This is a genomic window from Cryptosporangium sp. NPDC048952 (assembly GCF_043197895.1).
Taxonomy (GTDB): domain Bacteria; phylum Actinomycetota; class Actinomycetes; order Mycobacteriales; family Cryptosporangiaceae; genus Cryptosporangium.
In genome coordinates, this window is the sequence record NZ_JBICTY010000003.1 from 1,201,302 (window position 1) to 1,256,745 (window position 55,444).

56 protein-coding genes (2 of these 56 only partly in view) are annotated in these 55,444 nt (G+C 69.6%); 27 read left to right on the forward strand and 29 right to left on the reverse strand.

Annotated features, from left to right (window positions below):
* The 6 genes from ACGFY5_RS21665 to ACGFY5_RS21690 form a co-directional block, all read right to left on the reverse strand.
* On the reverse strand, positions 1-320 hold the start of the coding sequence (locus ACGFY5_RS21665) for an amidohydrolase family protein (RefSeq protein WP_392722224.1). The gene continues 799 nt to the left of window position 1, outside the view; the window shows 320 of its 1,119 coding nt (coding positions 1-320); it begins with the start codon at positions 318-320; its stop codon lies off the left edge, out of view.
* Positions 317-1,354 (reverse strand): amidohydrolase family protein, encoded by a 1,038-nt coding sequence (locus ACGFY5_RS21670; RefSeq protein WP_392722226.1) that lies wholly within the window; start codon positions 1,352-1,354, stop codon positions 317-319. The genes ACGFY5_RS21665 and ACGFY5_RS21670 overlap by 4 nt, the downstream gene beginning before the upstream one ends.
* Before the next feature lie 55 nt (positions 1,355-1,409).
* Positions 1,410-1,715 carry a 2Fe-2S iron-sulfur cluster-binding protein gene (locus ACGFY5_RS21675; protein WP_392722227.1) on the reverse strand — a complete coding sequence of 102 codons (306 nt, stop codon included), beginning with the start codon at positions 1,713-1,715 and terminating at the stop codon, positions 1,410-1,412.
* Positions 1,716-3,146, reverse strand: a complete 1,431-nt coding sequence (locus ACGFY5_RS21680; RefSeq protein WP_392722229.1) for an SRPBCC family protein — start codon at positions 3,144-3,146, stop codon at positions 1,716-1,718. It lies immediately after the preceding gene.
* Positions 3,147-3,328: 182 nt separating this feature from the next.
* Positions 3,329-4,096: an SDR family NAD(P)-dependent oxidoreductase gene (locus ACGFY5_RS21685; RefSeq protein ID WP_392722231.1), complete on the reverse strand. Its 768-nt coding sequence runs from the start codon at positions 4,094-4,096 to the stop codon at positions 3,329-3,331.
* Positions 4,097-4,155: 59 nt separating this feature from the next.
* A complete protein-coding gene (locus ACGFY5_RS21690; protein WP_392722577.1) occupies positions 4,156-4,809 on the reverse strand; it encodes a TetR/AcrR family transcriptional regulator in 654 nt (217 codons plus the stop codon).
* A gap of 38 nt (positions 4,810-4,847) precedes the next feature.
* Between ACGFY5_RS21690 and ACGFY5_RS21695 the strand changes: the two genes are divergently transcribed.
* Genes ACGFY5_RS21695 through ACGFY5_RS21710 form a run of 4 tightly spaced genes read left to right on the forward strand, consistent with a single transcriptional unit; the run spans position 4,848 to position 8,679 of the window.
* Positions 4,848-6,152, forward strand: coding sequence for an acyl-CoA dehydrogenase family protein (locus ACGFY5_RS21695; protein WP_392722232.1), 1,305 nt, complete (start codon positions 4,848-4,850; stop codon positions 6,150-6,152).
* A complete protein-coding gene (locus ACGFY5_RS21700) occupies positions 6,145-7,203 on the forward strand; it encodes a phosphotransferase family protein (protein ID WP_392722234.1) in 1,059 nt (352 codons plus the stop codon). Before ACGFY5_RS21695 ends, ACGFY5_RS21700 begins: the two co-directional genes overlap by 8 nt.
* Positions 7,200-7,625, forward strand: coding sequence for a VOC family protein (locus tag ACGFY5_RS21705; RefSeq protein WP_392722236.1), 426 nt, complete (start codon positions 7,200-7,202; stop codon positions 7,623-7,625). Before ACGFY5_RS21700 ends, ACGFY5_RS21705 begins: the two co-directional genes overlap by 4 nt.
* 25 nt (positions 7,626-7,650) lie before the next feature.
* Positions 7,651-8,679, forward strand: coding sequence for a dihydrodipicolinate reductase (locus ACGFY5_RS21710; RefSeq protein WP_392722237.1), 1,029 nt, complete (start codon positions 7,651-7,653; stop codon positions 8,677-8,679).
* An 84-nt stretch (positions 8,680-8,763) separates the two neighbouring features.
* On the opposite strand, the gene ACGFY5_RS21715 is transcribed toward ACGFY5_RS21710, so the two are convergent.
* Positions 8,764-9,735, reverse strand: coding sequence for a LacI family DNA-binding transcriptional regulator (locus tag ACGFY5_RS21715; RefSeq protein WP_392722239.1), 972 nt, complete (start codon positions 9,733-9,735; stop codon positions 8,764-8,766).
* Between the two features lie 37 nt (positions 9,736-9,772).
* A complete protein-coding gene (locus ACGFY5_RS21720) occupies positions 9,773-10,588 on the reverse strand; it encodes a mycofactocin-coupled SDR family oxidoreductase (RefSeq protein WP_392722241.1) in 816 nt (271 codons plus the stop codon).
* Between the two features lie 340 nt (positions 10,589-10,928).
* Here ACGFY5_RS21720 and ACGFY5_RS21725 point away from each other — a divergent pair, with 340 nt between their 5' ends.
* The 13 genes from ACGFY5_RS21725 (at position 10,929) to ACGFY5_RS21785 (ending at position 25,198) form a co-directional block, all read left to right on the forward strand.
* A complete protein-coding gene (locus ACGFY5_RS21725) occupies positions 10,929-12,161 on the forward strand; it encodes a CaiB/BaiF CoA transferase family protein (protein ID WP_392722243.1) in 1,233 nt (410 codons plus the stop codon).
* Between the two features lie 5 nt (positions 12,162-12,166).
* Positions 12,167-12,979, forward strand: a complete 813-nt coding sequence (locus tag ACGFY5_RS21730) for an NAD(P)-dependent oxidoreductase (RefSeq protein WP_392722578.1) — start codon at positions 12,167-12,169, stop codon at positions 12,977-12,979.
* Between the two features lie 38 nt (positions 12,980-13,017).
* Complete coding sequence (locus tag ACGFY5_RS21735) at positions 13,018-14,148, forward strand: amidohydrolase family protein (RefSeq protein ID WP_392722245.1); 1,131 nt, start codon at positions 13,018-13,020, stop codon at positions 14,146-14,148.
* A 39-nt stretch (positions 14,149-14,187) separates the two neighbouring features.
* Entirely contained in the window at positions 14,188-15,024 is an 837-nt protein-coding gene (locus ACGFY5_RS21740; RefSeq protein WP_392722247.1) for an NAD(P)-dependent oxidoreductase, read from the forward strand.
* An 18-nt stretch (positions 15,025-15,042) separates the two neighbouring features.
* The gene (locus ACGFY5_RS21745) at positions 15,043-16,509 is read left to right on the forward strand and encodes an aldehyde dehydrogenase family protein (protein WP_392722248.1); all 1,467 of its coding nucleotides are present in this window, start codon (positions 15,043-15,045) and stop codon (positions 16,507-16,509) included.
* Positions 16,510-16,623: 114 nt separating this feature from the next.
* Positions 16,624-17,496, forward strand: coding sequence for a mycofactocin-coupled SDR family oxidoreductase (locus ACGFY5_RS21750; protein WP_392722249.1), 873 nt, complete (start codon positions 16,624-16,626; stop codon positions 17,494-17,496).
* A 14-nt stretch (positions 17,497-17,510) separates the two neighbouring features.
* A complete protein-coding gene (locus ACGFY5_RS21755) occupies positions 17,511-17,702 on the forward strand; it encodes a ferredoxin (RefSeq protein ID WP_392722250.1) in 192 nt (63 codons plus the stop codon).
* Between the two features lie 12 nt (positions 17,703-17,714).
* Entirely contained in the window at positions 17,715-19,073 is a 1,359-nt protein-coding gene (locus tag ACGFY5_RS21760) for a cytochrome P450 (protein ID WP_392722251.1), read from the forward strand.
* 62 nt (positions 19,074-19,135) lie between these two features.
* On the forward strand, positions 19,136-20,473 hold the full coding sequence (locus ACGFY5_RS21765; protein ID WP_392722252.1) for a cytochrome P450: 1,338 nt from the start codon (positions 19,136-19,138) through the stop codon (positions 20,471-20,473).
* A 13-nt stretch (positions 20,474-20,486) separates the two neighbouring features.
* The gene (gene fdxA, locus ACGFY5_RS21770; protein WP_392722254.1) at positions 20,487-20,810 is read left to right on the forward strand and encodes a ferredoxin; all 324 of its coding nucleotides are present in this window, start codon (positions 20,487-20,489) and stop codon (positions 20,808-20,810) included.
* Complete coding sequence (locus tag ACGFY5_RS21775; protein ID WP_392722256.1) at positions 20,807-22,447, forward strand: OB-fold domain-containing protein; 1,641 nt, start codon at positions 20,807-20,809, stop codon at positions 22,445-22,447. Before fdxA ends, ACGFY5_RS21775 begins: the two co-directional genes overlap by 4 nt.
* Position 22,448: 1 nt before the next feature.
* On the forward strand, positions 22,449-23,642 hold the full coding sequence (locus tag ACGFY5_RS21780) for an NAD(P)/FAD-dependent oxidoreductase (protein ID WP_392722257.1): 1,194 nt from the start codon (positions 22,449-22,451) through the stop codon (positions 23,640-23,642).
* Positions 23,643-23,773: 131 nt separating this feature from the next.
* Positions 23,774-25,198 carry an APC family permease gene (locus ACGFY5_RS21785; RefSeq protein WP_392722258.1) on the forward strand — a complete coding sequence of 475 codons (1,425 nt, stop codon included), beginning with the start codon at positions 23,774-23,776 and terminating at the stop codon, positions 25,196-25,198.
* Between the two features lie 47 nt (positions 25,199-25,245).
* Here ACGFY5_RS21785 and ACGFY5_RS21790 read toward each other — a convergent pair whose 3' ends face one another.
* The 4 genes from ACGFY5_RS21790 to ACGFY5_RS21805 are packed head-to-tail and all read right to left on the reverse strand — an operon-like array spanning position 25,246 to position 27,705.
* Positions 25,246-25,557: a hypothetical protein gene (locus tag ACGFY5_RS21790; protein ID WP_392722260.1), complete on the reverse strand. Its 312-nt coding sequence runs from the start codon at positions 25,555-25,557 to the stop codon at positions 25,246-25,248.
* Positions 25,558-25,578: 21 nt separating this feature from the next.
* Positions 25,579-26,517: a VOC family protein gene (locus ACGFY5_RS21795; RefSeq protein WP_392722261.1), complete on the reverse strand. Its 939-nt coding sequence runs from the start codon at positions 26,515-26,517 to the stop codon at positions 25,579-25,581.
* 16 nt (positions 26,518-26,533) lie between these two features.
* The gene (locus ACGFY5_RS21800; protein WP_392722262.1) at positions 26,534-26,845 is read right to left on the reverse strand and encodes a hypothetical protein; all 312 of its coding nucleotides are present in this window, start codon (positions 26,843-26,845) and stop codon (positions 26,534-26,536) included.
* Entirely contained in the window at positions 26,845-27,705 is an 861-nt protein-coding gene (locus ACGFY5_RS21805; RefSeq protein WP_392722264.1) for a 3-hydroxyacyl-CoA dehydrogenase family protein, read from the reverse strand. Before ACGFY5_RS21805 ends, ACGFY5_RS21800 begins: the two co-directional genes overlap by 1 nt.
* Before the next feature lie 161 nt (positions 27,706-27,866).
* Here ACGFY5_RS21805 and ACGFY5_RS21810 point away from each other — a divergent pair, with 161 nt between their 5' ends.
* From ACGFY5_RS21810 to ACGFY5_RS21820, 3 genes are all read left to right on the forward strand, one after another.
* Positions 27,867-29,306, forward strand: a complete 1,440-nt coding sequence (locus ACGFY5_RS21810) for an NAD-dependent succinate-semialdehyde dehydrogenase (protein ID WP_392722265.1) — start codon at positions 27,867-27,869, stop codon at positions 29,304-29,306.
* A gap of 31 nt (positions 29,307-29,337) precedes the next feature.
* Positions 29,338-30,129, forward strand: coding sequence for an enoyl-CoA hydratase/isomerase family protein (locus tag ACGFY5_RS21815; RefSeq protein WP_392722266.1), 792 nt, complete (start codon positions 29,338-29,340; stop codon positions 30,127-30,129).
* A 105-nt stretch (positions 30,130-30,234) separates the two neighbouring features.
* Positions 30,235-30,663, forward strand: a complete 429-nt coding sequence (locus ACGFY5_RS21820; protein ID WP_392722268.1) for an ArsR/SmtB family transcription factor — start codon at positions 30,235-30,237, stop codon at positions 30,661-30,663.
* A 150-nt stretch (positions 30,664-30,813) separates the two neighbouring features.
* Here the strand turns inward: ACGFY5_RS21820 and ACGFY5_RS21825 are convergent, their stop codons facing one another.
* The 5 genes from ACGFY5_RS21825 to ACGFY5_RS21845 are packed head-to-tail and all read right to left on the reverse strand — an operon-like array spanning position 30,814 to position 34,662.
* On the reverse strand, positions 30,814-31,227 hold the full coding sequence (locus ACGFY5_RS21825; protein ID WP_392722269.1) for a MaoC/PaaZ C-terminal domain-containing protein: 414 nt from the start codon (positions 31,225-31,227) through the stop codon (positions 30,814-30,816).
* A gap of 10 nt (positions 31,228-31,237) precedes the next feature.
* Positions 31,238-31,726, reverse strand: a complete 489-nt coding sequence (locus ACGFY5_RS21830) for a MaoC family dehydratase N-terminal domain-containing protein (protein WP_392722270.1) — start codon at positions 31,724-31,726, stop codon at positions 31,238-31,240.
* Between the two features lie 34 nt (positions 31,727-31,760).
* Positions 31,761-33,137, reverse strand: coding sequence for a VWA domain-containing protein (locus tag ACGFY5_RS21835; protein ID WP_392722272.1), 1,377 nt, complete (start codon positions 33,135-33,137; stop codon positions 31,761-31,763).
* A complete protein-coding gene (locus ACGFY5_RS21840) occupies positions 33,137-33,799 on the reverse strand; it encodes an alpha/beta fold hydrolase (protein ID WP_392722273.1) in 663 nt (220 codons plus the stop codon). The genes ACGFY5_RS21835 and ACGFY5_RS21840 overlap by 1 nt, the downstream gene beginning before the upstream one ends.
* Entirely contained in the window at positions 33,796-34,662 is an 867-nt protein-coding gene (locus tag ACGFY5_RS21845) for an AAA family ATPase (RefSeq protein WP_392722275.1), read from the reverse strand. Before ACGFY5_RS21845 ends, ACGFY5_RS21840 begins: the two co-directional genes overlap by 4 nt.
* Before the next feature lie 47 nt (positions 34,663-34,709).
* Here ACGFY5_RS21845 and ACGFY5_RS21850 point away from each other — a divergent pair, with 47 nt between their 5' ends.
* A complete protein-coding gene (locus ACGFY5_RS21850) occupies positions 34,710-35,819 on the forward strand; it encodes an acyl-CoA dehydrogenase family protein (protein ID WP_392722277.1) in 1,110 nt (369 codons plus the stop codon).
* Positions 35,816-37,036, forward strand: a complete 1,221-nt coding sequence (locus ACGFY5_RS21855) for an acyl-CoA dehydrogenase family protein (protein WP_392722279.1) — start codon at positions 35,816-35,818, stop codon at positions 37,034-37,036. The genes ACGFY5_RS21850 and ACGFY5_RS21855 overlap by 4 nt, the downstream gene beginning before the upstream one ends.
* 83 nt (positions 37,037-37,119) lie before the next feature.
* Here ACGFY5_RS21855 and ACGFY5_RS21860 read toward each other — a convergent pair whose 3' ends face one another.
* Both ACGFY5_RS21860 and ACGFY5_RS21865 read right to left on the reverse strand, forming a co-directional pair.
* On the reverse strand, positions 37,120-38,601 hold the full coding sequence (locus ACGFY5_RS21860) for an AMP-binding protein (protein ID WP_392722281.1): 1,482 nt from the start codon (positions 38,599-38,601) through the stop codon (positions 37,120-37,122).
* Between the two features lie 45 nt (positions 38,602-38,646).
* On the reverse strand, positions 38,647-39,150 hold the full coding sequence (locus tag ACGFY5_RS21865) for a DoxX family protein (protein ID WP_392722283.1): 504 nt from the start codon (positions 39,148-39,150) through the stop codon (positions 38,647-38,649).
* 75 nt (positions 39,151-39,225) lie between these two features.
* Between ACGFY5_RS21865 and ACGFY5_RS21870 the strand changes: the two genes are divergently transcribed.
* Together ACGFY5_RS21870 and ACGFY5_RS21875 are read left to right on the forward strand one after the other, a co-directional pair.
* Positions 39,226-40,122, forward strand: a complete 897-nt coding sequence (locus ACGFY5_RS21870) for a hypothetical protein (protein ID WP_392722284.1) — start codon at positions 39,226-39,228, stop codon at positions 40,120-40,122.
* Positions 40,123-40,184: 62 nt separating this feature from the next.
* On the forward strand, positions 40,185-40,781 hold the full coding sequence (locus tag ACGFY5_RS21875) for a TetR/AcrR family transcriptional regulator (protein WP_392722286.1): 597 nt from the start codon (positions 40,185-40,187) through the stop codon (positions 40,779-40,781).
* 31 nt (positions 40,782-40,812) lie between these two features.
* On the opposite strand, the gene ACGFY5_RS21880 is transcribed toward ACGFY5_RS21875, so the two are convergent.
* Positions 40,813-42,330 (reverse strand): gamma-glutamyltransferase, encoded by a 1,518-nt coding sequence (locus ACGFY5_RS21880; protein ID WP_392722288.1) that lies wholly within the window; start codon positions 42,328-42,330, stop codon positions 40,813-40,815.
* Positions 42,331-42,344: 14 nt separating this feature from the next.
* Complete coding sequence (locus ACGFY5_RS21885; protein WP_392722289.1) at positions 42,345-43,115, reverse strand: SDR family NAD(P)-dependent oxidoreductase; 771 nt, start codon at positions 43,113-43,115, stop codon at positions 42,345-42,347.
* A 98-nt stretch (positions 43,116-43,213) separates the two neighbouring features.
* On the opposite strand from ACGFY5_RS21885, the gene ACGFY5_RS21890 reads away from it, so the two are divergent.
* Positions 43,214-44,374 carry a thiolase family protein gene (locus ACGFY5_RS21890; RefSeq protein ID WP_392722291.1) on the forward strand — a complete coding sequence of 387 codons (1,161 nt, stop codon included), beginning with the start codon at positions 43,214-43,216 and terminating at the stop codon, positions 44,372-44,374.
* A gap of 166 nt (positions 44,375-44,540) precedes the next feature.
* Here the strand turns inward: ACGFY5_RS21890 and ACGFY5_RS21895 are convergent, their stop codons facing one another.
* Positions 44,541-44,759: a DUF397 domain-containing protein gene (locus ACGFY5_RS21895; protein WP_392722293.1), complete on the reverse strand. Its 219-nt coding sequence runs from the start codon at positions 44,757-44,759 to the stop codon at positions 44,541-44,543.
* The gene (locus tag ACGFY5_RS21900) at positions 44,740-45,651 is read right to left on the reverse strand and encodes a helix-turn-helix domain-containing protein (protein WP_392722294.1); all 912 of its coding nucleotides are present in this window, start codon (positions 45,649-45,651) and stop codon (positions 44,740-44,742) included. The genes ACGFY5_RS21895 and ACGFY5_RS21900 overlap by 20 nt, the downstream gene beginning before the upstream one ends.
* Positions 45,652-45,863: 212 nt before the next feature.
* Between ACGFY5_RS21900 and ACGFY5_RS21905 the strand changes: the two genes are divergently transcribed.
* A complete protein-coding gene (locus ACGFY5_RS21905; protein WP_392722296.1) occupies positions 45,864-46,088 on the forward strand; it encodes a hypothetical protein in 225 nt (74 codons plus the stop codon).
* Positions 46,089-46,252: 164 nt separating this feature from the next.
* On the opposite strand, the gene ACGFY5_RS21910 is transcribed toward ACGFY5_RS21905, so the two are convergent.
* From ACGFY5_RS21910 to ACGFY5_RS21935, 6 genes are all read right to left on the reverse strand, one after another.
* Complete coding sequence (locus ACGFY5_RS21910) at positions 46,253-47,092, reverse strand: hypothetical protein (RefSeq protein WP_392722298.1); 840 nt, start codon at positions 47,090-47,092, stop codon at positions 46,253-46,255.
* Positions 47,093-47,449: 357 nt separating this feature from the next.
* Complete coding sequence (locus ACGFY5_RS21915; protein WP_392722299.1) at positions 47,450-50,449, reverse strand: hypothetical protein; 3,000 nt, start codon at positions 50,447-50,449, stop codon at positions 47,450-47,452.
* A complete protein-coding gene (locus ACGFY5_RS21920) occupies positions 50,446-51,573 on the reverse strand; it encodes an AAA family ATPase (protein ID WP_392722300.1) in 1,128 nt (375 codons plus the stop codon). The genes ACGFY5_RS21915 and ACGFY5_RS21920 overlap by 4 nt, the downstream gene beginning before the upstream one ends.
* Positions 51,574-51,586: 13 nt before the next feature.
* Positions 51,587-52,990, reverse strand: coding sequence for a VWA domain-containing protein (locus ACGFY5_RS21925; protein WP_392722301.1), 1,404 nt, complete (start codon positions 52,988-52,990; stop codon positions 51,587-51,589).
* Positions 52,987-54,375, reverse strand: a complete 1,389-nt coding sequence (locus ACGFY5_RS21930; RefSeq protein WP_392722303.1) for a hypothetical protein — start codon at positions 54,373-54,375, stop codon at positions 52,987-52,989. Before ACGFY5_RS21930 ends, ACGFY5_RS21925 begins: the two co-directional genes overlap by 4 nt.
* A complete protein-coding gene (locus ACGFY5_RS21935; protein ID WP_392722305.1) occupies positions 54,375-54,866 on the reverse strand; it encodes a hypothetical protein in 492 nt (163 codons plus the stop codon). Before ACGFY5_RS21935 ends, ACGFY5_RS21930 begins: the two co-directional genes overlap by 1 nt.
* Positions 54,867-55,002: 136 nt before the next feature.
* On the opposite strand from ACGFY5_RS21935, the gene ACGFY5_RS21940 reads away from it, so the two are divergent.
* A protein-coding gene (locus tag ACGFY5_RS21940) for a winged helix-turn-helix domain-containing protein (protein WP_392722306.1) crosses the window boundary here: on the forward strand, positions 55,003-55,444 show its 5' portion. 95 nt of this gene lie beyond the right edge of the window; 442 of the gene's 537 nt are visible here — the first part of the coding sequence; the start codon lies at positions 55,003-55,005; its stop codon lies off the right edge, out of view.

The following is a 55,444-nucleotide window of genomic DNA, read 5'->3' on the forward strand; positions in this document are numbered from 1 at the left end:
GTGGCCTCGGGAATGCGCGTGAACTTCGAAGCCGGCTCGAGGATCGCGATGTCGGACCCGGCCTCGATGATCAGCTGCTTGAACATCATGTCGGGGTCGCTGCCCGGAAAGCCACCGTCAGCCGGAAAGGTGTCCACGCGCATGGCGTAGGCGTGCGCGTAGTCCGGCGCGTCGTAATTGATCGTGTCGCCGACCGGATGCGAGAGCGCGAACTTCCGCCACTTGTCCGGGATGTACTCCGCGATCGCACCGACCCGCGGAACGGGGTGCACATCCGAGTCGACGACACGCACCGGCACCTGCGCAGTACTGGGGATCATGACGCCACTCCTTCAGGGACGGGAAGGCCGTACAGATCGGCGGCGTTGCGCCAGAGGATCCGGTCGCGCTGTGCGTCGCTCAGTGCGGACGGCAGGTCGCCGGGCTTCGCGTGCTGCCAGTGCGGATAGCTGGACCCGAACATCACCATCCGGTCCTTGCCGGTGAAGTCCAGCCACTCGCCCGCGAAGTCCGTGTCTCCGGGGCCGTCCAGACTTCCCTGCACGAAGAAGACGCGACCCGGCAGGTAGTCGCTCGGGATCTTCGGCGCCCACGGCGTCTGCTCGAGGTGCGGCCGGCCGAACACGTCCATGCGCCAGCTGAACGGCGTCAGGAAGTCCGCGGCGCCGTCGGCCCAGACGAACTTCAGCGCGTCGAAGCGCTCGAAGACGCCTTCCGCGATCATGTTCATCTGGTGGTAGAGGTAGTTCAGCGCCATGAACCCGAGGTAGCCCTCGTAGGTGTCGGGGTGGCCCGACGGGGTCGGCGGGTACCCGACGCCCTGGCCGGCCTCGATGTGCGCGGCCACCGGAAGGCCCGCGGCGGCCGCGGCTTCCCAGAGCGGCCAGAACTGCGGTTTGCCGTAGGGCTCGCGGGACTGCATCGGCACGGCGACCTGCACGACCTGCGGGTGGTCCCGATAGCGCTCGACCTCGCGGAGCGCGCCGGGGATGTCCTCGGGGTTGACGCGAATCGTGCCGCGGTACCGCTGGTCGGCGGCGAGCCAGCGGGTGACGAGCATGTCGTTGTGCGCGGCGAGCACCGCTGACGTCAGGTGGCGGTCGGGGAGAGTCCCCCGGCTCATCGGGTGCAGGATCGCGAGGTCCGCGTACTCGAAGACGTGCTGCCCGACGACGTCCGGGTCGGAGCCGGGGTAGTGGTCGCCGTCCGCGTGCGGGACGTACTCACCGCCGGGCGCGCCGTACCAGTCCATCTCGTAGTCGGGGATGCCACGGCTCGCGTAGGGCTCGCGGAGGTGGGTCCGGAAGTCGCGATTGTCGCGGAAGAAGATGTGGACGCTCGCATCGATGAGCATGTGCGAACCTAACGTTTGTTCCGGCAGCAGGGCGGGGGCGTAGGGGCTGGAATGCTTACTGCACGCCCTTCTTCTCGAGCACCACCCCATCGCCCTTGATACGCAGGCGGCAGGCCAGCCGCGTCAAGGGCGTACGGAGGCGGCGCGGCATCTTGGTGCGCATGTCGAAGAGCTCCTCGTCGTCCGGCGGAACTGTCGAAAGCTCACCGTCGACGACCTTGACGAAGCAGACCATGCACTCCGCCTGGCCGAAACACTTCGTCGGCCAGGCGACGTCCTGACGCCACGCCGCCTCCGCGACGGACTCCTTCGGTTCGACGTCGAACTCCACGCCCGACGGCTCGACTCGAACCTTTGCCACTTACTCGTCGATCCGCGCGGCGATACCGAGCTGGCTTGCAATGCGCCGGTCGAGCTCCTCGTGCATGTTGCTGATCGACAGTTCGTACTGGCTCGACAACCGCAGCTCGGTGAACCCGGGGGAGTGCGTCCCGCGCTGCTGACGCTCGATGTTGCTGAAGTCCTGCCGCGGGATCAGGCCCCAGTTCTCGGTGTCGTCCTTGTCGAAGACGCCGGCGAGTTCGGCGCGCTCCGGCTCCTGGCCGCGCGGGTACGTGGTCAGCGACCAGACGTCGAAGATGACCCATTCCGGGTCGTCCTTGTACGGACGCGACCGGTACGCGAGGCAGTTCCCGTACATCGGCAGCATCAGGTAGTTCGGGAACATGAAGATGTCCCCACCCCACAGCTGCATCGCCGGGCCCATCGGCGCCATCGGGATGCCCGCGCCCTCGGCGTACTCGTAGAGCGCCATGATCGCCTTCTGGGCGAAGTGGGGGTCGTCCTGCGGGATCTTGTTCCGCAGCCCCTCGAACACGCGCAGGTCGTTCTCGAGCGTCATCGCGTCCTGGCCGGTCACCAGCAGCCGGCCGGCCTCGATGAACTCTGAAGAGTCGTAGATCGGCTCGTACTCGACCTCGCCCTTGCTCGCGCTCTGGAAGCGGGCGTGCCCGTTCTTGAACGTGGTGTAGGCGACCTGCTCGGCCCTTTTCTCGCCGTACTCCTCGTCGTTGCCCATCAGCAGCTGCGGGTGGGTCTGGGTGACGTGGTAACCCTCGAAGAACGCCTCCTGCGCCATCTTCCAGTTGGCGTTGAGGATGACCTGCTTCCACCACTTGACCCGCATGTTGCCGACGCCGACGCCGTCGAGCAGCTTCTGGACGGGGGCGAGGTGCTCGCTCAGCGGACGCGCACCGAGGTCCATGTTGATCCAGACCATGCCCGACCAGGTCTCGACCAGGCACTCGCGGAGCGCCAGGTCGTCCTTGTTGAGGCACGCCGGCTCGAACGCCTTCTCGCCGAAGACGAACGACGACGAACCGTCGAGGTTCCAACGCCAGCCGTGGAACGGGCACACCAGCTGGCCGCCGGGGAGGCGTCCGGCGCCTTTCGCGAGCTCGGTGGCGCGGTGCCGGCAGACGTTGTGCAGCGCCTTGATCGACCGGTCCTTCTGCCGGACGATCAGCACCGAGATCCCGACGATCTCGTACTCGACGTAGTCGCCCGGGTTCGGAAGTTCCTCCTCGCGGGCGGCCATCTGCCAGGTCTTCGTCCAGAGGTGCTTCTTCTCCAGCTCGAAGTACTCGCGGGAGTAGTAACGCTCCTTCGGCACGAACCGGGGATCGGTCATCGGGTGCGGGACCTTGGCCTGGACTTCCGGCGGGTTGACCCCGGTGGGAGCCTCATCGCCCTCGGCCCAGGTGTACTGCGGATTGAGGTCGGCGACGGTCATGTGGGAGCCCTTCGACGTCGGTGTCGGTCGCGAGGGATTTGTCGGCGAGCGCTACGGGCTCAAACCAAACATTCGTTCCGCGACTGTAAAGCCGTGATCTGGGCCACGCAATAGGGTCCGTCCATCCCAGCCTCTGCGCCCCCCGCCCGCCGCCCTAGTGGACGGCTGCGCCCCGACTTCCTTCAAACAGCTTTCGTGACTCCACCATCGACTCGGATGCTCGCACCCGTGGTGAAGCTCGACGCCTCGCTGGCAAGGTGCACGATCAGGGGTGTGAGCTCCTCGGGTCGGCCGATCCGGCCGAGCGGGACGAACGGCACGTTCTCGCCCTCGGGCGGGGCCCAGCCCTTCGACGAATCCGTGCGGAACGGGCCCGGTAGCACGGTGTTCACGCGCACGGTCGGCGCGAATGCCTCGGCGAGCGAGACCGTCATCGCGTTCAGCCCGGCCTTCGCGCACACGTACGGCAGGTGCCCCGGCCCCGACACCAGCGACCCCGCGGTGCTGATGTTGATGATCGACCCACCGCCGTGGGCGGCCATGTGCGTGCCGGCGTGCACCGCCAACCGAAAAGGACCTTTCAGATTGACGCCGATCGTCTTGTCGAAGAGCTCCTCGCTGATCGAGTCGAGGCTCTCGTAGAGCGGGGACATGCCCGCGTTGTTGACGAGCACGTCGAGCCGGCCGAAGTGTTCCAGCGAGGCCTCGACGAGCCGGTCGCAGTCGTCCCACTTCGCGACGTGACAGGCGATGCCGACGGCCTTCGTGCCGGTGGAGGCGCGTAACTCGGCGGCGACCGCCTCCACCGCCTCGGGCTTCCGCGACGCGACGACGACGTCCGCTCCGGCCTCGGCCAGTGCCTGCACGATCGCCCGCCCCAACCCCCGCGTTCCCCCGGTCACCACCGCGACCTTCCCGGTCAGATCGTTCGACTCCGCCAGTGTGCTCATTGGTCCTCCATCGGTTCGAGGCGCATGGGTGCGGGCGCGCCGGCTTCGGGGCGGGTGGGTCAGGCGCGGACTGCGGCGAGGCAGAAGGTGGTCATTCGGTCCAGCTCGGCGCTGGTGGGGCGGGTGGTGGTCCAGAGGTAGTCGGAGAGTTTTCCGAAGACCGCGTTGGCGGCGAGAGAGGCGTCGAATTCGGGGTTCGTGCTGCCGAGCGCGGCGAACGGCTCGTGGAGGAGCCGGCCCAGCGGGCTGCTCGCCGGGTGGCGTCCGGTGGCCAGGCCCTGCCCGGCGCTCCCTCCGTTGTAGAGCACGGCGAGCGTCGTCGCGGCGATGTCGTCGTTCGTCTGCGACATCACCCCCTCCACCCAGCGCCGCACCTGCTCCGCCGGTTCGGACTCCTTGCCCATCTGGTGTGCGAGGTAGCTGCCGAGCTTCTCGGCACCGTCCTCGAGCAGGGCGGTGACCAGCGCTTCCTTCGACGAGAAGTGCCGGTAGAACGCGTCGTTCGACAACCCGGCCGCGGCGACGATGTCAGCCACCCGCGGTCGGGATTTAGTTCCACATTTTTTTATCGTTTCGAGCGCCGCCGCGAGCAATCGCTGCACCTCGTCGGTGTAATCCGGGGCCCGTCGATCACGGGAGCGGGCGGCGATGCGGGAAGCGACGTCTTGCGGATCGCCGTCGCCAAGAATTACGTTCTGCATGCCCAGAATCATATTCTGCGACAGTCCCCACAGCAACGAGGAGAGCCGCGATGGCGTGGGATTTCGAGACCGAACCCGACTACCAGGCCAAGCTCGACTGGGCCGACACGTTCGTCCGCGAAGAGGTCGAACCGCTGGACCTGCAGTGGCCCGGCCTGCAGTTCACCGCCCTGGAGGGCGACCGCAAACGGATCATCGACCCGCTGAAGGACGAGGTCCGCAAGCAGGGCCTCTGGGCCACCCACCTCACGCCGGAGCTCGGCGGCCAGGGCTTCGGCCAGGTCAAGCTCGCGTTACTCAACGAGATCCTCGGCCGGGCGTCCTGGGCGCCGATCGTGTTCGGCTGCCAGGCCCCCGACACCGGCAACGCCGAGATCATCGCCCACTACGGCACGCCCGAGCAGAAGGAGCGCTATCTCCAGCCGCTCCTCGACGGCGAGCTGTTCTCGTGCTACTCGATGACCGAAGCCGAGGGCGGCGCCGACCCGACGCAGTTCACGACCCGCGCCGTCCGCGACGGCGACGAGTGGGTCATCAACGGCCTCAAGTACTTCTCGTCCAACGCGCGCACCGCGTCGTTCTTCATCGTGATGGCGGTGACGAACCCGGACGTCACCGCCTACCAGGGCATGTCGATGTTCCTCGTCCCCGCGGACACGCCCGGCATCAACATCGTCCGCAACACCGGGCTCGCGATGGACGCCGGCGACCACGAGGGCACCCACGCGCTCATCCGGTACGAGGACGTCCGCGTTCCCGCGGACGCGGTGCTCGGCGGTGAGGGGCAGGCGTTCGCGATCGCGCAGACCCGGCTGGGCGGTGGCCGCATCCACCACGCCATGCGGACGATCGGCCAGGCGCAGAAGGCGCTGGACATGCTGTGCGAGCGGGCACTGAGCCGGCGGACCCAGGGCACGCTGATCGCCGAGAAGCAGTTCGTCCAGGGCTACATCGCCGACTCCTACGCCCAGCTGCTGCAGTTCCGGCTGATGGTGCTGTACACGGCCTGGACGATCGACAAGTACAACGACTACCGCAAGGTGCGGAAGGACATCGCCGCGGTGAAGGCGACGATGCCGACGGTGCTGCACGACATCGCGTGGCGCGCGGTACAGGTGCACGGCGCGCTCGGCGTCAGCAACGAGATGCCGCTGTTCCAGCAGGTGCTCGGCGCGTCGGTGATGGGCCTCGCGGACGGCCCGACCGAGGTGCACAAGGTGACGGTGGCGCGTCAGGTGCTCCGCAACTACAAGGCCAGCGACGACCTCTGGCCGACGCAGCACCTGCCGAAGCGGGTGGAGGCCGCGCGTGTGAAGTACGCCGCGCTGCTCGAGCGCGAGGCCGGCAATGAGTGAGGTCGCGGCCGGGATCGGCGTCACCGAGCGCGCGCTGGACGTCGACGCGCTGGCCGGTTGGCTCGACCGGACCGACCTGCCGGGGAAAGGGGCGCCGATCGAGCACCGGTTCGTGACCGGCGGTGCGCAGAACGAGATCTACGAGATCCGCCGGGGCGACCTGCACGCCGCGCTGCGGATTCCGCCGGCGACCGCGCCGGAGAACCGGGACGCGGGAATCCTCCGCGAGTGGCGGATCATCCAGGCGCTCGACGGCACCGATGTGCCCTCGACGAGGGCCTACGCGGTGTGTGACGACAAGGATGTGCTGGGGCGCACGTTCTATCTGATGGGGTTCGTGGACGGGTGGTCGCCGATGGCCACCCGTGGGAAGTGGCCCGCGCCGTTCGACACCGACCTCGACGCCCGGCGCGGCCTGGCGATCGAGCTGGTCGACGGCATCGCCCGCCTGTCGACGGTGGATTGGCGCGCCCGCGGTCTGGAGGGCCTGGGCAAGCCGGACGGGTTCCACGAGCGGCAGGTCGCCCGTTGGACCGCGCTGTTCGACAAGATCCGCGGGCGCGAACTGCCGGGCTTCGACGACGTCGCGGCGTGGCTGCGGGCGCACCACCCGCTGGACTACGTGCCGGGCCTGCTGCACGGCGATTACCAGTTCGCGAACGTGATGTTCGAGCACGGAGCCCCCGCGCGGCTGGCGGCGATCGTCGACTGGGAGATGGGAACCATCGGTGACCCGAAGCTGGACCTGGCCTGGCTGATCGACCGCTGGCCGTCCGACCCGTCGAACGACGCCGGCGGGCCGAGCTACGTCGACCTGCACGGCATGCCGGGACGCGACGCGATGATCGCCCGGTACGCCGAGGTGTCCGGGCGGCAGGTCGACGACCTGGACTACTACCTGATCCTCAGCCGCTTCAAGATGAGCATCGTGCTGGAGCAGGGCTTCCAGCGGGCGGGGGAGAACACCACCCTGCAGGCGTTCGGCGGGATCGCGCTGGACCTGATGGAGCGGGCCGCGTCGCTCGCCGCCTCGACGGAGTACCGCGCATGAGGGCCGAGGACCAGTTCCACGTCGGCATCGTCGTGCACGAGCTGGCCGACGCACGGGAGCGTCTCACCGCACTCTTCGGCTACGAGTGGGCACCGGAAGCGGGCGGGGTGCAGTCGGTGACGCTGGCCTCCGGCGCGGCCGACGTCGAGCTGCTCTGTCAGTACTCCCGGTCGACGGCCCGGGTCGAGCTCGTCCGGAGCGTTCCGGGTAACCCGATCTGGCAGCCGGCGGACTCGGGTGTGCACCACCTGGGCTACTGGTCCGACGACGTCGCGGGGGACTCCGCGGCGCTGGTGGCCCAGGGTTACGAGGTCGAGGTGGCCGCAGGGCGCTGGGCCTATCACCGGTCTGCCGCGGGGCCCCGGATCGAGCTGGTGAGTCGGGCGCTCCAGCCGATGATGGAGCAATTCTGGTCCCGCTAATCATTGATAGTTTTATAATCATCACATGGCAATCCGGGTCGTGCAGTGGGCCACCGGCAACATCGGATCGCGGGCGCTCCGCGGGGTGATCGAGCATCCCGGGCTCGAGCTCGTCGGGGTGTACGCCCACTCGCCAGGAAAGGTGGGCCGGGACGCAGGGGAGCTCTGCGGGCTCGATCCCGTCGGTGTCCGGGCGAGCGCCGACCGGGACGAGATCCTGGCGCTCGGTGCCGATTGCGTGATCTACACGCCGCTGGCCTGCGACTTCGACGACGTGTGCGCGGTGCTCGGATCGGGCGCGAACGTGGTGTCGACGCGCGGGGAGTTCCACCGTCCGGCGTCGCTCGAGCCGGGGGTGCGGGCGCGGATCGAGGAGGCATGTGCGCGGGGTGGCACGTCGATCCACAGCACCGGCAGCAGCCCCGGGTTCATCACCGAGGCGTTGCCGCTGGTCGTGACGTCGATCCAGCGGCGGCTCGACGGGCTGCTGATCGACGAGTTCGCGGACCTGTCCCGGCGGGACTCGCCGGCGCTGCTGTTCGACGTCATGGGGTTCGGCAAGCCGCCGGCCGGATTCGGTGACCGTCGGCTGGTGGCGCTCCGGAACGCGTTCGGCCCGTCGCTCGAGGTGCTGGCCGACGCGCTCGGGATGCCGTTGGACTCGGTGGAGGCGACCGGCGAGTTCGCGGTGACGAAGGATCCGCTGACGATCGCAGCCGGAACCCTCCCCGCGGGATCGGTGGCCGGGCAGCGGATCACGGTGACGGGTCGGCGCGGTGGCGTTCCGCTGTTGACGTTCCGCGCGAACTGGTTCTGCGGTCGGGACCTGGATCCGCACTGGGACCTACGGACGACCGGGTGGCGGGTGGTGGTCGACGGCGACGCGCCGCTCGAGATCGACCTGGTGTTCCCGGTACCGCTGGAGCGCATGGCCGCGATGAGCCCCGCCTACACCGCCAACCGCGCCGTCAACGCCATCCCCGCCGTGGTCGCGGCTTCGCCGGGCATCCGCACGTCCGCCGACCTCCCGCAGATCATCGCGCGCCTGGGCTGAGGGTTGCACGCTTCAGGGGGCTATACGCCGCCAAGGCGTGCAACCCTTGCGGGGGTTGCGGCGCCGGGGCGGGGTTGCGGCGGCTCAGGCCGAGGTGCGGGGGACGACGGTGATTCCGTCGTGGTAGTCGAACGGGGGTGGGGTGCGGTCGGCGAGGAGGTCGACTATCGCGCGGGCGAGCCGGATCCCCGCGTTGCGACCATCGACCGAGATCGTCGTGAGCGGCGGCTCGGCGAACCGCGCGATCGGCAGTTCGTCGGCACCCATCACCGCCAGGTCCTCGGGCACCCGGACGCCGGCCCCGCGCGCCGCCGCGAGCACCGCGAACGCCATCTCGTCGCCGTGGCACGCGACAGCGGTGATCGGATGGCGCCCGGAGCGCCAGACCCGCACCGCGTCGTCCGCCCCCTCCGACGGCACGACGTGCCGCTTGACCTGCGGCAACCCCAGACGCTCCGCGGCGGCACGCGCACCCTCGTACCGCCCGGACGCGAGCCCGGCCGTACGCGCGTCGTCCGGAGCGGCGAACACGATCCGCCGATGACCACGACCCACCAGGTACTCGACCTGCAACTCGCCGAGCAGCCGCATCGACTCGTCGAGATTGGATCCGAAGTGCGTGCCGGGCTGCGGCAGCACCACGGCCGCGCCACTCGCGGTGAACGTCGCGACGTCGGCATCGCTGAACGGAAGCATCCCGGCGACGGCCACCGGCGCGAGCGCGGCCGCCACCTCCCGCGGTGACCGCTGCTCGGCACCGAGCAGGTACGTGACGAGCGTCAGGCCCTCGGCCGCGAGTTCGTCCGCCGCCGTCTCGATCACCGTGCCCATCGTCCCGCCCTGCGGAAGGTCGGGGATCGCGAGCAGCACCGTGCGGCCGCGGCCCCGGCGCAACGCCTGGGCCGGTCCGTGCGGCACGTAACCGAGCTCGGCGGCGGCGCGGAGCACCTTCGCCCGTGTGGTCTCCGGGATCGACTGGCCGGGGGTGTTGTTCAGGACGAACCCGACCAATTGCCGGGAGAAGCCCGAGGCTCGGGCCACGTCGGTGCTGGTCACGCGTGAACGGCGTGCAGTGGCCATTAGCTCAAACTACCTAGAACTCGGTGACACCGGCATCCGGGGCGATTTCGTGCGCCGTGATGAACTTCGATTCGTCGGACGCGAGGAACAGCACCGTGTCCGCGACGTCCTCGGGCTCGGTGCTCTGCACCGGCAGCAGGTTCTGGAACATCCCACCGAGTCGCGGGTCGGTGGCCATCGCCGCACCGATCGCGGCCTGCATGTCCCCGGTACCCATCGGGGTGTTCACACCGGTCGGGTGGACGCTGTTGACCCGGATGCCGTGGCGCGACAGTTCGACCGCGAACGCCTTCGCCATGCCACGGACCGCCCACTTGCTGGTCGTGTACGGAACCATGAACGGCTGCACCTTCAGACCCGCCGCGGAGCTGATCAGGATGATCGAGCCACCCCCGGCCTCCACCAGGTAGTGCGCGCCGGACATCACGGTGTTCCAGACACCGGTGATGTTGGTGTCGATCGTGTCCTGGTAGATCCGCGGCGTGACCTGGTCCCAGGCCCGCGGGATGCAGATGCCGGCGTTCGCGACGATGACGTCGAGCCGGCCGAGCTCGGCCACTCCGGCGTCGACGGCGGCGGTCAACGCCTCCAGGTTCCGGACGTCGACCTGCGCGGACACGATCCGCCGGTCGAGCTTCTCGACGAGCGCCGTGGTCTCGGCGAGGTCTTCCGGCGTGGGGGAGTCGTAGTCGACGCCGGGTAGTTGCCCGGCGATGTCCACGGCGATGATGTCCGCGCCCTCCTGCGCGAGGCGGACGGCGTCCGCCCGGCCCTGCCCGCGGGCCGCGCCGGTGATGAGCGCGACCTTTCCTGCGACCCGTCCGCCCATGAGCACCCCTCGAGGTTGGTAGCACGTGCTAGTCGAACAGGACTGTAGCTCGTTGGACGTTTCGGTTCCATGTCTTCCGTGTGACCCACGGCACGCGTAGGGTGCGTTCCTAGCACGTGCTAGGAAGCGTTCGGCCGGTTGCACACTTCAACGAATTTCCAAGTCTCGAGCCTGTTCAAGCTCTTGAGATTGATAGTTTTAGAACTATACGATGCTCGTGCTGCAGTTAAGGCGCATGGTTTCGACGTGGAGGAACACAGCGGACCGCCCGGAGCGCAGGCCCGCATGTCGCCGCACCTCGGCTCTCCTCCACCTTCAGCAAGAGATGAGGGTGCGTCACGTGTTAAGGCCCATGGAAGGCGTTCGGGTACTCGAGGTCGCGCAGTTCACCTATGTGCCGTCCGCCGGTGCGGTGCTCGCCGACTGGGGCGCCGACGTCGTCAAGATCGAGCACGCCGAGAAGGGCGACGCTCAGCGCGGCCTGGTCAAGGCGTTGGGCCACGACGTCATCTCGAAGGGGTCGACGTTCGCGCCGATCATGGAAGGCCCCAACCGGGGTAAGCGCAGCCTGGGGCTCTCGCTGGAGAAGCCGGAAGCCAAGGAAGTGCTGCACGAGTTGATCCGGCGCAGCGACGTGTTCCTCACGAACTTCCTGCCGGCCGCGCGTCGCAAGCTCGGCATCGACCTCGACGACGTGCGGGCGGTCAACCCGAACATCATCTTCGTGGTCGGGTCAGCATTCGGGCACGCCGGTCCGGAGGCGGAGTCGGGTGGGTACGACGGCACCGCGTACTGGGCTCGCGCCGGCACGGCGGACGCGTTGACTCCCGATGGTGCGGTGGCGCCGACGCCGCCGCCGGGTGGGGCGTACGGCGACAACATCGGTGGGATGACGATCGCCGGGGGTATCGCGGCGGCGTTGTTCGCACGGGCCACGACCGGGGAGCCGTCCGTCGTGGACGTCTCGTTGCTCGGGGTCGGCGCCTGGGCGATCCAGCTCAACGTCAACCTGGCGTTGCAGGCCGGGAAGGCGTTGCCGAAGTTCGCGCCGCGGGCCGGGGGGCAGCCGAACAATCCGCTGACCGGGAACTACCAGACCTCGGACGGTCGGTGGATCAACCTGTGCATGCTGCAGCCCGGGCGGTACTGGCCGGACTTCTGCCAGGCGGTGGGTCGTCCCGACCTGATCGTCGACGAGCGGTTCGACACCACCGAGAAGTTGATGGCGAACGGGTTGGCCGCGGTGGAGGAAGTCACCGCGATCATGGCCGGGTTCACGAAGGACTCGTGGTTCGCTGCCGCGGAGAAGATGGAGGGCCAGTGGGCGCTGGTCCAGGACACGTTCGAGCTGGGTAACGACCCGCAGCTGCAGGCTACGGGGCAGGTCACCGACGTGGTGGACTTCGAGGGCAACACCCAGAAGCTCGTCGCGAACCCGGTGCAGTTCGATCGCACGCCGGCCGTGATCACCCGCGCTCCGCAGTTCGCCGAACACACCGACGAGATCCTGTCCGAGCTCGGCTTCTCCGACGAGAAGTCCCTCGAATTCAAAATAGCCGGAGCCGTGACGTGACGACTCTGCGCGTGGGGTTCATCGGGCTGGGGTCCCAAGGGGGCCCGATGGCTCGGCGGATCGTCGACGCAGGATTCCCGACCACGTTGTGGGCGCGGCGCGCCGAGAGTCTCGAGCCCTATGCCGACACGGCGGCGGCCACAGCCGACTCGCCGGCGGCGTTGGCCAAGGCCAGTGATGTCGTCTGCCTCTGCGTCGTCGACGACGACGGGGTGCGTGAGGTCGGCGCGCAGGTGCTGGACGGGCTGGCCGGCGGTGGCGTTCTCGTCGTGCACAGCACCGTGCACCCCGACACCTGCCGCACCCTGGCCGAACAGGCCGCCAAGCAGGGCGTCGCCCTGATCGACGCCCCGGTCAGCGGCGGGGGTCAGGCCGCCGCCGAACAGCGCCTGCTCGTGATGGCCGGCGGCGACCCCGCCGTCATCGAGAAGACCCGCCCGATCTTCGACACCTACGCGAACCCGTTCCTGCACCTGGGCCCGCTAGGCGCCGGCCAAGCCGCAAAGATCCTCAACAACCTGCTGCTCACCGCCAACCTCGGCGTCGCCGAGGCCGCCTACGCGCTGGGCCGCGCCCTCGAGCTCGACCTCGCGTCGCTCAACAAGGTCTTCGCCTCCGGCAGCGGCAACAGCTTCGCCGCGTCGCTGCTGCTCTCCGGCGAGCCCTACTCGGCCGCCCGGATGACCGAGGTCGCCGGGCCGCTCCTGCAGAAAGACGTTCGGCTCGCGGTCGACCTCGCCGCCGCAGCCGGAGTGGACGCCGGTGCGGTGCTCCCCGCTGCCGACTCCGCGCTCACCTCCATGAAGCACGCTCGCTGAACCCACCGCGCTGCCCTCTAGATAGGGAGGCACTCCCGATGCCGCTCCCCGATGACGCCAAGATCATCTCGGTCGACGACCACGTGATCGAGCACCCCCGGGTCTGGCTCGACCGCATGCCCGCGAAGTACCAGGACGTCGCTCCCCGCATCGAAAAGTTGCCCGACGGCAACGACACCTGGATCTTCAACGGCAAGCCGTCCGGCAACTTCGCGCTGAACGCGGTCGCCGGCAAGCATCCCCGCGAGTTCGGCATGGACCCGCGCAGCTACGACGACATGCGCCCGGGGTGTCACGACATCTCCGAGCGCATCAAGGACATGGACGTCGAAGGCGTCTGGGCGCAGCTCTGCTTCCCGAACATGGGTGGCTTCGCCGGCAGCACGTTCTACGCCAGCGAGGACAAGGAGCTGGCCGCGGAGTGCATCCGCGCCTACAACGACTTCATTCTCGACGAGTGGTGCGCGTACGCCCCCGAGCGGCAGATTCCGCTCGTCATGATTCCGTTCTGGGACGTGCAGGCGTCGGTCAAGGAGATCGAGCGCACCGCGGACAAGGGCGCGAGGTCGGTGAGCTTCCTCGAGGCGCCGCACCGGGTCGGGTTGCCGAGCTACCACACCGACCACTGGGACCCGATCCTGCGGGCCGCCGAGGAGCGCAACCTGCCGCTGTCGGTGCACTTCGGGTCCGGTGGGGCGCCGAGTGGTGTCGCGCAGGACGCCGACATGTTCGTCACGATCGCGTTGTTCGGTATCAACTCGATGATGGCGTGCGTCGATCTGTTGATCTCACCGGTGTTCTACAAGTTCCCGAACCTGAAGTTCGTGCTGTCCGAGGGCGGGATCGGGTGGATCCCGTACATCCTCGAGCGCGCGGACTACTCGTGGGGGCGGCACAAGTTCTGGTGCAACATCGACCAGGAGCGCAAGCCGTCGGAGATGTTCAAGGACCACATCTACGGTGCGTTCATCTCGGATCAGAACGGGATCGACCTGCGGCACTCGATCGGCGTCGATCAGATTCTGTTCGAGAGCGACTACCCGCACTCGGACTGCAACTGGCCGCACACCCGCAAGGTGCTCGGTGAGCAGCTCGCGAACGTGCCCGATGACGAGGCGCTGCTGATCGTCGAGGGCAACGCCCGTCGCATCTTCAACTTCCCCGCCTGATCGACGCCGACTTCACCCATGTCCGGAAGAGGAGGGCCGATGCGGCTCGGCTTCGTCGGCGCCGGCCGCATCGGCCGCCCCATGGTCCAGCGGCTGTCCGCCGCCGGCCACACCGTCCAGGTCCTGACCCGCTCCGAAGCCGCCCGCGCGGCCCTGGAGGCCGCGGCCGCCCCGCCCACGGCTGCGCAGGCCGGGAGCGCGACTGCTGTCGACACACTGAGGCAGGTCGCCGCGGGCGCTGAGGTGGTGTTCGTCTGTGTGCACACCGATGAGCAGGTGCGGGAGGTAGGACCCCGGCTCGTTGCGGCGATGGCGAAGGACGCGGTGCTGGTCGTGCACACCACGGGCAGCCCGGCCACCGCGGACGCCCTCGCCGAACACGGCGTCGAGGTGGTCGACGCACCGGTCAGCGGGGGTCCGCACGACGTTGCAGCGGGCCACATCACCCTGCTCGTCGGCGGCAGCGACACCGCCGTCGAACGGGTCCGCCCCGCGCTGCAAACCTACGGCGACCCGATCCTGCACGTGGGCCCCCGCGGCAACGGCCAACGCGTCAAGCTCATCAACAACGCGCTGTTCGCGGCGAACATCGGCCTGCTCGCGGCAGCCGTCGACCTCGGCGTCCAGCTCGGCATCGAACAGAAGGCACTGCTCGAAGCCCTACCCCAGGGCAGCTCGAACAGCTTCGCGCTGGCGGGTGTAGCCCGCGCCGGTTCGGTCGAGAATTTCGCCCACGCCGCCGGTGAATTCATCGGCAAGGACGTCGCCGTCGTCCGCCGCGTCGTCGCCGAACTCGGCGGTGACCTCGGCGCCCTCGCCGATGCGCACCGGGCGCTCGCCGAGCTGATTCCCGCGCACGCCCACGCGCTCGCATAGATCCCCAGGAGCTCACCCATGACATCGCTCGGAGACCGCCTGCTCATCGACGGCGAACTCGTCACGGCCGGAAGCGGCCGCACGTTCGACAACCTCAACCCGGCCACCGAGGAAGTCATCGGCGCGGCCCCCGACGCCGACGCGACCGACGTCGAAAAAGCCATCGGTGCCGCCCGCCGCGCTTTCGACACCAGCAACTGGTCGACCGACGTGGAGTTCCGCCGCCACTGCCTCACCCAGCTGCGCGACGCCCTGCGCGCGAACGTCGACGAACTGCGGACCATCGTGGTGTCCGAGGCGGGCAGCCCGGTCTCGCTGACCGGTGCGATCCAGCTCGAGGACCCGATCCGGTTCATCGACCACTACATCGACCTGCTCGGCACCTACGAGTTCGAGCGCCCGCTGCCGGAGAAGGAGTTCTACGGCACCGCCACCAGCCGCGTGGTGCGCCGGGAGGCCGCCGGTGTCGTCGCCGCGATCACGCCGTGGAACTACCCGTTCTACCTGAACATCGCAAAGGTCGCCGCGGCGCTCGCAGCCGGCTGCACGGTCGTGCTCAAACCCGCACCGGACACCCCGTTCAGCGCGCTCGCGCTGGGTGCGATCGCCGCCGAGCACACCGACCTACCGGCCGGCGTCCTGAATGTGGTGTCGACCTCGGACAACGCCGTCGCGCAGATCCTCGCGACCCACCCCGACGTCGACCACGTGACGCTGACCGGCTCGACCGGCACCGGCCGCAAGGTGATGGGCGCGGCGTCCGAGACGATCAAGCGGGTCACGCTGGAGCTCGGCGGGAAGTCCGCGGCGGTCGTGCTCGACGACGCCGACCTGACCCAGATCGTGCCCGGCCTGGCGATGGGCATCTGCGTGCACGCCGGCCAGGGGTGCGCCGCGCTGACCCGGCTGCTCGTGCCGCGGAACAAGCTCGACGAGGCCGTCGGCATCCTCGCGGGCGCGATGGGCCAGATGCCGTGGGGCGACCCGACGGACCCCGGCAACATCATGGGGCCGGTCATCAACGCCGCGCAGCGCGACAAGGTGCTCAGCTACTACGAGGCCGGCGCCCGCGAGGGCCGGATCGCGGTCGGCGGCAAGCCGCAGGACCGGTTCGATCGCGGCTTCTTCGTCGAGCCGACCGTGATCACCGACATCGACCCGAAGTCGTCGGTGGCGCAGGACGAGATCTTCGGCCCGGTCATCGTCGTGCTGCCGTTCGACGACGACGAGGACGCGCTCCGCATCGCCGACAACACGATCTTCGGCTTGTCGGCGGCCGTGCACAGCGCGGACTTCGACCGCGCGCTGAACCTGGCCCGGCGGATGCGCACCGGCACGGTCGGCGTCAACGGCGGCATGTGGTTCGACGTCCAGTCGCCGTTCGGCGGCTACAAGCAGAGCGGCATCGGCCGCGAGTGGGGCACCGAGGGTCTCGAGGACTTCCTCGAGACCAAGACCATCGCCTGGCCCACCGCTGCCGGCTAACGGCCGGCGGCCGACTGGCGCCGCCCCCGACCCCACCCACCGCCGCGAAGCGGCGGTCGCACAACGCACAACCGGCGGCCGCGCCGGCGCTGATCCGAGACAGAGAGGTCTGAGATGGCGGGACGAGTAGAAGGAAAGGTCGCGTTCGTAACGGGCGCGGGGCGGGGGCAGGGGCGTAGTCACGCGATCCGCCTGGCTGAAGAGGGCGCGGACATCATCGCCGTGGACATCTGCAAGGACTTCGAGACGGTCAACTACCCGATGTCGTCCTCGGACGACCTCAAGGAGACCGTCGCGCTGGTGGAGGCGCTCGACCGGCGGATCGTCGCGGTCGAAGCCGACGTCCGGGAGCGCTCGCAGCTGATCGCGGCGGTCGAGCAGGGCATCGCGCAACTCGGTCACCTCGACGTCGTCGTCGCGCAGGCCGGCATCGCCCCGATGAAGGGCGAGCCCGCCGTCCAGGCCTGGATGGACGGCGTCGACACGCTCTTACTGGGTGTCATCAACGCGATCCACGCGTCGTTGCCGCACCTCAAGGAAGGTGCCTCGATCATCGCCACGGCCTCGGCCGCTGTCGCGATGACCGGCGCGGGCCTCGGCGCGGCCGGGCAGGTCGGTCAGGACCCCGGTGGCGCGTCGTACCAGTACGCCAAGAAGGCCGTCTGCGAGTTCATCCACGAACTGGCCCGCAACCTCGGCCCCCGCGGCATCCGCGCCAACGCCGTGCACCCGACGAACTGCAACACCCCGATGCTGCAGAGCCCGCCGATGTACAAGGCGTTCCGCCCCGACCTGGAGAACCCGACCCGCGAGGACGCGGAGCCGGCCTTCTACTTCCAGCAGCTGATGCCGGTTCCCTACGTCGAGCCGCGCGACATCAGCAACATGGTGCTCTACCTGGCCTCCGAGGAGGCCCGCTACGTCACCGGCATGCAGATGCGCGTCGACGCCGGCTCGTACCTGAAGTTCCAGGACTACCACGTCTGAAAGGTGCTGCTCCCATGAAGGTTCGTGTCGATCCGGACATCTGCCAGGGGCACACCCTGTGCGCGATGACCGCGCCCAACCTGTTCGAACTGTCCGACATCGACGGCCACGCGCACGCCGTCGACGAGGACGTCTCCGCCGACCAGGAGACCCTCGCCAAGGAAGCCGCGCGCACCTGCCCCGAGCAGGCAATCATCCTGTTCTGAGCGGAGAGCACCATGACGATCGACGATGCCCGGATGATCGAGAAGATCCAGCTCGACAGACACTCCACCCGGTACCGGGAGGAGTTCGAGGAGCTGTCGACCGACTACCACGGACGCTGCCCGGTGGCCTGGAACACCGAACACGGCGGCTACTGGTTCGTGTCGGGGAACAAAGAGTTGTTCGACATCGCACGCCGGGCTGACGTGCTGTCGAACGAGGCCGACCCGGACGGCGTGAAGCGGGGCTACCAGGGGATCTCGATCCCGCATCCGCAGCGTCAACCGGGCTCGCCGATCGGTGGGTTCCTGGAGATGGACCCGCCGGAGCAGCGGCACTACCGACAGGCGCTGAACCCGTACCTGTCGCCGGCCGCGGTGAAGCGCTGGCAACCGGTGATCGACGAGATCACCCGGGCGGCCCTGGACGAGAAGATCGAGTCCGGGCAGATCGACTTCGTCGACGACCTGGCGAACATCGTGCCCGCGGTGCTGACGATGGCCATGCTCGGCATGCCGCTGTCGGAGTGGATCGTGCACTGCGAGCCGTCGCACGCCAGCGTCTACACGCCGCCGAACTCGCCGGACTTCATGCGGGTCTTCCAGCAGATGCTCGAAGCCCGCGCCCACACCGAGGAGTGGGTGCGCAAGATCCGGGAGAACCCGCGGCCAGGTCTGATCGACGGGATCATCAAGGCCGAGGTCAACGGCAGGATGCCCGACGACAGGGACGTCGTCGGCGTCGCCGGGCTGCTCATCGGTGGTGGCTTCGACACCACGACGGCGCTGACCGCGCACGCTTTGGAGTGGCTCTCCGAACACCCGGACGAGCGGGCACGCCTCAGCCGGGAGTGGGACGACCTGCGGGACTCCGCGACCGAGGAGTTCCTGCGGTTCTACACGCCGGCGGTCGGCGACGGCCGGACGATCCAGCTGGACGCCGAGATCAACGGCGTCAAGTTCGAGGAGGGCCAGCGGCTCTGGCTCTCCTGGGCGATGGCCAACCGGGACGAGACGGTGTTCGAGGACCCGCACACGATCCATCTGGACCGTAAGGGCAATCGGCACTCGAGTTTCGGGCTGGGCATCCACCGGTGCATCGGGTCGAACGTCGCACGGGCGACGTTCAAGACGATGCTCCGGCACGTGTTCGACCGGATGCCGGACTTCGTGTGCGACAAGGACGGTGCGGTGCACTACCCGTCGACCGGCGTCATCAACGGCATGAAGAACCTGCCGGCGACGTTCACGCCGGGACCGCGTCTCGGCGCGGGCCTCGACGAGACGATCGAGCGGATGCAGAAGATCTGCGACGAACAGCGGCTCGCCGAGCCGGTCACTGTGCACAGGGACAAAGCGGAACTGACCGACTGACCTCCAGAGACGGCACTCGGGCCTGGGCCCGGGTGCCGTCTCGCGCACTCGCTGGAGCGAACATGCCCGATGACAAGCGCATCAGCTTGGACCGGCTCTCCTCGCGTTACCGCGAGGACTTCGAGTCCCTGGCCGACGAGTTTCACGGAAGGTGCCCGGTGGCGTGGAACGACACGCACGGCGGGTACTGGTTCACCAGCGGGAACAAGGAAGTGTTCGACATCGCGCGGCGGGCCGACATCCTGTCGCACGAGAACGACCCGGACGAGGTGAAGCGCGGCTACTGGGGCATCACGATCCCTCCGCCGCCGCGGATGCCGGGGGAGCCGATCGGTGGGTTCCTGGAGATGGATCCGCCGGAGCAGCGGCACTACCGGCAGGCGCTCAACCCGTACCTGTCGCCGGCGGCGGTGAAGCGCTGGCAGCCGGTGCTGGACGAGATCACGCGGGCCGCGCTGGACGAGAAGATCGAGTCCGGGCGGATCGACTTCGTCGACGACTTCGTCAACATCGTGCCCGCGGTGCTGACGATGGCGATGCTCGGGATGCCGCTCGCCGAGTGGGTCATCCACTGCGAACCGGCGCACGCCACCGTGTACACGCGGATGGACTCGCCGGAGATCATGGACGTCTTCACCAAGTACCTGGACGCCCGGAACCGGTCGGAACACTGGATCAACCAGATCCGGGAGACCCCGCGCCCCGGCCTGATCGACGCGCTGATCAAGGCAGAGGTCAACGGGGGCAGGCCGACCCACCGGGACGTCCTCGGCGCGGTGGGGCTCCTCATCGGCGGTGGCCTGGACACGACGACGTCGTTGAGCGCACACGCGCTCGAGTGGCTCTCCGAGAACCCGGCGGAGCGTACGCGTCTCAGCGCCGAGTGGGACACGCTGCGCGACACCGCGACCGAGGAGTTCCTGCGGTACTACACCCCCGCCCAGGGGGACGGCCGGACGATCTCCGCGGACTGCGAGATCGCCGGCACGCGGTTCACCGAGGGCGACCGCATCTGGATGTCGTGGGCGATGGCCAACCGGGACGCGACCGTGTTCGAGGACCCGCACAGCGTCCAGCTGGACCGCAAGGGCAACCGGCACGCGAGCTTCGGGCTGGGCATCCACCGGTGCATCGGTTCGAACGTCGCGCGGGCGACGTTCAAGACGATGATCCGCCACGTCCTGGACCGGATGCCCGACTTCGTCTGCGAGAAGGACGGGGCCGTGCACTACGACACCACCGGAATCATCAACGGGATGAAACACCTGCCCGCGACGTTCACTCCCGGTCCGCGTCTGGGCCCGGGACTCGACGAAACGATCGCGAAGCTGCAGGTCGTCTGTGACGAGCAGCGGCTGGCCGAACCGGTCACCGTCCGCACGTCCAGCGCTCAGCTCTAGAGGAGAAACACCCATGACGTACGTGGTCGCCGAGCCGTGTGTCGACGTCCTCGACCGCGCCTGCCTCGAGGAATGCCCTGTGGAGTGCATCTACGAGGGTGGCCGGATGGCGTACATCCAGCCGGAGGAGTGCGTCGACTGCGGCGCGTGCGAGCCGGTCTGCCCGGTGGAGGCGATCTTCTACGAGGACGACCTGCCCGAGCACTACGGGCCGTTCGCCGAGGCGAACGTGGTCTTCTTCGCGTCGATCGGCTCGCCGGGTGGGGCGTCCAAGGTTTCCGGCCCGCAGCCGGACGTCGCCTTCGTGGCGGCCCTGCCGGTCAAGGAGTCCGAATGAACGCGCCGCTCCCGTACGTCACGATCCTGAACGAGTTCTACTGGAAGTCCGGAGCCGACGGGGTGCTCCGCATGCAGCAGTGTTCGGAGTGCGAGGGCTTCGTTCACCCGCCGAAGCCGGCGTGCCCCCGATGCCGCAGCACCGCGCTGGAGATCCGCGACCTCTCGGGTGAAGGCACGGTCGTGAGCTTCACCGTGAATCACCGGTTCGGGCTGCCGGGGCTCCCGCCGCCGTACGTGATCGCGCGGGTCGTACCGGACGAGGACCCGCGCGTGCGGCTCACGACTCGCCTGCTGGGGGTCGAGGAGCCCACCCTCGGCCAGCGCGTGCGGGTCGAGTTCGAGCAGGTCGAGGACGTCTGGCTGCCGCTCTTCCGGGCGATCGACGGGGAACCGGGGCTGATCGCTGAGGACGAGGAAGGACCGGAGGAGATCCGGGCCCGCGTCCGGCCTCTGCTCACCACGCGCAAGTTCGAGGACGACGTCGTGTTGTCCGGCGTCGGCGCGTCTCCGATGGGTCGGCGGCTGCGGGTCGACCCGCTCGTGCTCACCGTCCAGGCGTGCGAGGCGGCCGTCGCCGACGCGGGCCTGACGATGGACGACATCGACGGTCTTTCGAGCTACCCCGGCGGCGGCCCGGCCGGCGGCTTCGGCGAGGGCGGCGTCACCGCGCTGGAAGCCGCGCTGCGCACCCGCCCGACCTGGTACAACGGCGGCGCCGAGACCTTCGGTCCCGGCGGTTCCGTGATCGCCGCGATGCTTGCTGTCTCCGCCGGGCTGGCCCGTCACGTGCTCTGTTTCCGCACGATCTGGCAATCGACGCACGACGAGATGCAGAAACACGGCGAGATCCCTTCGATGGGGAGCCGCGTCCCCGGCGACAGCGGCTGGTCCGTGCCGTTCGGCGCCACCTCCGCGGCCCACGGCCTGGCGATGAACGCCCAGCGTCACTTCCAGAAGTACGGCACCACCCGGGAGACGCTCGGCTGGATCGCGCTCAACCAGCGCGCGAACGCCGCTCTGAACCCGACCGCGACCTACCGCGACCCGATGGACATGGACGACTACCTGGGCGCGCGGCTGATCACGACGCCGTTCGGCCTCTACGACTGCGACGTGCCGGTGGACGCGGCGATCGCGGTGATCGTCTCCGCGGCGGACACCGCGAACGACCTGCGCAGGCCGCCGGTGCGCGTGGAAGCCGTCGGCACCCAGCTGCTCGAACGTGTCGAGTGGGACCAGTCGACGTCCACGCACGAACCACAGGTACTCGGCCCGGCCGCCCACCTCTGGACCCGTACCTCACTGCGCCCGGACGACGTCGACGTGGCCCAGCTCTACGACGGGTTCACGTTCAACTGCCTGTCCTGGCTCGAGGCGCTCGGGTTCTGCGGCATCGGCGAGGCCAAGGACTTCCTGGACGGCGGCAAGAACATCGCCAGAGACGGTGTCCTACCCCTGAACACCCACGGGGGCCAGCTCTCGCACGGCCGCACCCACGGCATGGGCCTCCTGCAGGAGGCGATCGTGCAGCTCCGCGGCGACGCGGGGGAGCGCCAGGTCGCCGGCGCCCGCACCGCGGTCGTGAGCAGCGGCGGACTCACCCCGAGCGGCGTGCTGCTCCTCCGGAGGGATTGACATGGACCACGTCGTCGTAGTCGGCGCCGGCCTCGGCGGTGTCCGGGTCGTGGAGCAGTTGCGTGCCAACGGGCACGAGGGTCGTATCACGCTGGTCGGCGCCGAGGAGCACCCGCCGTACGACCGGCCGCCGCTCTCCAAGCAGGTGCTCTCGGGCGTCTGGGACGCCGAGCGGGTGGTGCTGAAAGACAAACCCGCTCTGGACGGTCTGAACGTGGCTTACCGCTTCGGGTCGGCGGCCGTGGCGCTCAACGACACCACCGTCGAACTCGAGGACGGTTCCACCGTCACCGGCGACGCGATCGTCATCGCCACCGGTGTCGCCGCGCGCACGATCCCCGGCCAGCCCGAAGGCGTCTGGACACTGCGCACGCTCGACGACGCCACCGCGCTGCGCGACGCCCTGGGCGACTCGCAGTCGCTGCTCGTCGTCGGCGGCGGTTTCATCGGCGCGGAGGTGGCGCACGCGGCGCGCCAGCGCGGGCTCGACGTCACCGTGCTGGAGGCGATGCCGACGACGTGCCAGCACGCGCTCGGGCCGGAGCTCGGCGCGCTGACCAACCGGCTGTTCACCGAGGCCGGCGTCGACCTGCGCTGCGGCACCCGGATGACGCGGTTCGTCGACGCGCACACCGTGGAACTCGCGGACGGCAGCACGCTTTCGGCGGACATCGTGCTGGTCGGGATCGGCGCGACGCCCGACGTCTCCTGGCTGGGGCTGGAGACGAACGGCATCCACTGCGACCGCACCGGCCGGGTCGACGGCGCGTCCTCCACCTGGGCGCTCGGTGACGTCGCGGCCTGGTGGGACGACGTGCGCGGCGCCCGCTGCCGCACCGAGCACTGGACGACCACCGTGGACCAGGCCGCGATCGTCGCGCGCGACATCCTCGGCGCGGAACTCCCGCCGCCGTCGGTGCCGTACGTCTGGTCCGACCAGTTCGGGCTGAAGATCCAGCTCGTCGGACGGCCCGACCTGGCCGACAACCTCCTCCCGCTGACCGGGGAGGGCTTGGACGGCGGCCCGGTGCGCGGCACCGTGGTCGCCTATTTCGCCGGCGACACCGTCGTGGGTGTCGCGGCGTTCGGCGCACCGCGCTTCCTGCCTCGTCTACGCGGGCAGGTGGCGGCAGGTGCCCACCGCGGAACCATCACCTCGCTCATGCAGGAGCTGATCGGCGGCGTCGTGCGCTGAGGCTCCCCGACCAAAGGACAGCGTTGTCCAGACTCGACAACCCCTACAGACCCACTACCCCCGTTCGTACCGAGCGGGGACTCCGAACCCCTCACCTCGTCGCACTGCTTGTCGTCGCCCATGCACCGCTCATGCTGCTCTGGTCCGTCATGCCCGCCGCCTGGTCCTACGGCCGGGTGGTCGCGACACCCCTGATCTTCCTGCTCGCCGGCGTGATCCTGCTCGGATACGTCGTCGGCTACCGCGGGCTCGGACGCCAGATCCGGCACCCCGGCGGCCTCTACGTCCAGGTGACGTTCGGCCTGGGCCGCGTCGTGGGCCTGGGCACCGCGGCGCTCGTGTTCGTCGCGTACCTCGGTATCGCCGCCGGGTTCTACGGGTTCCTCGCCCGGGTCCTGCAGGCACTCGTCGCCAGCGTGTTCGGCGTCGACCTCGCACCGACTGTCGCACTGCTGATCGGGCTGGCCGTCATTCTGGCGGCGATCCGCCTGTCGCTGCGCGCGATCGCCTGGATCGCGATCGTCGTCGCGATCGAGCAGACGGTCGGCGTGCTCTGGTTCGACCTGGTCGCGCTGCGCAACCCGGCCGGTGGCGGCAGCGTCTCGTTCCAGAGTCTGGACCCGGCGTGGTTGCTGTCCGGCTCGTTCGCTGTCGCGCTCGTGTTCGCGGTGACCGCGTTCGTCGGGTCCGAGGTCGGTACGTCGTACAGCACCGAGCTGGCTGATCCGGCGCGTTCGGTGCCGAAGGCCACCTCGTTGTCGTACGGGCTCACCACGCTGGTGCTGGTGTTCAGTGCCTGGGCGGTGAGTGTGGCGGCCGGAGCGGAGAACGCTGCCGCGTCGCCCGCTGACGGTGTAACGCTGGTGCCGGCGCTCGTCGTCCAGTTCGCCGGGGTCGGAACGCAGTCGCTGGTGCTGGACCTCGTGTTGACGAACCTGGTCATCGGCCTGTTCGTCACCGCGATCGTGATCAACAACGCTGCCTCGCGGCAGTTGGCGGGGTTGGCGCGGGACGGGGTCCTGCCGCCGGTGTTCCGGGTCGAGCGGCCGGGGGAGCAGCCGCCGGTGCCTGCCCGGCTCGTCCAGCCGGTCGTCGGTGGGTTGGTCGCGCTCGCCGCGTCGTTCTCGGAGACCGGTGTGCTGGCGCAGTGGCTGATCGTCGCGGCCGGGCTGTCGATCGTCGGCTCGCTGACGTTGGCCTCGGCGGCGACTGCTCTGTGGTTCATGCGTGGGGAGGCCGACGAAGGTGGCTTCTTCGGGTGGGAGGGCCAGGTGGTGGCGGGGGTCAGTGCGGTGTTCCTGACCGGTGGCCTGTTCCTCTACGGCGTCCTGCGGCTGCGCACTGTCGTGCCCGGCGCCCCGGCGTACGCCGCGTGGCTGGTCCCCGCGCTGATCGCTGTGGTCTTCTGCGCCGGTGCGCTGTACGCGCTCACGCTGCGAAGTTCGCGCCCCACGGTGTACGCCGCGATCGGCAAGGGAATCGCGACGGCGGTGCCCCCGCCGCCGGTGCAGCCGCGGCCGGCGTCTCCGCCGCCGGTGCAGCCGCGACGGTTCTGAGCGCGACGGAGGGGGCGGCCGAATCGGCCGCCCCCTCCGTCATGTGCTCAGTCCGATGCCGGTAGGGGCTGGGCGGTCTTGATCGTGAGCGTTCGGCCGTCGACAGCGATCTCACCGGGCCCAGCCGCCACGCACAACATCTCCAGCTCGCTGTCCGCGTCCAGGTACCGCTTCCCCAGCAGCGTGTGACGCTGCGCCGGATCCGCAAGCGGCAGCGACCCGTCAGCCTTGTCGTCCGGCCGCAGCATCGGCGCCCCGGCGCAGGAGATCGTCACGTCCCCCTTCGGCACCTTGACGACGATCGCTTCGACGCTGGACACAGCGCTACGCAGGCGCTGCCCGACGGAGTAGGTAGGCATCGGAGGTCTCCTCGCGGTGGATCAGGCTTCGAACGGGTCGTTGGGTACCGACTCCGTGGTGAAGAAGTAGGGAGCACCCCAGGTGTCGGCCGGGTCTGCGGCGACAGTGGTGGGCGTCGGCCGACTCGTGCGGATGTTCTTTTTGGCCAGCCATCCTTCGGCCGAGTCGAGGTCGGCGACCCGGAACGTGACGGCATAGATCATGTTGCCGTATTTCGCGACGTGACGGCCGAGATCCGACGTGTCGTCCAGTGGCTGGACCAACTTGAGCAGCGAGTCCCCCAGCTGCACGATCTGGAACTTCGCCTGCGTCACGTCGTCGACACCGCTCTGCAGCGGCACCGCCTGCACCCGCTTGACGTACGACTCGGTCGCCGCCTCCACGTCCTTGACGCCGAGCATCACGTGCGCGACCCGGCGGATCGTCAGCGGGTGGTCGGTCTCCCACGTGCGCTGCTTCTCCGACCAGTCGTCCAGCAGTCGCGGGTCACCCGGCATGTCGACCACGCACATCTCGGCCATCAGGCCGAACATGTCGCGCGGGCTCGGGAAGAAGTAGTGGACCCCCGGCTCCATCTTCTCGACCTTGCCGCCGCCCGGCCTGCCGATGTAGATGCCGCGCTCGATCATGTAGTTCGCCAGGCCGGCGGGGTCGTCGACCTTGTAGCCGACCGAGTGCCAGTGCCGCCCGAACTTCGAGTAGAACTTGCCGACCGGCTTCGTGGCGTCGACCGCCAGGTTCGGGGCCATCGTCTCGACGCACAGGTCCGAGACCATCATCAGGCTGGCCCACCGGTCCTCCGGCGGCAGGTAGTTGGGCTCGTCCGCGCCCATGTAGATCTGCGCTCCGAAGACGTCGCGGTAGAAGTCGTTGAGCTTCTTGACGTCGTCGGTCATGTGGATCGTGTGGATCATGATGCCGATGCCGTAGTCACCGGTCTGCTTCGGTACTCGGTGCATGAGGGACTTCCTTGGCTCAGAGGTGCGAGTACCACTCGATGGCGGGCGGGTTGCCGGTCATGTCGATCGTGTCGGTCTGCGTCGTGCCGCCGATCCCGGCGTAGAACGTGGCCGTCGCGGCGTCGACGTCAGCGTCGTCGACCTCGTAGACCGTGAGGTAGCGGGTCGCGCCGTCGGTGCCGTGCTTCCGGTACCGGTTCACGACCTCGATCGATCCGACCGCGGCGCGCAGCTCCGGGATGTGCGTCTCCTCGTACCACCGGTTGAACTCGGCCTCGACGTCCGGGGATGCCGGCGTCGACCAGACGAGCAACAGCGTCTTTGCCATTACTGACCTCCGTCGTACGTGTAGAAACCGCGACCGGTCTTCTGCCCCAGCCAGCCGAGCCGGACGTACTGCTTCAGCAGGGGTGGCGGGAAATACTTCGGATCCTTGTACTCCTCGTACATCGACGCGGCCATGTCGTGGACGATGTCGAGGCCGATCAGGTCGGCGAGGCGGAACGGCCCCATGCGGTGGTTGAAGCCGAGTTGCAGCACCTCGTCGATCGATTCCTTCGGCGCGACGCCCCGCCCGAACGCGCGGATGGCGTCCAGCAGAAAGGGGACGACCAGCAGGTTGCCGACGAAGCCGGGGACGTCGTTGATCACCACGGGCGTCTTGCCGAGGTCACGCGCGAACGCGGTGAACGCGTCGACGTTGGCCGGCAGCGAGATCGGGGTCTTGATGACCTCGACCAGCTTCATCACCGGCACCGGGTTGAAGAAGTGCAGCCCGACGATCGCTTCCGGGCGCTTCGTGGCCCCGGCGAGGATCACCAGCGGGATCGTCGAGGTGTTGGAGCCGATCAGCGTCTCCGGGCCGACGATCGCGTCGATCCGGCTGAGCAGGTCCTTCTTGAGCTCGACGTCCTCGTAGACCGCCTCGACGACGAGGTCGGCTTCGGTGATCGACTCCAGCTCGGTGCCGAAGCGCAGCTTGTCGAGGGCAGCCTTCTTGTCGCCGGCGGTGATGCGGCCGCGGTCGAGCTGCCGGTCGAGCCCGGTGACGATGCGCTGCTGACCGGCCTCCGCGGCAGCCGCGTCCTTCTCGACGACGACCACCTCGTAGCCGCGCTGAGCCGCGACCTGCGCGACGCCCCCGCCCATCGTCCCGCAGCCGATCACGGCTACCCGCTTTATCTGCACGCGAACTCCTCGCAGGCCAGCCTAATTCGAATGTTGTCTATGTATCTATACCGGAGCGGGTGGCGAGCGGACAAGGCTTCGCATCACCCGTGGGAGCCCGATCCGTCCGCTATCGTTAGGTGATTGCAAAACTATCGACGCTTTGATTGCGGGTCGCGCTCATGGACGGAACTCTGTACCTGGACGGAGCCTGGAAGGACGCCGCCGACGGTCGGACGTTCGCGGTGACCGACCCGGCATCCGGCGAGGTCATCGGGCGGGTCGCCGACGCCGACCGGTGCGACGCGGTCTCCGCCGTCGAGGCCGCAGCCACGGCGTTCGAGCCCTGGGCCCGGCGCACCGCTTACGAGCGCTCCGACTTCCTGACCGCCGCGCACCGCCTGATGCTCGAGCGCGCCGACGACCTCGCGTTGCTGATGACCCGCGAGCAGGGCAAGCCGCTGAAGATGGCCCGCAACGAGGTGCGCTACGCGGCCGATTTCCTCTCCTGGTACGCCGAGGAGGCCAAGCGCGTCTACGGGAGCACGATCCCGTCCGCCCGCGCCGACCAGCGATTCACGGTGTTGCGTCAGCCGGTGGGTGTCGTCGCCGCGATCACGCCGTGGAACTACCCGATCTCGATGATCACCCGCAAGGTCGCGCCCGCACTGGCCGCGGGCTGCACGATCGTGCTCAAACCGGCCGAGCAGACGCCGCTCTGCGCGGTCGCGATGTTCCAGATCTTCCACGACGCGGGGTTACCGGCCGGTGCCGTCAACCTGGTGACGACGAGCGACCCGGTGACGACCGGAGAGGTCTTCCTGGAATCGGCGGCCGTGCGGAAACTGACGTTCACCGGGTCCACCGAGGTCGGCAAGCAGCTCGCGGCCCGCGCCGCCGCGACGATGAAGCGTGTGTCGCTGGAACTCGGCGGCCACGCGCCGTTCCTGGTCTTCGACGACGCCGATCCGGTGCGCGCCGCGAAGGGCGCCGCGCTGGTGAAGTTCCTCAACACCGGCCAGGCCTGCATCTGCCCGAACCGCATCTACGTGCAGCGTCCGATCTACGAGCGGTTCGTCGAAGCGCTCTGCGAACGTGTCGCCGCGCTGCGCGCCGGCTCCGGTCTGGATCCCGCCGTCGGGATCGGTCCCCTCATCGATGGCGACGCTCTGAGCAAGATGGAACGACACGTGGACGACGCTCGTGCGCGGGGCGCTCAGGTGCTGACCGGGGGCGAGCGGCTGAGTGGACCCGGTCTCGACGACGGGTACTTCTACGCCCCGACCGTGCTCGCCGACGTCACGCCCGACATGGCGATCTACCGCGAGGAGACGTTCGGACCGATCGCCGCGGTGATGCCGTTCGACGACGAGCGCGCGGTGATCGAGGCGGCGAACGACACGACGTACGGGCTGGCGTCCTACGTCTACACGAACGACATCGGGCGGGCCACGCGCGTGTCCGAGGGGCTGCGCTTCGGGATCGTCGGCATCAACGACATCAACCCGACGGCCGCGGCGGCACCGTTCGGCGGCACGAAGGAGAGCGGCCTCGGCCGCGAGGGCGGCGCGAAGGGCATCGACGAGTACCTCGAGGAGAAGCTCGTCGGCCTGGCGATCTGAACACGGACTTTCTGCGGTTAAGGTGTCAGCCATGCCTACGGACGACGCGGTGCTGATCGACGAGCCCTCGCCGGGTGTCCGGCTGCTCACGCTCAACCGGCCCGACGTGCGCAACGCGATGACCGGCGAGATGACCGCCGCCTGGACCGAAGCGATCGAGGAGGTCGCCGAGGACCGGGAGACCCGAGTCGCTGTCGTCACCGGCGCGGGCAGCTCGTTCTGCTCGGGCGCGGATCTGTCCTGGCTCGACCAGGCCGCCGGCCACGACGTCACGACCGACCGCCTGCGCGACCGGATGCTGCCGTTCTACCGCACGTGGCTGCGACCGCGGTCGCTGCCGTTCCCGGTGATCGCCGCGATCAACGGCCCGGTCGTGGGCGCGGCCGCGTGTCTCGCGCTCTCCTGCGACCTGCGGTACGCGGGGCCGGGCGCGATGTTCAGCACGCCGTTCATCTACCTCGGCACGCACGCCGGGATGGGCGCCACCTGGCTGCTCCAGGAGGCGATCGGCGTCGCCCGGGCGCGGGAAATGCTCTATACCGGCCGCGAGGTGTTCGCGGAGGAGGCGCTCGAGTGGGGGTTGATCGGCGGGGTCGCCGACGACGTCCTGGCGCATTCTTTGAAAATCGCCGAACAAATTGCCGGGGCGGCGCCGATCGCCACCCGGCTCACGAAGGCCGGGCTCGAGCAGGCGGCGCACGGGCTCGAAGCCTCGCTGCAGTGGGAAGCGCTGGCTCAGCCGGTCACGATGACGACCGACGACCTGCACGAGGGCATTCTCGCCAAGCGGAACCGGCGCGCGCCGAACTTCAAGGGTCTGTGACGAGCAGCACTCCGCTCGCTTTGTGCTCCACGGCGTATATTGATAGTTCTATGAATGTCGAGCGCTAGCCGAGGGAGTCTAGCCAGGCTAAGCGAGGAGTAAAGAGTGACTCCACCTTCCGCCGACGCGGTGAGCGCCACCGAGGTCTTCAAGGCCCTGGGCGACCCGATCCGCTGGAGCATCGTGCAGCAGATGGCTGCCACCGACGAGCTCGCGTGCAGCACGCTCGAAGAGACGCTTCCGATCTCGAAGCCCAGTATCTCGTACCACACGAAGATCCTGAGCCAGGCCGGGTTGATCTCGACGCGCAAGCAGGGTCGGAACTTCTTCTACACGCTCCGGCGCGACGTGCTGCGCGGACTGATCGACGACATCTGGGCGCTCGCGCCCGAGCCCCGGGCCGTCGCCGACAGCGGCCAGCTCGAGCACAAGCCGACGCCGATCCGTCGGCGCCGCGCCGCCGCCCCCACCCGCCTGCGCCAGGCCGCCGGCGACGAGGGCCGCGAGTCCGAGGTCACGCTGCTGACCTGGTAGCCGTTTCGTCTGTGAGGGCCCGCGCACACCGTGGGCCCTCACGTCTTCCCGGGCCTACGACGACTTCCTGGGCCTACGACGGGTCCCCGGGCCTACGGCGGCCCGCCGTAGGCCCGGGAACTCGTCGTAAGACCGAGAAGTCGTCGCCGGTCAGTTGAAGTCCACTGTGGCTCTGCCGGGGGCCAGCTTGGCGCCGTCCTGGTTCTCGGTCCAGATGTTCAGCACCACCGAGCCGTCCGGCTCGATCGACTCGACGACGCCTCGCGCGGTCACGGTCTGGCCCTTGAGGTTCGGGTTCCGGAACTGGCACGAGAGCGTGACGATCCGCCCCCGACCGGCCAGCCATTGCCGCACCAGGATGTGCAGGTAGGACCACTGCAGATTGCCCATCCCGAACGCGGACGGATATCCCGCGGCCTTGCCCGCCTCGTCGTCCATGTGGATCGGAACGAACTCGTCGTTCACCGCGGCGTACCGGTTCCACACCTCGAACCCGGTCTCCCGGACGAACGGCGGGAGTTCCTCGCCGATTTCCACCGGTACCGTGCTGGCCTGTTGGGTCATTGCCCGCTCCTCAATACCGGATCAGCGTCATGCGGCTGCGCTTCACGACAGTGCTGTCCTGGTTGGTCCAGGTGTCCTCGGTGACCGTGAACAGCATCAGACCGAGCTTGCCCTCGCGCTCGGAGTACGCGTCGAGCCGGTTTTCGCTGGTGATGACGTCACCGGGGCGGATCGGCGCGCCGTACTCGGTCTCCAGGCCACCGTTGAGCTGGAACTGCAGCCCTGGGCCGGGGATGCCGGCGAGCTGCTCGGTGCGGTCCGCGGCGTTGGTGCCCCCGCTCGTGCGGCCCGTGCTCTCGGCGCCTGCGACGGCCCACGCGAACGGATTGAAGTCCTCCGGGGCGCGGTCGGCGTCCAGGAACTCCCGGGGTGGCTTCTCCGGCCAGTACACGGCAAGTGCCCACTTGCGGATGTCCGACGCGGACACGGGGTAGCTGATCCGACGCGTGAGCAGGTTGCCGAGCGCGCCCCGCATGGCGTCGGACACGTTCGTGGGCATGGAGCCTCCATTGCTTTGACGCTTGCCTAAGTTTCTACTTTTGATCGGCCAGGCTGTCAACGAAGGCTGTGAGGTGCCGCACCGTGCGGCACTCGACGACCTCGTCGCAGTGCGGTGCGTACTCGCCGATCACGGAGTCGCCGCTGTTCCAGGCGGCGCGGGGCTCGGGGTTGAGCCAGTAGAGCTGGGCCGCCCTCGCCTGGATCTTCTGGAGTGTTTCGGTGCGCGGGGCATGGTAGTTGGAGCGGGCGTCGCCGAGGACGAGCACCGTCGTGCGGCTGGTGATCGCGCTGTTCGAGGCCTTCCAGAACTCCTCGAAGGCGTGGCCGTAGTCGGAGTGGCCGTCGAGCCAGACACCGAGGCCCTCGGTGTTGATGCGGTGAGTCGCGGCGGCGAGGTCTGGTTCTGCTGCGAGCAGGTCGGTGACCTCGTCGACGCCGTCGACGAAGACGAAGGTGCGTACCGAGGCGAAGGCGCCGCGGAGGGCGGAGGTGAGGTAGAGGGTGAACGTCGCGAAGGTCGAGACCGAGCCGGAGATGTCGGCGAGCACGACCAGGCGCGGTTTGGGCGGGCGCGGGGGGCGGTAGTGCACGGTGGCGGGCACGCCGCCCGTGGAGAGTGCCGCACGGACGGTGCGGCGTACGTCCGGGCGCGTGGCCCTGCGGTGGCGCCTCCCTTGCGCGAGCCGGGCCGCCAGCACGCGGGCGAGCGGGTCCACGGTTTCCCGCAGCGAGGCGATCTCCTTGGCCGACGCGTTCAGGAACGCCACATCCTCCGGCAACGGAGTCCGCAACGTCTTGGCCACCGCCGCGGCCCCCCGATCCCGGACCAACCGAGTCCGGATCTCCGCCTCGAGTTCCACCCGAAACCCCTGCACCGCCGCTTCGGCACGCTCGACCGCAAGCCGCGCGGCGAGGGAGTCGGTTCCCGGCGCCGGGGGAAAAGGGGGCGCTGCGGGTTTTGCGGTGGCGGCTAGTAGGGCGGTGGTGAGGGAGTCGGGGTCGAGGGCTTGGAGGGTGCGGTAGAGGTAGTAGGTGCCGGCTACCGGGCGGCCCGGTTGGACGTCGGCGTGGCGGTCCACGAGGACCACGGCGATGGCACGCCGCAACGCGACATCGCCCGCCCTCAGAGCGTCGATCAGGAGGGCTTTGAGTTCTTGGTCGGTGAGCTCAGCCAACCCCGTACCGGAACCCGCGCGGACCGGGCGGAAGAAGAGGTCGAAGACCGTGTCGAAGGCGTGCTCGTGCGCGGACGTCTTCACCAACGCGGCGCGCAACGCGACCTGTACGTCGGCCCGCCGACCCAGATCGGTGAACTCCAGCGCGCGCAGAGCGTCGACCTGCTCGCTCACCGAGATCGGCAACCCGACCGCCCGCAACTCCGCGACCAGGCTCTCCACCGCAGAAAGCATCAGGCCTCCACAAAGGCCAAAACAGCCTCCAGACAACGCACGTCCGACGTCAACCCGAAGTGATCGACCCCCGGCACCATCCGCAACGACGCGTTACCGAACGCCGCCACGAGATCGTCCGCGGGGCCGTTGAAATCACGGTCACCGAGAACGACCAGGACAGCGGCCTGCACCTTCGCGAGGTCATCCGCCGAAACCGGCGGCTTCGGGATCTCCAGGTACCGCCGAACATCGTCCACGTCGTTCCCGGCCGACCGAGCCGCGCGCCGGAACACGCGCGCGACACTCACGTCCTCCCCACTGGCCAACGCGGCCGCAAGCTCCGCGATGCCGCGCACGTTGGGCCGCAACACCCCGTCGCCCACCCCCATCAGCACGAGCCGCCGGAACCGCGCGGGTTCCCGTGCCGCCACCGCCGCCAACAGCTGCGCGCCCGCCGAGAACGCAACAGCGTCCACCGGCTCCCGGTCACCGAGAAACCGCAGGACGTCGTCGACGATCGCGTCACCGTCCGGCAGGTCGGGCGCCATGCCGGGCCCGTGTCCCGGCAGGTGGTAGCCGACGACCTCCCGCCCGGACGCCTCCAACAGATCGATCCACCCGGCCCGCCGGTAGTTGTGCTCGATCGTCGACCCGGCACCGTGCACCAGCAAAACAGTCATGCCGACACTCCGGAGAAGCGCTCAGTGGCCAGGGCGATGTCGCTCTGGTTCTTCAATAGCACGTGCAAGTAATCCCGCACTCCCGCATCGGTGACGCTCTCCTGCGACAGCAGAACGAGCGCGTGGGCCCAGTCCAGCGTCTCGGACACCGACGGGCGCTTCTTCAGATCCATCGCCCGCAGCGACCGCACGACGTCCGCGACCTGGGCGGCGAGCCGCTCCGAGATGCCGGGCACGCGGGCCAGCACGATGTCCTTCTCGCGTTCGGCATCCGGATAGTCCAGGTGCAGGAACAGGCACCGCCGCTTCAGCGCCTCGGAGAGCTCACGGCTCGCGTTCGACGTGAGGAAGACCTGCGGCGTGCGGGTCGCTGTGATCGTGCCGAGTTCGGGCACCGACACCTGGTAGTCCGAGAGCACCTCGAGCAGCAGCGCTTCGGTCTCGACTTCGAGCCGGTCGACCTCGTCGACGAGCAGCACGACCGGGTCCTCGGCGCGGATCGCGGCGAGCAGCGGCCGCGCGAGCAGGAACTCCTCGGCGAACAGGTCGTTCGTGCCGGAGCCGGCCTGGATGTGCAGGAGTTGCTTGCGGAAGTCCCACTCGTACAGCGCGCGGGCTTCGTCGAGGCCTTCGTAACACTGCAGGCGGATGAGCCGGGAGCCGGTCGCGAGGGCCACGGACTTCGCGAGTTCGGTCTTGCCGGTGCCGGCGGGGCCTTCGACCAGCACCGGCTTCCCCATCCGGGCGGCGAGGTGGACGGTGCCGGCGATGCGGTCGTCGGGAAGGTAGTCGACCGCACGTAACCGGTCGGCGACGTCCTGGGCAGAGTTGAATGCCACGAGGCTCCTTGACGGGTCGGCCATCCCTGCATAATTTCAGAACTGTCAAAGTATATCGCCGGAGGAGCTTCATGGATTTTGACCTCACCCCGGACCAGAAACTCTTCCGGGCGACGACCAAAAAGTTCCTCGACACCGAGGTGCCGCTATCCACCGTGCGGGAGTGGGCGTCCGAAGGCTTCCGGCGCGACTGGTGGACGCGGGGTGCCGAACTCGGCTGGACCGCGCTGCTGGTTCCCGAGGACCAGGGCGGGGGCAGCGTCTCCGACGCGGGGCTGCTCGACCTGTTGATCGTCGCCGAAGAGATGGGGCGGATGGTGTCGCCGGGGCCGTTGGGGCCGGTGAATACGGTGATCGCGGCGCTGGTGGAGGCCGGGGGACATGCGGAAACTCTCGAGGCTCTCGTCTCCGGCGAGACCGTGGCGACGTGGGCCGTGCACGAGCCAGTGAGCGGGTTCAACCCTTCCGCACCGGGTGTGACCGCTGTCGAGACCGCCGACGGGTGGACGCTCAACGGCGTCAAGAACCCGGTGGAAACCGCGGACCAGGCGGACCTGTTCCTGGTCACCGCCGACGCCGGACAGTTCCTGGTGCCGGCCGCGGACGTGCGGGTGGAGCCGGTGAAGTCGCTGGACCTGGTCCGGCGGTTCGGCACGGTTCATCTGGACGACGTGCACGTGCCGGCGTCGGCGCTGGTGTCCGCGTCGGTCGAGCGGCAGTGCCTGATCGCATCGCTGCTGCAGAGCGCGGAGACCGCCGGTGCCGTCGACCGCGTCTTCGAGTTCACCGTCGCGTGGGCGTTCGACCGCTACTCGTTCGGCCGGCCGCTGGCGTCCTACCAGGCGCTCAAGCACCGCTTCGCGGACATGAAGACGTGGCTCGAAGCGATCCACGGCATCGTGTCGGCGGCCGGCCGCGCGGTGCAGGACCGTGCGCCGAACGCCGCCGAGCTCGTGGCCGCCGCCGGGTCGTACGTCGGTACGAAGTCCGTCGAGATCATTCAGGACTGCGTCCAGATCCACGGCGGCATCGGCGTCACCTGGGAACACGACCTGCACCTCTACCTACGGCGCGCAACCGTCAACCGGGCGCTCTACGGGACACCGGAAGAGCACCGGCGGACGCTCGCTCGCCTCGTTATCGGACAGCAGGGCGTCATCGCGAAGGGGAAGGCGGCATGAGCATTTCGGTCGAGGAGTTCCGGGTCAGCGCGAAGGCCTGGCTCGCCGACAACATGCCGCGGATCGAGGACCGCGATCCGACGCTGGACGACCCGGAAAACGACACGGCGTCCTGGAACCGCACCCGCGAGCTGCAGAAGATGCTGTGGAACGGGGGCTTCGCCGGAATCGCGTTCCCCAGCGAGTACGGGGGGCTCGGCCTCACGCCGGAGCACCAGCGCGCGTTCAACGCCGAAAGCCGGCCCTACGAACTGCCGTTCCGGATCAACATCCCGACGCTCTCGATCTGCGCGGCGACGATCCTCGACATGGGCAGCGAGCAGCAGAAGCGTGACCGCATCGGCGGGGCGTTGCGCGGCGACGAGCTCATGGTGCAGTTCCTGTCGGAGCCGCGTGGTGGGTCGGACCTGGCCGGGGTCACGACGCGTGCCGAGCGTGACGGTGACGTGTGGATCCTGAACGGGGCGAAGATTTGGAGCTCCGGGGCATATGCCGCGGACTACGGGCTCTGCCTGGTCCGCACCGACTGGTCGGTGCCCAAGCACGCCGGACTCACGATGTTCCTGGTACCCGTGCACGCGGACGGCGTCACGATCCGGCGCATCCGCCAGGTGAACGGCTCCACGGAGTTCTGCGAGGAGTTCTTCGACGACGTGATGCTGCCCGCCGACGCGGTCGTCGGTGAGGTGAACGGCGGCTGGGCGGTGGCGTCGCGGCAGCTGTATTGGGAGCGCACGTCGATGGGGGGCGGGTCGCCGTACGTCAGCGGGGTCGGGCGGGGTGTGGCGCCGGCTGCGTCGCGTCCGCTGACCGACCTGGCCCGGTCTGTCGGCCGGCTCGACGACGTGAAGGTTCGGGAACTGATCGGGGAGTCGCGGGCCAATCACCTGGTGCAGGCGGCGCTGATCACCAGGGTGGGGGCCGGGCTCGCGGGTGGGCATCTGCCGGGGCCGTCGGCGTCGATGACCCGGCTGTTCCATGCCGAGACCGATTGGCGTGACTCGGACATCCGGCTCGAGATCGCCGGGAGTGCTGCGGTGACGGGTCCCACTGGTGAGGTGGGGGAGCTGTTCTTGAACCGGCAGGCCGGGAGTCTCGGTGGTGGCTCCACCGAGATGGCGCGGAACGTGATCTCCGAGCGGGTGCTGGGGATGCCGCGGGAACCCGCTGCCGACCGGGACGTCCCGTTCAAGGACGTGAAGCAGGGCCGCGCCTAACTGCCCACGCGAAAAGGGCCACCCGGGTGGGTGGTCCTTTGCGCTGCGGCCGAGCCGGCGGGCGGCTCGGCCGTCGCGGCGGCCTAGGGGGCCGGGGGAGTTGCGGGGATGAGTTCTCGGCGGAGGATTTTGCCGGTGGGGGTCCGGGGGAGTTCGGCCACGAACGTCACCACGTCGGGCGTCTTCGACGAGCGCAGCACGCTCCGCACGTACGCGCGCACACCGTCCTCGCTCAGGTCCGCACCGGGCCGGGGAATCACGAACGCGCCGATCCGCTGCCCCCACTCCTCGTCCGGAATCCCGACCACGACCGCCTCGGCCACCCCCGGCAACTGCTGGATGACGTCCTCGATCTCCGCCGGCGCGATGTTCTCGCCACCGCGGATGATCGTGTCGTCGGCGCGCCCTTTCACGAACAGGTAGCCGTCGGCGTCCAGGTAACCCTCGTCGCGGGTCGGGAACCAGCCGTTCGCGTCCACGCGACTGCCCCCCTGCCGGTACTCCCCGGCGACCTGCGGTCCCCGCACGAAAATCGCCCCGATCTGCTGCACGGGCGCAGGCACGTCGTTCGCATCCCGAATCTCGATCTCGACGCTCGGCAAGGGCCGTCCGACCGAACCGAGGCGGGCCCGGACTGCCGGATCGTCACTCGCCGCGGCCGCCCGGTGATCGTCGGGGCCGAGCACCGCGATCGACGAGGACGTCTCGGTGAGCCCGTAGGCGTTGACGAACCCGACCCCCGGCAACAACGCCAGCGCCCGCTGCAGAATCGAGGGCGCGAGCGGAGCCCCGCCGTACGAGAGCGAACGGAGCGTCGTAGGACTCTCGGTACCCGCTTCGAGCGCGTCCACGATCCGGGACAGCATCGTCGGCACGACCATCGCGTGCGTCACGCGCTGCTCGGCGACCGTGCCCAGCCACCCCTCCGGCGTGAACTTGTCCAGGTAGACGATCCGCCGACCGGTGTACAGGTTGGACAGCAGGTTCGCGACCGCGGCGATGTGGTACGGCGGCACGCTGACGACGACAGCGTCGGTGTCCGCGGCCCCGCTGAACTCGACGGTGTCGAGAACGTACGACGCGAGGTGCTTGTGGCGCAGCACCGCGCTCTTCGGGGCCGCGGTGGTGCCGCTGGTGAGGAGCAGCACGGCTTCGGCGTCCGGGTCGGGCTCGGGCGGGAGGGTGACCTCGGGGGCACCGCCCGCGGTGAGGGCGAGCCAGTCGTCGACAGTGATCGCCTCGGGCGCGATCGACGGGTCCTCGCTGATCACGTACGGGCTGTCCTGCGCCTTGATGACATCGACCAGCTGTTCACGTGAGAGCCGGTAGTTGAGCGGGAGGAACGGCACACCGGCCGTGGACGCGGCGAACAGCGCGATCGGGAAGCCGACGCCGTTCTCGCCGAGGTAGACCACGGTGCGGGCGTGCGCGTCGAGCACGTGGGCCGCGCCGACCCGCGCGCGCTGCTGCAGGTCGAAGCCGGTGAGCCCGTTCTGGAGGGTACCGAGGAGGACCCGATCGCCGTGCCCGGCGACGGTCATGTCGAGCAGGGTGAGGAGGTTCATCGTGCTCCTGCCGTCTTCGTTAGAGAGATGTCAACGCATTGGTCGTCACTCGGCGGGTGTCTTGGCCGGCCGCCACGTCGTGGCCAGCAGGAACGCGGTGCCGCCGAGGCCGACGAGCAGGGCGATCAGGAACCCGGCCAGGCCGGTGATCTCGATGTCGAGGGCGTGGTCGAGGGAGATCCTGCCCGGCCCGATAGCGCCGAGCGCCACGCAGATGACGGCGATCATCAGGACGTACTCGTAGCCGTCGCGGAAGACGAAGAAGCCGTTCGGCCGGTGGGCGACGATCGCGGCCACGGCCATGACTCCGACGGTGGCCGCGCAGGCCAGCGGCGTCAAGAGGCCGACGACGAGCCCGAGTCCGGCGGCGATTTCGGTGACGACGCTGGCCCAGGCGTGGAAGACGCCGGGGCGTAAGCCGAGGCTCTCGAACCAGCCGGCGGTGCCGGGGATCTTGCCGCCGCCGAACCAGTGGTTCCAGCCGTGCATCAGCAGGGTGGCGCCGAGGCTCAGGCGGATCAGCAGCAGACCGACATCTACCCAGTCCATGGGCACCCTCTAATCCATCTAAATGTTGACGACTATCTAATCATATGGCTGACTAGGGGTGTGGGTGGAGCACGAGTGTTGCGGGCCGTCCCTGCCGGAAGGTTAGGTGGCGAGGCGGCGGACGTCTGGCGGACGCCGGAGGTCGAGCGGCTGATTCGCGCGCTGAACGTGTGGCGCGTGGGTGCCGGGGACTTTCTGGCCATGGCGGCCGACGCCGAGTGGCCGGTGTTTCCCGGTGCGCAGGTGGTGGCCGGGTTGGTGGTCGCCGCGGAGCGGGCTGTTCCGGGGTGCCGGGTTTCGGTGGTGTCGTGGTCGCCCGGGGCTGTGGCGTCGGCGCGCCGGTCGCTGCGGATTCGCGTCGAGATCGTGCACGAGGGGGCGGCGGGTGACGTGACCGCCCGCCTCACCGTCGACCAGCGCGGCTCACCCCGCGGCCCGCGCCGCACCCACGGCCACGCCGTGGTTCTCCTCATCCCCGACGCCCCGGCCGCCGACGACGAGGCGAGCGGCGGCGAAGCCGCTGGGGGCGCGCCGAGCGGCGGTAGTGGTGCGGCGGGCCGCGGCGGCGCCGCCGACGACGCGACGAGCGGCGATGCTGCCGCTGGGAACGCGCCGGGCGCTGATGGCGCGCCGGGCGGCCGCGGGGGCGCGGTGGGCCGCGCTCGCGCCGCTGATGGCACGGCCGGGAGCGGGCTGGTGCCGGCGGGGGTGCTCGAGGCGATCGGAGGGCTTGATCCGACTGCTCAGCGGGCGTTGCTCGCGTATGTGGGGGTCGCGGCGGCGGTGCCCGGTGGGGTTCCGGCGACCGTGGTGGCGTCGACAATTGCCTTCAGCGGGCCGGTAGGGACGGGCCTGACGCTCAACCGGCTCGGCGGGGTGTCCACCGAGTCGCACGCGCACGCGATGGCCGAGTTCCGGACCGGGTCCGGAGCGCCCGTCGTGCAGATCTCGCAGGCGGTTCTGCTGGGCTAGCGGGTTCCCGCAGGCCTTCCGGTAGGCTTTACCGGTCCGGTGTGTCGAGCGGGAGGTCCACCATGCCGAAGTCGGCGCGTACGCGGCGGGCCCGTGGCTCGATCAATCCCGGCGACATCATCGCCGGGGCGTTCGAGTTCTACCGCGAGACGCCGATCGAGCAGTGGAGCATTCCGCAGTTGGCCACCCATCTCGACGTGGGGGTCACCAGCATCTACTGGTACTTCCGCACGAAGCGGGAACTGGTCGCGGCGATGACCGAGGCCGCGCTCACGTCGTTCTACGAGCGGATGCCGCCGCTGCGGGGGGACGATTGGGAGGAGTTGCTGCGCAACTTCTTCCTGGATTTCCACGGCCTGCTGGCCAGTGACGACCTCGCGTGCGACCTGATCGTGCGTCAGATCGGCGTGCCCGGGGCGGACCTGTCGGCGCAGTCGTGGCCACGCGCCCAAGAGCTGTTCGCCGCGCTCGAGAAGGCCGGATTGCCGGCCCCGCTCGTGCAACACGCGTTCTTCACGCTTTCCGTCTTCACCCAGGGCTACCTGCTGGTCGAACGGAAGGGCCACGACCCGTCGAGCGAGCTCGAGTTCGGCATCACGAACATCGTCCGCGGCCTCCGCCCCCTGTTGGAGCCGGCCGCCGGTCGCGGCGTGGCCTGACCTCCCGGCAATCCGCGCGCTGGGGACCCGGCTAACCGTCGTGACCACCGCGCTGGGAGAAGACCGCGCCGCGACCGTCGGCGCGGGGGTCGCCGGCGGCGTCGACCACGCCGTTGCGGAGGCGGGCCACCTGGACGTGGCCGGAGTTGTCGTGGCGGTGCGGTGTGGTCTCCACGGCGAGGCCCAGATTTCCGGCCGCGTGGGCGAGCGGGTCCGAGCCGGGCGTCCCGGGTTCGAGTAGGAGCGTGTCGACCTCCCGGTCGATCTCCTGCGAACCGATCACCCAGCGCGGCCGGGCGACGAGCGCGGCCAGGTCGTCGGCGTCGAGCACGTCCGCGGCGACCTGAGCCAGGATCCACGCTTGCGATCGGCCACCCATGCAACCCAGTGCCACCACCGCGTCGGGCGTGACGGCCAGCGACGGACACAGCGTGTGCGGCGGACGCACACCCGGCCGGACCCGCCCGGGATGCCCGGTCTGCAGCGTGAACGACGCGCCCCGGTTGTGCAGCACCACACCGGTCTCCGGCTCCAACAGCCCCGCGCCGAAGCTCTGGAACACGCTCTGAATCAGCGTCACCGCTGTACCGTCGGCACCCACCGCGGTCACCGCCACCGTGTCTCCCCACGGCTTCGGCGCCACCACGGCCTCAACCGCAACCCCGCTCGTCCGGAGGCGGAGGGCGTCGACGTCGATCGGGCCGCCGCGGGGGTCGCCGAGCAACGAGTCGCGGGCCGCCCGGGCCCGATAGGCGTCGCCGAGAGGGTCGGACGAGCCCAGGATCGCCAGCAGGGTGGCGCCCTGGGTGGGCGGCGGGGCCGCGTACCAGGTGGCCCCGTCCACCGTCGTCGAGAGCGGATCGACGACCTCCGCCTCGTGCGCGGCGAGGTCCACGGCCGCGAGCGGGCTCCCCAGGCGACCCAGCCCGGCCACCAGCCTCTCCGCCAACCGCCCACGGTAGAACGACGTCCAGTCGTCGGCGACGGTCCGTAACGTCGACGCGAGAGCGGGCTGGTGCAGCACCGACCGGGGCTCGCCGGCCGCGTCGAGCAGCAGCCCGGACAACCCCGGGTCCGCTCGGACGTGCTCCCGGCGACCTTCCACGGCCCGGCGTACCCCCTCGCTGACCGCGACCCCGTTCTCGGCCAGCGCGATCGCCGGTGCCAGCAACTCGGCGAACGGCAGCCGCGCGCCGAGCGTCGCGACCCGGGCCCAGCCCGCCACCGCACCGGGCACGGTGATGGTCAACGGCCCACTGAACGGCATCCGGTCATGACCGGCGAGATCGATCCCCACCGCCGCCGCGCCGATCGACAACACCGCCCGGGTCTTCCCGTCACCGGACCGCACCCCCCGGCGGTCCACGTCGGCCGACCGCACGAGCGCGACCAGGTCGCCACCCGCCGAGCACTGGTGCGGATACACCACCGCGAGCGCGGCCGCGGCCGCCACCGCGGCGTCCACGGCGCCGCCTCCCGCCGCCACGACCGCCCGCGCGGCGTCGAGAGCGGCAGGATGCGGCGCGGCCAGCGCAACGGAAGTAGTCACGCCGGCGACTGTAATCAGATGTTGAAGCGCTGCGCCCCGTCGATCCGGATCGTCGTGCCGTTCAGGTAGTCGTTGTCGACGATCGACAGCGCGAGCCGCGCGTACTCGTCGGGGTCGCCGAGCCGCTTCGGGTTCGGGATGTTGCTGCCGAAGCGGGCCTCGGCTTCCTCCCGCGTCATCGAGCCGTACGCAGGCGTGAAGAACACCCCCGGCGCGATGCACATCACCCGCACCCCGGCCACCGCCAGGTCACGCGACGCGGTCAACGTCATGCCGATGACCCCCGCCTTCGCGGCGGAGTAATCCGACTGCCCGACCTGCCCCTCGAACCCGGCGATGCTCGCGGTCGTGATCACCACACCCCGCTGACCGGACTCCAGCGGCTCGTTCCGCGACATCGCCGCCGCGGCCTTGCTGAGCACGTGATACGTGCCGACGAGGAAGATCTCCACGGTGCGCCGGAACGTCGCGACCGGGTACGGCTCGCCGGACCGGTTCACGATCCGCTTCCCGGCCGCAGGCCCACCGTGCACGATCACGTTCGTGCGGAGCGGCCCGAGCTCCACGGCCGACGTCACCGCCGCGTCCACCGACTCCTCGCTGGTCACGTCCGTGTGCACGTAGAGCGCGTTCTCGCCCAGCTCCGCGGCGAGCGCCTTCCCCTTGTCCTCGGCGAGGTCGGCGATGACGACGCGCGCACCGGCCGCGTGAAGACGGCGCACCGTGGCCGCACCGAAGCCCCCTGCGCCACCGACGACCAGGGCAGATGATCCGGTCAGCTCCACGTGTCTCTCCTTTGAACTGGACGCTCTCCGCAGCCTACTGTTGGCTTACCGGTAAGCGCTACAGTAAGGAGGATCCGCCCAGGAGGAGAGGTTCCGCCATGGCTCAGCCCGTCATCGTCAGCGCAGCCCGGACCGCGATCGGCACCGCCCGCAAGGGAACGCTGGCGCAGACGCCCGCCGAGGACCTCGCGACAGCGATCCTGCTCGAAACCGTGCGCCGCTCCGGCGTCGACCCGGAGCGTGTCGACGACGTCATCTTCGCCGAATCGCTCTACGGCGGCGGCGATCTCGCGCGGTACGCGGCCGTCGTCGCCGGGATGACCGAGGTGCCCGGGCTCGCGGTCAACCGGCACTGCACCGGCAGCCTGTCGTCGATCGGCCTGGCTGCGGCCGGCGTCGCCAGCGGCATGGAGAAGGTCGTCGTCGCCGGGGGAGTGCAGGCGTCGTCGCTTTCCCCGCGGCTGACCCGGCGCGTTCCGGTCACTGTGGACAGAGTCGAGCCGTGGTACCCCGGCACCCACCCGAACACGGCCGAGGCGCCGAACACGGACATGTCGATCACCGTCGGGTGGAACACCGCGCAGGAGTTCGGGCTCTCGCGTGAGGACATGGACGCGTGGGCGCTGCGGTCGCACCAGCGTGCGGTCGCGGCGATCGACGCCGGCAAGTTCGTCGACGAGATCGTGCCGATCAAGGTCGCCACGCTCGACGGGTCGGTCGTCGAGTTCGCCGTCGACGAGCACCCGCGGCGCGACACCAGCGCCGAGCGGCTGGCGTCGCTGAAGGTGTTGCACCCGGAGATCGAGGGGTTCTCGATCACCGCGGGCAACGCGAGCGGCACGAACGACGCCGCGGCCGCGGTCACCGTGGCCGGTGCCGACTCAGGGCTCGAGGCGCTCGCGACAGTGCGGGCGTGGGTGTCGGTCGGTGTCGACCCGAAGCGCACGGGCGCGGGTGCGTTGTCCGCGATCTCGAAGGTGCTGGACCGCGCCGGTCTGTCGACCGGCGACGTCGCGCTGTGGGAGATCAACGAGGCCTTCGCCTCGGTTCCCGTCGCGGCCTGCAAACACTTCGATTTGGACGAGGAACGCGTGAACTTCTCGGGCAGCGGCTGCAGCCTGGGACACCCGATCGCCGCGTCGGGCGCGCGTATGGTCACCACGCTCGTGCACGAACTTCGCCGCACCGGCGGTGGCATCGGCGTCGCCGCGATGTGCGCCGGTGGCGGCCAGGGCGGCGCCCTCGTCATCGAGGTCTAGCGCCGGCGGCGGACCGGACCCGTGGGCGCGGCGCCCGCGCCCGTCGGGGTTCGACACGCGCCTACCGTCGACGATGGACTCGGGCTACCGCCTGGGTATATACACGCGCAGAGGGCGACCGACCCAAGCGCCGGATGGGTCGGCCGCCCTCGTCTGAACAGGCGGACTACAGGCTGAATTCGCCTGCCTTGCAACCCTCCAGGAACGCCTGCCAGGACGGGCGGCTGAACGCCAGCACCGGGCCGTGGCCCCGGTCCTTGGTGTCCCGCACGCCGATCGCTCCCACGCCGGTTCCTACTTCGACGCAGTTGCCGTTCGTGCCGCTCCTGGCAGATTTCCGCCAACGGGCTCTGTTGACGTCCAATTCAGGTTCGGGCGGTCTCATGATTCTTCTCCTCCTTCTCGGCTCCGTACTCCTGCATCGCACCGGCGATCATCTCCGCTGAAGCGGTCGGGCTCAGTGCCTGCCCTACCAAATAATCAACAACGCGTTGATACCGGTCCGTTTCCTCTTGTGTCTCCATATACAGGGCGTTGGCAGGATTCTCGCCGTAGGCGATCTCCCCGGGAGCGTCCCCGAGATGGTCGAACGACAAGAGGACGAAGGGGCCGGTCGCCGCAGCGGCGTGCGGACCGGCCGAGAAAGGAAGAACCTGAATCGTGACGTTCGGCAGCGCGCTGGCCTCGAGCAGGTGCGCCAGCTGCGCGCGCATGGCGTCCGGGTCGTCGATCGGACGCCGGAGCACTGCCTCGTCGAGGATGGCCAGCAGTTCGACCGGCCGGTCGCGCCGCAGCACTGCCTGGCGGTCCAGGCGTAACTGCACGCGCTCGTCGACGTCGGCCTCGCTCAGACCGGCACCGGGAGCACCGGCGAGGATCACGGCGCGGGCGTAGCCCGCGGTCTGCAGCAGGCCGGGCACCACAGTGGACTCGAACGTGACGACGCGCCGCGCGTCGCGCTCGAGGTCGAGGAACATGCCGAACTGGTACGTCGCGAACCACGACAGGCGCTGGGTGACGCCCGCGCTTCCGGCATCCTGGGCCAACCGCACGAGTTGGTTCTTCGTGTCTTCGTCGACGCCGTACGCGTCGCACAGCCCACGGATCTCGTGTGCCCGGAGCTTTCGTTTCCCACCGGCCAACCAGCGGGCGACCGTGGACCCGTCGACCCCCACCTCGGTGCCGATCACATCGGTGGAACGCCCGTCGGCTTTGTGGAGGCGCTGCAGAGTCGAGAGGAGCATGCGCCGCGCGAGCGTGGGGCTGACTTCGTCCACGAAAGACGTCCCTTCGGGTTAGGCGTCCCGTTGCAGTCTTGCATTCTGGGACCGCGTTTTGCGTACGAGAACTGGTATTGCGTCGGAGCAGTTTGAGTCTTGCGCTCTGTAGATTTGCCGTTCATTCTCAGGACACGGTCCAGCCCCGTGAACACCGGAACGGTCGATACCGTTCAACGAGTGTCTGATATGGACAGTGGGAGCGTGCGTCGATGGGTGCCTGGCACCGCAGTTACGTCCGGGACGACGTAGTGACCGCGCGGGCTCTGATCGCCGAGCACGTGATCGACACGGCGAACCCGGGATACTGCTGGTCGGCCACGCACGTCTATCCCGGCGACTGGCCGTGTTACCGCCGTAGCTGGGCCGAGCTCGTGCTCCAGGCCGAGGCGCGCGGTGAGATCGGCTCCGACGAGGAGCTGCGCGAACCGGCCTGACGGCCGGCGGGATCGCGGAAACCGGCCTGACGGCCGGCGGGATCGCGGAAACCGGCCTGACGGCCGGCGGGATCGCGGAAGCCGGCCCGACGGCCGGTCAGATCGCAACAGAGGCGGGTGACAGGTAGCTCCGTTCGGGGCGGGACGGGGCTACCTGCTCACCGTTACTTTCCGAGCGAGTCGCAACCGCTCTCGTCGGGGAGCAGCGGACGGAACGACACCGACCACTGCTTGCCGTCGTACGTCCACGGCGTCTGCACGTTCGCGGACTCGGCGTCGGTGAGCACCTTCGCCAGTGCGTCGCCGGTCGTGGTGACGCAGTGCAGGTCGGCCGGGCCCACCACCGGGCCGGGCAGCGCGGCGCCGCGCCAGGCGCGGGCGGGCGGCGGGGTCTCCTCGCCGGGGGCCGTGTAGGCGCTGACGATCGTGGCGACCGACGACGGCGCGTACGACGTCTCGTCGCCGCCCCGCGGCTGCCGGAGCGTGCCGAGCAGCGTCCGCATCCGGTCGCGGGCCTCCCGCTGGGCCGCGGTCAGCGCGGGGTCCTCTTCACGGGTCTCGCTCAGCGCGTAGACCTCGCTGGTGACCTTCTTGCCATCCTCGACGAGAGTGAACCGGGTCGTGGTCGCGTCGGCCAGGCCGGGCTGCCCGTAGTCGGTGCTCGTCCCGACGCCTGCCTCGCGCGCCTTGCTGACCAGATCGTCGACCTTGCTCTGGGGCAGTGTCTTGACCTGCAGGTTCGGCAGGGCAGGCGCCGGATAGATCGTCACCTGCGGGCCCTCGGTGATCACGCGGCCGTCGGCGTAGATGCTCACCATCGGGATCCGGCTGTAGGTCCAGCTCGGGGGCGTGAACCCGCCGACGGCCTCGACCCGCAGCACGAGCTCGTCGGAGGGCGCCGGGCTCTCCGAGGCGCCCACCTCGGCGGTGGCGACGGTCCCGCAGCCCGAGGCAACGAGCACCGTTCCGAGCAGTGCTGACCGAAAAATCCGCTTCGCAACCATGATGATGAGACGGTAGCGCGCGCGGATCGGTTCCCTGCGCAGGCCGCTTCATAGCCGGGCGAGTGTCGCCGTGGTGCACGTGGCCAGGACACCCAGGCCCAGCGGCAGCAGCGTCAGGTTGACGGCGGTCAGCACGGTCCAGCCGCCGACCTGCGTCAGTACGGTAGGCGTCGATCAGCACACCGGCAGGCCCGGCACCGCTCGCCGCCAGCGTCAGCTGATCCAGATCACCGCGCCCGCCGGCGCGGCCATCACGGCCCGCTTGAGGACCTTCAGCGTTGCGTTGCAGCCGTACCCATCATGATCGTCAGCGCCTGCTTGCCGTGCGCGCCGGAGCCCTGGAACAGCCGGTGGAGGTCACGCGGGGAGCAGCTCCGCCAGTGCTACGGCCGGATCGGGGTACGCGCTGAGTAGCGCGGCCACTGCTGGGTCGGGGCCACCCGGCGCGCCGGGATCGGGCCAGGCCGGTTCGAGGCCCAGCACCGCGGCCAGGGCGTCGGTGGTGGTGGGGTGGGCGGTGAGTAGGTCGGCGACCGGGCCGCCGGCGACCGGCGCGGGGGCCGATCGGGGTGCGGTTGGTGCTTCCCAGGGTGGGGTGAACGCGTCGAGCGCGGGGAGGGTGCCCGGGAACGTGCGGCCCGCCTCGCGGACCAGTGTCGGCACGAGTTCGCCCGCCTGCTCGCGGAGCGTCGTGATCAGCGACGGCAACCAGGGCAGCAGCACCGGGTCGGGCAGCCGCCCGAACGCCTTCGAGAGCACCTCGACGACGAACGGCGCCAGGTTCGGCACGGGCTCGAGCGCCTGCACGAACCCGCTCAGGTACTGCGGGAACGCCGGGAGTACCAGCGGGTTGTCGAGCAGCTCGTCGCAGCGGGTGCGCAGCTCCGCCCGGGTCAGCGCGCCGAGCTGGACCTTCGCTGCCCAGACCAGCGCGAGCTTCGACGGTGCCTCGGGATGCGACTGCGCCACGGCCAGCTCCAACTGGGCCCGGTCACAGCCGAGCGTCAACGCCAGGCTCTCCAGGCTGAACAGGAACCCCAGCATCGCCGCGACCTGCCGCACACCGGTCTGCTCGTCCACGAACACGGTGGGCAGCAGCGTGCAGTAGTGCGCGTATCCGGCGGTGACGAACTGCTCGCACCACTGGGGCAGGTCGGGTTCCGTGGCCCGGTAGTGCGCCAGTAGACGCCGGATCCGACGCAGCACCGCCGGAGCGTCGTCGACGGTGCGTTCGGCAGCGAGCAACTCGACCGCGCGGGCGCCGAGTTCGTTCACGAACGTCGGGCTGTCGAGGTAGAGGATCGCGTCCTCGACCGCTGCCAGCGCGGTGGCCGCCGTGGCCTCGGGCGCCCGGACGGCCTGGCGCAGCCGCTGTTCGAGCACCTGCTCGATCGCGACGCCCTCGTAGCCGAGTTCGATCAGCTCACGCTGGTGCTTGCCGATCGCGAGGTCCCAGCTCTCCTGCAGCGGGGCGCTTTCCCCCAGCCGGCGCTCACCCATGATCGGGCGGACGGCGCCGGACGGAAGCAGGTAACGCAGGCGCCAGAGCAGCCGGGACGCCGGTGCGAGCTCCGGGCGGGCGCCCAGATCCAGCAGCGCCCGCTGGACCGTGCGCGCCTCCAGGTTGAGGTCGAGCGGCTCCAACCGGTCGTAGACGTCCCGGGCCAGCGGCGGCAGCGAGTAGTACCCCACGCTGCCGATACGGTCACCGCCGAGCAGGATCTCGCAGAGCCGCTGGACGTCGCGACGCCCCGGCACGCTGTCCTTCTCGATGCACGTGATCGCGGCGTCCTGGAAGTCGTACGGCGTCGGGCGGGCGCGGCCGCGCATCCCGGCCAGCAGGATCGACGTCTCGAAGATCGCGATCGCGTCGGCGGTGCTGGACAGGTAACCGTTGCGGCGGGCCAGGCGCACGATGTCGACGCACCAGCCGAGCAGTTCGGCCTCGTCGCGGTCGTCGAGCTTCGGTGGTTGCGAGAGGAAGCCGGAGAGCTTGTCGACGGTGGTCGGGGGCTTCGCGCGGCGCAGCGCGATCTCGGTCTGAGCGGGGGTGGGAGGGCTCGCCGCGAGCTTCTTGTCGGCGAGGGCCCGCTCGGAGCGGGCGCCCTTGCCGCCGAGCGTGAACGGCTTCGCGCCGGTCTTCGAGACCGACTTCTGCCAGGTGGCCGCCGCGATCGACACCGAGCCCGGTGCCAGACCGAACTGGGACTCGATCGCGGAGTGGCTGGACGGGATCAGGCCGTAGAGCCACTTGGTGGCGGTGCGTTCGGTGATCGTGAAGTCGGTGGGTGCGGCATCGACGCCGAACTCCTCGACGCGGCTCGCGGCGTGGAACGCGCCGCAGATGTAGAGGGCACGGGACCGGTCGGTGCCCGTGCGCGCCAAGTGCTCGCGCATGCGCGTCCACATGTAGCGTTCGCGGTCCTCGTCCCGGTCGTGCTTCGCGGCGTCGGGCGGGCGGAGTCGGCGGAACAGGCTGCCGATGAGGACCATCACCTGGCGGTAGGTGTCGTAGTCGGCGCCGACCAGGGGTTGCTCGACGTACTGGTCCCACCATTCGGACCAGTGCCGGACCTTGCCGTGGTGCAGCAGGTGTTCTTCGAGTTCGGCGAAGCCGGGGCGGAGGTCGCCGATTTCGAGGCCTACGGCGTCGCCGTGGAGGCTTTCCTCGTTGTGTTCCGGGGACTTCGGCGCTCGTGGGAGCCACTGGAAGACGTGGTCGGTGGACCGGTCGACGAGTACGAGCTCGACGCCCGGCGTCTCGAGGGCGTAGGCGATCGCCTGGTACTCGGCCGAGGCAGCGGTGATCGGCGCGACAATCGAGAGCGGTGCCCAGTTTTCCGGGTGGCCGTCCAGTTCCGATGCGAAGGCCTGCAGCGCGACCGGGAGCTTGCAGTTGCGCAGCTCGATGAGGAGGGGTTGGAGGTCTTCGCAGAGCTCCAGGTAGATCACCCGGGGCTGTTTCTTGCGCAGCCGCTGCACCATCGCCAGGGCGGACGCCGGCGAGTGGTGGCACACGGGAAAGATCTCCAACGGCTCCCGCAACGCCCGATCGACGTCATCCACGAGCCCCGTGAGGATCCCGCCGAGGTCGCCGCGACTGCCGGCGAAGGCCTCCGCAGCCCCGGTGAGCTGGTCACGAAGCGACGCGAACGCCCCGCCCGCGCCGCCACCGGCTGCCGCCCCGCCCGCGGCGCCACCGGCTGCCGCGCCGCCCGCGGCGACGACGGCGACCGCGCTGTCCGCGGCAGCGGCGTCCGCGGACGCGGCGCCTGCGGCGGCGGACGGGACAGCGGCGGCGGACGGGACAGCGGCGGCGGGCTCCACGGTCGGGTGGGTGTCGGGAGTGGGGGTCACGAGAGGGTCGCTATCGCCTCGCGGCCGCCCTCGAGGAAGCCTGTCCACTCGCCGGCGTCGGACTTGCTGCGTTTCTCGACGGTGCCGTGCCAGTACTTGTTGAGGATCGCGAGGTCCTCGGGGCTACGCCGGGCCAGCGAACCGACGAGCGACCGGGCGAGCGTCTCGGACCGCAGCGAGCGGTCACCGAAGAACTGGCTGTGCAGGATCGCGTCCTCCAGCACGCCGATCTGCTCGGCCGTGGACAGCGACGACTCGAGCTTCTCGTCGTCGCTGGTGGCCGAGGCTGCCGCGGCACGTAGATCGGCGAAGCTCTGCAGCAGGATGTCGAGCAGCGTCGGCGGGACGTCGAGCTCGATCTCGTGCCGCCGCAAGAGCTCCACCGTGCGGAACCGAACGATCTCCGCCTCGCTCTTCTTGTTCGTCACGACCGGGATCCGCACGAAGTTGAACCGCCGCTTCAACGCCGACGACAGGTCGTTGACCCCCCGGTCACGACTGTTCGCGGTCGCGATGATCGAGAACCCGGGCTGCGCGAAAACAATACTGTTCGAGTCGACCGTGTCCCCAGCCAACTCCGGAATCGACACGTACTTCTCCGACAGGATCGAGATCAGCGCGTCCTGCACGTCGGAAGTCGTGCGCGTGAGCTCCTCGAACCGCCCGATCACCCCGCGCTGCATCGCGGTCATGATCGGCGACGGGATCAGCGACTCGGGCGACTGCCCCTTCGCGATCACCTGCGACACGTTCCACGAGTACTTGATGTGGTCCTCGGTGGTGCCGGCTGTTCCCTGCACGACCAGCGTCGAATTGCGCGAGATCGCCGCCGCGAGCAACTCGGCGAGCCAGCTCTTGCCGGTACCGGGGTCCCCGATCAGCAGCAACCCGCGGTCGGACGCCAGCGTCACGATGCTGCGCTCGACGAAACTGCGGTCACCGAACCACTTCTGCGCGACCGGCCGGTCGAGCCCGTCGGCCCGCTCGGCGCCCAGGACGAACAGCCGCACCATCTTTGGCGAGAGCCGCCACGAGAACGGCTTCGGGCCGTCGTCGATCGATTCGAGCCAGTCGAGCTCCTCCGCGTACTTGACCTCGGCGGGGGCGCGGAGCATGTCGTTCATCTGTCGAGGCCCTTCAGGTGAGGAAGTTCTTGAGCTCGAACACGAGCTTGTCGATCCGCCCCGACACGACCGGCGTGCCGAGGTTCTTGAAGCGGTCGCGGAACCACGGGTTGACCTGCTGACTGCCGGAGCTGGTGACCGACCCGACCGGGATGAACTTCACACCGGACCGGTGGACGGCCTGGATGCCCTCGAACAGGGGCTGCGAGCGGTCGAACTCGTAGAAGTCGGAGATCCACACCATCGCGGTGTTGCGCGGATCGGCGATCTTCGGCCGGGCCATCGCCATCGCGACCGGTCCGTCGTTCCCGCCGCCGAGGTTCGTGCGCAGCAGGGTCTCGAACGGGTCGTGGATCCAGGGCGTCAGGTCGATCGCGCGGGTGTCGAATGCGATCAGGTGCACGTCGACGCGGGGGAGCCCGGCGAAGATCGACGCGAGGATCGTGCAGTTCACCATCGAGTCGACCATCGACCCCGACTGGTCGACGACCACGATCAGCCGCGACGGCGTCGTCTTGCGGGCGGTCTGCCGGTAGTACAGCCGCTCGACGTAGAGGCGCTCGTCGTCCGGGTTCCAGTTGGTGAGGTTCTTCCAGATCGTGCGGTTGACGTCGAGGTTGCGGAAGACGCGCTTCGGTGGGATCGACCGGTCGATCGCACCGACGGTGGCCTTCTCCACCTGGGTGCGCAGTACTTCGGCGACCTGATCGACGTAGCGCCGGATCAGCGACTTGGCGTTGGCGAGCGCGACGCCGGACAGGTTCGATTTGTCCCGCAGGAGTTGCTCGACCAGTGACATGCTCGGCGTGAGTTTCGCGGCCAGGGTGGGGTCGGCGAGCACCTCACGCAGGGCCATCCGCTTGATCAGGTCGCCCTCGAGTTCGCCGAGCGTCTCGCCGAGGCCGTTCTCCTCGGAGCCGCCGCGGAGGCCGCCGGGTTCGTGGCCGAGCGCCCGTTCCAGCCACCCGGCGTCCTGCTGCCAGGCGGACAGCTGGCCGGCGGTGACGTTGCCGGTGCCGGTGGAGAACACGTTGAGCAGCAGCTTCGAGACGATTGCGGCGCGGCGCACCTCGGCCTCGGTGTCGCGGGTCTCCTCCTCGGGGGGCTTCATGACGCCGTCGATCTCGGTGGCGAGTTCGGGGAAGCGCTGGAGGACGGTGTCGATCGAGACGCCCGGGTCGAGCAGTTGCACCGGCAGGCCGATGTCGTCGACGACCGCCGCGCTCGCGGTCTCGAGCGTGGGCTGCTCGGCCGGATCGAACATCCGCGCGAGCATCCGCCAGTACAAAACCTGCCGCCGATTCGCATCAGCCGCGCCGCCGGCCGACCCCGCGCCGGCCGACTCCGCGCCGGCCGACTCCGCGCCGGCCGACTCCGCGCCGGCGGACTCCGCGGCGGGCGGGATGGGGGCGGTCATGTGCGGAGCAGCCGGCCCGCGCGCTCGCGGAGTACCGCGACCGTGTCACCGGCAGCCTTCACCGCCTTCGCCACCTTGGGATCGGTGGGGCCGGACGCCCAGTCACCCACGTGCATCGGCACCGGTTTGCGTTTCACCGTCGCGACGATCGCCAGCGGCTGCAGCGCCCACTGCCCGGCGTCCCACCGCAGCAGGCCCAGGCACGCGGTGGAGCCGGCGACCAGCTCCGGCGTCAGCGGGCCCAACGTCGGCAGACGATCGACGTCCAGCGCGAGGCGGTGCCCGTCGAGCACCAGGGCGTCACCGTCGACGGTGTACCCCTCGACCAGGACGGGCTCGCCGAGGCGTACCGGGTGCCGGTCGAGCGGCGGTGCCGCCGCAGCCGTCGCACCCGCGAGATGCAGACGCGCGGTGGCGAACGGGTCGGCTTCCTCGCCGGGCGCGGCCCGGTCGTCGGCCCAGACCAGGTCACCGCCGGCGAGCAGCGTCGCGTCGGTGAGTTCGATCGCGCGCCGGTCGGTCAGTGCGGCGATCAGCACCGGGTGCGCCTCGAACAGCGGCCAGATCGCCGGGCCGACGATCGTGTCGACCTTCGCGGACGCCACGCTCGTGCGCACCAGCCGGGGTGCGGTCTCGCCGCGCACCTCGAGCAGCCCGTGCACCTGCAGTTGGACGGCGGTGGCGTGCTCGGTGACGTCGACACCGAGCAGGAGGAACCGACCGGAGACGGTTGCGGCCGCACCGGCGGACCAACCGCCTGCCTGGCAGAGCAGCATCGCGCGGGACCAGAGGTCGGCCCAGCGACGCTCGGGAACCTCGTCCATCGTCGCGATCGGTGCGGAACCGCGGAGCTCAGCCGCGAGGCCGTCGATCAGCACCGCCAAGCGGCGCAACCGCGGGTCGACCAGCATGGCTTCGAGGACCTGGGAGGACGACGAGACGAGGTCGTGGTCGACGCCGCGCCAGCCGGTGATCGCCAGTTCGCGCAGCCAGGAGCGGCAACCTTCGAGCAGGCTGCGGGGAGCGTCGGGGGATCCGGCGCTGTCGGTCCACTCGGTGCGGGTGCGGCCCAGCGCGCTGTCGACGCGGTCGACGAGCCCGTCGTGCACGGCACCCAACAGGGCCGATCGCGCCGCGGCGAGCACGGTGAGCTGCTCGTCGGCGACCGAACCGGCCGCGAGCTTGGCGGCGGCCTCGGCGGCACGCTCGCCCAGCGGTGTCACGGCGACCCCGGCGGCCAGGGCCGAAAGTGCTGCGGCTCCGTCGTCACCGAGCCGGCCGAAACCGGAGACCAGGCAGGCGTCGAAACCGGCGACCAGCTCCACGGCCTCCGGAACACCGACGGGTTCGCCGTCGACGAGCGCGGCGAGCTGCGTCGCGAGCATCAGCGCACCGCCCCGGCAGCATCGTCTGTGCGGGAAGGGAACCACTGCAGCTCGGGGAGCGGTTCGGTGGATTCGGGCAGCTCGAGGTAGGCGAGGTGCCGCAGGAAGCGGCTGAACACGGTGGCCGCCGCGGACGCCTCGTGTCCGCCGAGGTTGTGCATCAGGGCGCGCTCGTCGGGCACCTCGACGAGGTCGACGCCGAGGTACCGGCCGACCCGCTCGTAGCCGTACTGGAGCACCGCTTCGTCGGCCAGCGACAGCAGGTGCTTGCACGGGTGGCCGCGCAGACCGCCGCAGGGCCGGTTGTTGTTCGTGCTGCAGTGGTAGGTGAGCGTGCCGGCGACGATCGACGAGACGTACACCCGCTCGATGTCGGAGCCGCTCGACACGACGCCCTGCAACCGGCCGTCGGCCAGCTCCACGAACGGAACCTTGGCCAGCTTCCGCGGCCGGACGGGCGGGAGAACCCTTGCTGTACTTCGGGCTTGCACGAGGGGTGACCTCCGTTGTTGCTCGGAGCCGGGGGCACCTCAGTTCCTATCGCACGCCTGCGACAGTTTCGCGAGTGGCTGGTGTGATCCCAAAGAAAGCTTTGACTTCTTGGAAAGCCAAAGATACCTTTGACGTATGGAGCTGACCGACCCCCGGGCGATCCGCGCGCTGACGCACCCCCTGCGCCTCGATCTGCTCGAGACGCTGGCGGCGCACGGCCCGTCGACCGCCGCGGAGTGCGGGCGTTACCTCGACACCCCGCAGGCCAACTGCTCGTTCCACCTCCGGCAGCTGGCCAAGTACGGCTTCATCGAGGACGGCGGGCCGGGGGACGACAAGCGGCAGCGGCGGTGGCGCCTCCCGGACGCCGCGCCCACCATTCGGGTCGGGTCGGAACACGATCCCGTCGTCCGGCACGAGCTCGAGCGCCTGGTGGTGGAGCGCGAGATGCGGTCCATTCTGGACGCCACCGACACCGCGTACGGCGGTCCGGTCAGCGCACTGGCGGTGGTCACGCCGGAGGAAGCCGCGGAACTGCGTCGCGCGTGGCTGGACCTGCTCGCGCCCTATCTCGCCC

Coding starts and splice junctions, on each gene's coding strand:
- ACGFY5_RS21670 (WP_392722226.1), bottom strand. CDS start 1,354: ATGCTCATCGATGCGAGCGTCCACATCTTCTTCCGCGACAATCGCGAC.
- ACGFY5_RS21680 (WP_392722229.1), bottom strand. CDS start 3,146: ATGACCGTCGCCGACCTCAATCCGCAGTACACCTGGGCCGAGGGCGAT.
- ACGFY5_RS21685 (WP_392722231.1), bottom strand. CDS start 4,096: ATGAGCACACTGGCGGAGTCGAACGATCTGACCGGGAAGGTCGCGGTG.
- ACGFY5_RS21690 (WP_392722577.1), bottom strand. CDS start 4,809: ATGATTCTGGGCATGCAGAACGTAATTCTTGGCGACGGCGATCCGCAA.
- ACGFY5_RS21695 (WP_392722232.1), top strand. CDS start 4,848: ATGGCGTGGGATTTCGAGACCGAACCCGACTACCAGGCCAAGCTCGAC.
- ACGFY5_RS21700 (WP_392722234.1), top strand. CDS start 6,145: ATGAGTGAGGTCGCGGCCGGGATCGGCGTCACCGAGCGCGCGCTGGAC.
- ACGFY5_RS21705 (WP_392722236.1), top strand. CDS start 7,200: ATGAGGGCCGAGGACCAGTTCCACGTCGGCATCGTCGTGCACGAGCTG.
- ACGFY5_RS21710 (WP_392722237.1), top strand. CDS start 7,651: ATGGCAATCCGGGTCGTGCAGTGGGCCACCGGCAACATCGGATCGCGG.
- ACGFY5_RS21720 (WP_392722241.1), bottom strand. CDS start 10,588: ATGGGCGGACGGGTCGCAGGAAAGGTCGCGCTCATCACCGGCGCGGCC.
- ACGFY5_RS21735 (WP_392722245.1), top strand. CDS start 13,018: ATGCCGCTCCCCGATGACGCCAAGATCATCTCGGTCGACGACCACGTG.
- ACGFY5_RS21740 (WP_392722247.1), top strand. CDS start 14,188: ATGCGGCTCGGCTTCGTCGGCGCCGGCCGCATCGGCCGCCCCATGGTC.
- ACGFY5_RS21745 (WP_392722248.1), top strand. CDS start 15,043: ATGACATCGCTCGGAGACCGCCTGCTCATCGACGGCGAACTCGTCACG.
- ACGFY5_RS21750 (WP_392722249.1), top strand. CDS start 16,624: ATGGCGGGACGAGTAGAAGGAAAGGTCGCGTTCGTAACGGGCGCGGGG.
- ACGFY5_RS21755 (WP_392722250.1), top strand. CDS start 17,511: ATGAAGGTTCGTGTCGATCCGGACATCTGCCAGGGGCACACCCTGTGC.
- ACGFY5_RS21760 (WP_392722251.1), top strand. CDS start 17,715: ATGACGATCGACGATGCCCGGATGATCGAGAAGATCCAGCTCGACAGA.
- ACGFY5_RS21765 (WP_392722252.1), top strand. CDS start 19,136: ATGCCCGATGACAAGCGCATCAGCTTGGACCGGCTCTCCTCGCGTTAC.
- fdxA (WP_392722254.1), top strand. CDS start 20,487: ATGACGTACGTGGTCGCCGAGCCGTGTGTCGACGTCCTCGACCGCGCC.
- ACGFY5_RS21775 (WP_392722256.1), top strand. CDS start 20,807: ATGAACGCGCCGCTCCCGTACGTCACGATCCTGAACGAGTTCTACTGG.
- ACGFY5_RS21780 (WP_392722257.1), top strand. CDS start 22,449: ATGGACCACGTCGTCGTAGTCGGCGCCGGCCTCGGCGGTGTCCGGGTC.
- ACGFY5_RS21785 (WP_392722258.1), top strand. CDS start 23,774: ATGCTGCTCTGGTCCGTCATGCCCGCCGCCTGGTCCTACGGCCGGGTG.
- ACGFY5_RS21790 (WP_392722260.1), bottom strand. CDS start 25,557: ATGCCTACCTACTCCGTCGGGCAGCGCCTGCGTAGCGCTGTGTCCAGC.
- ACGFY5_RS21795 (WP_392722261.1), bottom strand. CDS start 26,517: ATGCACCGAGTACCGAAGCAGACCGGTGACTACGGCATCGGCATCATG.
- ACGFY5_RS21800 (WP_392722262.1), bottom strand. CDS start 26,845: ATGGCAAAGACGCTGTTGCTCGTCTGGTCGACGCCGGCATCCCCGGAC.
- ACGFY5_RS21810 (WP_392722265.1), top strand. CDS start 27,867: ATGGACGGAACTCTGTACCTGGACGGAGCCTGGAAGGACGCCGCCGAC.
- ACGFY5_RS21815 (WP_392722266.1), top strand. CDS start 29,338: ATGCCTACGGACGACGCGGTGCTGATCGACGAGCCCTCGCCGGGTGTC.
- ACGFY5_RS21825 (WP_392722269.1), bottom strand. CDS start 31,227: ATGACCCAACAGGCCAGCACGGTACCGGTGGAAATCGGCGAGGAACTC.
- ACGFY5_RS21830 (WP_392722270.1), bottom strand. CDS start 31,726: ATGCCCACGAACGTGTCCGACGCCATGCGGGGCGCGCTCGGCAACCTG.
- ACGFY5_RS21835 (WP_392722272.1), bottom strand. CDS start 33,137: ATGCTTTCTGCGGTGGAGAGCCTGGTCGCGGAGTTGCGGGCGGTCGGG.
- ACGFY5_RS21840 (WP_392722273.1), bottom strand. CDS start 33,799: ATGACTGTTTTGCTGGTGCACGGTGCCGGGTCGACGATCGAGCACAAC.
- ACGFY5_RS21845 (WP_392722275.1), bottom strand. CDS start 34,662: ATGGCCGACCCGTCAAGGAGCCTCGTGGCATTCAACTCTGCCCAGGAC.
- ACGFY5_RS21850 (WP_392722277.1), top strand. CDS start 34,710: ATGGATTTTGACCTCACCCCGGACCAGAAACTCTTCCGGGCGACGACC.
- ACGFY5_RS21855 (WP_392722279.1), top strand. CDS start 35,816: ATGAGCATTTCGGTCGAGGAGTTCCGGGTCAGCGCGAAGGCCTGGCTC.
- ACGFY5_RS21860 (WP_392722281.1), bottom strand. CDS start 38,601: ATGAACCTCCTCACCCTGCTCGACATGACCGTCGCCGGGCACGGCGAT.
- ACGFY5_RS21865 (WP_392722283.1), bottom strand. CDS start 39,150: ATGGACTGGGTAGATGTCGGTCTGCTGCTGATCCGCCTGAGCCTCGGC.
- ACGFY5_RS21875 (WP_392722286.1), top strand. CDS start 40,185: ATGCCGAAGTCGGCGCGTACGCGGCGGGCCCGTGGCTCGATCAATCCC.
- ACGFY5_RS21890 (WP_392722291.1), top strand. CDS start 43,214: ATGGCTCAGCCCGTCATCGTCAGCGCAGCCCGGACCGCGATCGGCACC.
- ACGFY5_RS21895 (WP_392722293.1), bottom strand. CDS start 44,759: ATGAGACCGCCCGAACCTGAATTGGACGTCAACAGAGCCCGTTGGCGG.
- ACGFY5_RS21905 (WP_392722296.1), top strand. CDS start 45,864: ATGGGTGCCTGGCACCGCAGTTACGTCCGGGACGACGTAGTGACCGCG.
- ACGFY5_RS21910 (WP_392722298.1), bottom strand. CDS start 47,092: ATGGTTGCGAAGCGGATTTTTCGGTCAGCACTGCTCGGAACGGTGCTC.
- ACGFY5_RS21920 (WP_392722300.1), bottom strand. CDS start 51,573: ATGAACGACATGCTCCGCGCCCCCGCCGAGGTCAAGTACGCGGAGGAG.
- ACGFY5_RS21925 (WP_392722301.1), bottom strand. CDS start 52,990: ATGACCGCCCCCATCCCGCCCGCCGCGGAGTCCGCCGGCGCGGAGTCG.
- ACGFY5_RS21930 (WP_392722303.1), bottom strand. CDS start 54,375: ATGCTCGCGACGCAGCTCGCCGCGCTCGTCGACGGCGAACCCGTCGGT.